This window comes from Nonomuraea sp. NPDC003804 (assembly GCF_040610675.1).
Lineage (GTDB): Bacteria > Actinomycetota > Actinomycetes > Streptosporangiales > Streptosporangiaceae > Nonomuraea.
The window spans coordinates 227,103-281,886 of the sequence record NZ_JBEXMT010000006.1 but is presented as its reverse complement, the minus strand read 5'-3'; the positions used below and the strand labels follow the sequence as shown (position 1 = coordinate 281,886).

Sequence of the window (54,784 nt, the reverse complement as noted above, 5' to 3'; positions counted from 1 at the left end):
CGCCCCCACGACGACCGGCCGACGGCGACCCTGTCGCCCAACGACGTCCTCGTGGCCCGCGGCGCGCCCGCCCAGCCGGACAAGCTCGTCGCCTCCTACGCCGACCAGCGCGAGCCCTCCCAGACCCCCCTTCCCCCCGACGGCAGGCCCCGCCTGGCCGAGCAGCCCCCGGTGAGCGCCGAACCGATGGCCGCGCAGGGCGGCTACCCGCTGTCCGACTACCAGATGCCCGCCGAGCGCGAAGGCGCCAGGAGTCCGCACTCCACCGACCCGCTGGGCTTCCCGAGGCAGCAGGGCTCGCCGTACTCCCCGCAATCCGAGCCGTTCGCGGCGCAGACCACGCAGCCGGACCCCTTCGGCGCCCGCGGAGCGGCGCACAGCACCCAGCAGGACCCGTACGGCGCCCAGGCAGCGGCGCCGCAGCCGGACCCGTACGGTGCGCAGGGAGCGGGGCCGCAGCAGGACCCGTACGGTGCGCAGGGAGCGGGGCCGCAGCCGGACCCGTTCGGCGTCCCGGCGGCGCAGGGCGGCCAGGCGTACGCGTCCGACCCCTACGCGCCGGACCCCTACGCGCAGGCCGCGCGCCAGCCCGCCCAGCCGTCCTACACCGACCCCTTCGCGCCGCCGCCGCGGCCGGCGCAGAGCGCGTCGGGCGCGGTCGGCCTCGGCACGCCCATGCACGGCATCCCCGGCGCGGGCCGCAGCCGGCCCGCCCCCGCCCCCGCCCCCGAGCCCTACCCGCAGCCCGAGCAGCAGTACGGCCAGCAGGACCAGTACGGCCAGCCCGACAAGTACGGCCAGCCGACCTACCAGCAGGGCCCGATGGACCCCGCCGACCCGCTGGGCCTCGGTCCCGACGCCTACCAGAACCAGCAGCCCGACCCGGCCATCCACCGCCCGTACGTGAACGACCCGATGTACGTCACAGGCGAACGGCTCCGCCCCGAGCAGCAGTACCGCGACGACAGGACCGATCGCAGGGAGTGGTGACCGGCGGCTCCCGATGTCCCCCGGCTCCGGACGTGTGAGAAACTAGCGGGCGGGTCAGACCCGGTCTGATACGCCCGTTTCTCGGCAACAGGGGGGCTCGTGGACGCGTCAACGGGTCTGTACTGGCTGCTGTTGGCCAGCGGCTCGATCATGGTCGCGTGGGTGGCCAGGCGGCGCGGCTGGCCGGCGCCGCTGCTGCTGGTGCTGGTGGGCCTGGCGGTCTCCCCGCTGGTGCCCTCCTTCGGCCTGGACGCCGATCTCATCCTCTACGTGTTCCTGCCGCCGCTGCTCTACTCGGCCGCGCTGGACAGCTCGTATCTCAGCCTGCGCGAGAACACGCGGGCGATCGGCCTGCTGTCGGTCGGCCTGGTGCTGTTCACCACGCTGGCCGTCGGCGGTGTCGTCCATCTGATGCTGCCCGACCTGCCGCTGGCCGCCGCCTTCGCGCTGGGGGCGATCGTGGCGCCGCCCGACGCCGTCGCCGCGGTCGCGGTGGGACGGCGGCTCGGCCTGCCGCGCCGGGCCCTGACGATCCTCATCGGCGAGAGCCTGTTCAACGACGCCACCGCGCTGACGGTTTACCGGGTGGCGATCGGCGCCGCGGTGGGTCACGGCCTCAGCCTGCTGGAGGGCTTCGGCGAGTTCCTCTACACGGCGGTCGGCGGCGTGCTGATCGGCCTGGTCGTCGCCGTGGTGTCCGGATGGTTCGTGGAACGGGCGCGCGACCCGCTGGTCGAGAACACGGTGATGCTGCTGATCCCGTTCGGCACCTACCTGGGCGCGGAGTCGGTGCACACGTCGGGCGTGATCGCGGTGGTGATCGTCGGCCTCTACCTCGGCCATCGGATGCACCGCACGGGCGCGGGCACCCGCCTGGTGCTCGACGCGGTGTGGAAGGTCGTCGACTTCATGCTGGAGTCGATCGTCTTCGCGCTGATCGGCCTGCAGTTGGTGCCGGTGCTGAGCGGCCTGGCCGGACGCGGCGTCTGGGAGGTCGCCGGCTACGTCGTGGCCGTCTTCGCGGTGACCGTGCTGGCCAGGTTCGTCTGGGTGTTCCCGGCCACCTATCTGCCGTTGCTGCGGAGCAGGAGCACGCCCAAACCGCCGTGGCAGAACCTCACGGTGGTCGGCTGGGCGGGCATGCGCGGCGTGGTGTCGCTGGCCGCGGCCTTCGCCATCCCCGCCGACTTCCCCGAGCGCGACCTGCTGCTGTTCCTCACCTTCAGCACGGTGATCCTCACCCTGCTCGTGCAGGGGCTGACCTTCCCCGCGCTGATCAAGAAGCTGCGCGTCTCCAGCGAGCGCGAGGCGTACGAGGACAACCTGTCGGAGGCCGCGGCCCAGCAGGCTGCGGTCGAGGCGGGCCTGGCCAGGCTGGAGGAGATCCTCAGGGACGAGGAGACCAACGAGATCCACGCCGAGGTCATCGACATGCTGCGCGCCAAGTCCGAGCGCCGGGCGCTCAACGCGTGGGAGCGGCTGGGCGGCGGCACCGGCTACGGCGGCAGCGAGACGCCGAGCCGCCTCTACCGGCGGCTGCGCAGAGAGATGCTCGCCGCGGAGCGAGAGGTGTTCGTACGGCTCCGCGACGAGCGGCGGCTCGACGACGAGGTGCTCCGGCGCGTGACGGCCGAGCTCGACTTCGAAGAGGCGATCCTGGAGCGCTAGCCCATCTTGTTGTCGAGGAAGCACCACCGCCAGTCCTCGCCCGGCTCGAAGGACTGCATCACCGGGTGACCGGACTGCCGGAAGTGGGCGCTGGCGTGCTTGTTGGGCGAGGAGTCACAGCAGCCGATGTGGCCGCACTCCAGGCAGCGCCGCAGGTGCACCCACGGTGATCCGATGGTCAGGCACTCCTCGCAGCCGTCCGGGGTGCGCGGCTGCGGGTCGTCGGCGCTGAGAAGATGGTCGCAAATTGCCATGGCAAGAAGCTTAGGACCAGTGCACGCGGCCAATTCGGCCGCACCTGTTGATCGGCGGGTGGCGGTCGTCGCCGGGCAGGCCGTTCGGCGTCGACACCCCGGTCGCCAGGCCATGCGGGACGCGCTGCCGGGACCACGTGACGGACGGCCCCTGCTTCGACACTGTCGTGATCACCGCAAGGGGCACGACCGTTGGCTAGGGTCGAGGTATGCGACTCGTGTCCAGCAGGTTCCTGCCCCTTGCCGCTTTCGCCGCGGTCGTCTTCGCCAGCGGGTGCAGCGAGATCAACGCGACGGTCGACAAGGCCCAGGCCTGCCTGGAGGCCCCCAAGATCGTCTCCGAGACCGTCGCCAAGATCAGCGGCCTGGTCGACGATCCCGCCGCGATGGAGAAGGAGCTCGACAACGCCGCGCAGAAGCTCGGCGACGTGGCCGACAAGGCCGCCAACACCACGCTCAAGCAGGCCACCGACGACCTGGCCGCCTCCCTGCGCCGGCTCGACGTCAACAACGTCAACGAGGCGGTCGACGCCGTCCAGAAGGTCGGCAACGACACCGCGGCCTACCTCACCAAGCTGAAGGAAGCCTGCAGTTAGTGCTCGCCGGCCAGGTGGGCGGCCAGCAGTTCGGCGCCGAAGTCGGCGCCGGGCCGCCGGATGACGGTGTGCGCGTGGTTGGCGGCGTTCTGCGTGTTGTCGTACTCGATCAGCAGGCCAGGACCCTGCAGCCGGTAGTAGTGGCCGGCGCCCGGCGACAGCGGTCCCGCCCAGGCGAAGGAGAAGGCGGCAGGGTCGTGCGTGCCGCGCAGCGAGGGCGCCAGGCGGTCCAGGTAGACGTCGAGCAGGCGGGCCAGCAGGTCGCGGGGGGCGGTGGCGAGCGCGCCGCCCGGCACCCCCAGCGGCTCCAGCGTCGAGGTGACCGCCGACGTGCCGGTCAGGATGTCGGACGGCGCGACCTCCGCGACGACCGCCTGCTCGCGCAACGCGGCGGGCAGCGCCGTCACCAACGCCCTGGCCAGGTCCTCCTCCAGCGGCAGCGGCCGGACCACGGCCGCGTCGCCGTACCGGACGGCATGGGGGTTGGCGCCGAGGAACAGCGGCGCGACCTCCACCCGGCCGCCCGCGACCGTCGCCGTGACCGACACGTGGTGCCCCTCGAAGCGCCAGCCCCAGTGGTCGGCGCCGGGGCTGCCGAAGACGGCCAGATGGTAGTCGTCGCTGTGGCGGCCCCGCCGTCCCTGCTCGTCGAGGTCGAGCACCTCCTCCAGCGCCATGATCGTCACAACCTGCGCGAAGGCGTGCCGCGACAGCGCCGTGGCCAGCAGCCGGTGCGCCGCCTTGCGCGCCTCGCCGTTCAACCCGAGCAGCGAGACCCCTGGCCTGGGCGCGGGCACGTAGGTCCAGCGCAGGCGTAGCGGGTCGCCGAACGCGTAGGTGGCCGCCTGCCACTGCTCGGTGGTGAGGCAGCCGAGGAACCGGGTCGCGATCTCCGCCATGAGCATGACAACAGGATCGCCTATCCCGGCTTGTCGAGGGGAAATGGGGCCGATTTAGCGTGGTCCCATGAACGGCACCGAGCCCGACCCCCGCTTCACCCTCGCCAACGAGAGGACCTTCCTGACCTGGCTGAGCACGTCGCTCGCGCTGTGCGCGGGCGGCGTGGCGATGGCCGCGGTCTCCGACGACGTCTTCGTGCCGTGGGCGCGTACCGCGCTGTCCGTCCTGCTGGTCCTGCTGGCGGCGCTGGCCGCCGGCATGGCCTACCCGCGCTGGCGCAACATCCAGCGCGCGCTGCGCAACCAGTCGCCGCTGCCGCCGCCCGCCCTGGCCGCCGTCTTCGGGTACGGCGTGGCCGCGGTCGCCGTCGTCGCGCTCGTCCTCATCCTGATGGCCTGAGCATGTCGGCCGAGATCTGGGACCCCGGGCTGCAGAGCGAGCGGACCCGCCTGGCCTGGGTGCGCACCGCCGTCGCCCTGTCCACGGGGGGCCTCGGCGCGGCGGGACTGGCCGCCCGCGTCGGGCTCGGGCCGCTGTTCGTGGCGGGCTTCGCGCTGGCCGCGCTGTGCGGCGGCATCCTGCTGGCGCGCACCGGCGCCCGCTTCCGCCAGGTCCAGCGCGCCCTGCACAACGGCGACCCGCTCGACGGCCGCGCCGACGCGCTGGTCGCCTGGATCGGCACCCTCTGCGTGGTGGCCGGCTCGGTGTGCTTCGTCGTCACCATGGGCCTGGCCCACCTCTAGATCGCCCAGCGCGGCGTAGGCGGGCACGGCCGGCTCGTCGACGTCCTCCTCGCCTCGGAACCCTGCGGGGCCCTGCCGGCCTCGTCAACGGGTTGCGAGGACGGCAGGAGGAGGCGGACACTCGAAGAAGACCAGCTCGGAGGTGATCCGCGTGCGTGAAGACTATGACGCGCGGGAGACGTGGCCGTTCGAGTGCCAGTGCTGCTGGCATGTCTGGCAGGAGGAGTACACCGTCAGACACGTCACCGACGACCACGGCAACGAAGTCGAGGTGTGGCTGCGAGCGGGCGTGCCCGTCCAGCCCGCCAACTCCGACAAGAGCTGCCCCAAGTGCGGGGCGGTGCAGATCACGACCTTCCCCGCCGGGTACCTGGCCAGACACCCGGAAGCGCCGGTGCCCACCCCGCGTGAGGGCGCCGTGGAGACGCCGCTGAAGTTCACCTGGCGCGCGGCGATCATGTAGGACCCGCTCCCCGGGCGCGGCGCCGGCGGGCGCCGCGCCCGGGGAGGTCTCAGGCCAGGCTGTCGAGCCAGGCCTGGTGCAGGCCGGCGAAGCGGCCCGCGGAGGCGATGAGCGCCTCGGGCGGGCCGTCCTCGACGATCCTGCCGCGCTCCATCACCAGCACCCTGTCGGCGATCTCCACCGTCGACAGGCGGTGCGCGATGATGAGCGCGGTCCGGTCGGCCAGGATGGTGCGCAGGGCCCGCTGCACCATCCGCTCGCTGGGCACGTCCAGCGACGAGGTGGCCTCGTCGAGGATGAGCACCGCCGGGTCGGCGAGGAAGGCACGGGCGAAGGCCACCAGCTGGCGCTGGCCCGCCGACATCCGGCCGCCGCGCTTGCCGACCTCGGTGTCGTAGCCGTCGGGCAGCCCCGAGACGAACTCGTGCGCGCCGATGGCCTTGGCCGCGTCGACGACCTCCTTGGTGGAGGCCTCGGGCCGGCCGAACCGGATGTTGTCCGCGACCGTGCCGGAGAACAGGAAGTTCTCCTGCGTCACCATCACCACGGCCTTGCGCAGGGTGGTCTCGTCCAACTCGCGCAGGTCGACCCCGTCCAGCAGCACCCGCCCCGCCGTCGGGTCGTAGAAGCGGGAGATCAGCTTGGCCAGGGTCGTCTTGCCCGCGCCCGTCGCGCCGACCAGCGCCACGGTCTGACCGGCGGGAACCGTCAGATCGAGGGACGGCATGACGGGCATCTCCGGCACGTACGAGAACGCGGCGGCCTCGAAGCGGACCTGCCCGCGCGCCGCCGCCAGCGGTGCGCCCTTCGGCGGCTCGGGAACCGACGGTTCCTCCTCCAGCACGCCCGACAGCTTCTCCAGCGCCGCGCCCGCCGACTGCAGGGTGTTGTAGAACTGGCTGATCTCCTGCATGGGCTCGTAGAACTGGCGCAGGTAGAGCAGGAAGGCGGCCAGCACGCCGACGGTGACCTCGTCGTGGAAGGCCAGCCAGCCGCCGTAGATCAGCACACCGGCGATCGTGAGGTTGCCGATGAGCTTGATGCCCGGCATGAACACCGCGATCAGCTGCATCGCACGGGCGTTGGCGTCACGGTAGTCGGCGTTGAGCCGGCCGAAGATCTCCTGGTTGCGCGGCTCGCGGCGGAAGGCCTGGACGGCCTTGATGCCGGTCATCGACTCCACGAAGTGCACGATGACCAGCGCCACCGTCTCCCTGGTGCGCCGGTAGGTGATCGCCGACTGGCGGCGGAACCACCGGGTGAACAGCAGCAGGAGCGGCAGCGGCACCAGCGCCACCAGGCCCAGGTGCACGTCGAGGATCAGCAGCAGCGCCGCCGTGCCGAACATCGTCAGCACCGCGGTGACCAGGCCGTCGAAGCCCGACTGCAGCAGCTCGGCGATCGCCTCGATGTCGGAGGTGAGCCGGGAGATGACCCGGCCGGAGGTGTACTTCTCGTGGAAGGAGAGCGACAGCCGCTGGAAGTGGTCGAAGACCCTGCGGCGCAGCTCCAGCAGGATGTCCTGGCCGATCCGGCCGGACAGGTTGAGGAAGACCTGCCTGGTCAGCGCCTGGGTGACGGCGGCGGCCAGGATGACCCCGACCACCGTCAGCAGCGTGACCGAACCCTCTCCGCGCAGCATCGGCGGGATGCCCGAGTCGATGCCGACCTTCACCAGGTAGGGGATGGCCAGGCCCGCGCCGCTGGAGCAGATGATGATCGCGGTCAGCAGCGCGATCGGCCTGCGGTGCGGCCTCAGCAGGTCGCCCAGCAGGGCGCGCGAGCGGGTGCGCAGCAGCAGGGAGACCTTCTCCGGCAGGTCGTCCTTGTTCTCCGAGGCGACGCCCCGCCAGTCGGTGGTGGCCGTCAACGCAGGGCTCCTTCCTCGGACAGGTCGGCGTCCTGGGCCAGCAGCGAGCGGTACTCGGGCACCTCGGCCAGCAGGGCCTGGTGCCTGCCGACGTGGGTGATCGTGCCGTCACGCAGCAGCGCCACCTTGTCGGCCAGCAGCACCGTCGAGGCGCGGTGCGCGATCACGATGCCGGTCGCCTCGCGCAGCACGTGGCGCAGCGCCTCCTCCACCAGCGCCTCGGTCTCCACGTCGAGCGCCGACAGCGTGTCGTCGAGGACGAGGATCTTCGGCTTGGACAGCACGGCTCTGGCCAGAGCAAGGCGCTGCCGCTGCCCTCCCGACAGCGACATGCCCTGCTCGCCGATACGGGTGTCGAGGCCCCACGGCAGGTCGTGGACAAACGTCGCCTGCGCCACCTCGAGCGCCTCGCGCACCTCCTCGTCGGAGGCGTCGCGGTTGCCGAGCGTGAGGTTCTCGCGCACGCTCATCGAGAACAGCGTGGGCTCCTCGAACGCGGTGGCCACCACCTCCCTCAGCGAGCTCAGCTTCAGGTCGCGCACGTCGTGGCCGTCGATGGTGACCCGTCCCGAGGTGACGTCGATCAGCCGGGGGACCAGCGCGGTGAGCGTCGTCTTGCCCGAACCCGTGGCGCCCACGACGGCCACCGTCTCGCCCGGCCGTACGTCGAGCCGGACGTCGTGGAGCACCGGGCGGTCGGCGCCGGGGAAGCGGAAGCCGACGCCCTCCAGCCGCAGGTGGCCGCGCGGGTGCTCGATCGTCTCGGTGCCGTCCTGGATCGCGGGGACGGTGTCCATGACCTCAAGGACGCGGTCGGCCGAGGTCATCGACTCCTGCGCCATCGCCAGGATGTAGCCGAGGCTCGCGATCGGCCAGACCAGCTGCAGCACCAGCGTGGTGAACGCCACCAGCGAGCCCGGCGAGAGCGAGCCGGACCCCACCGCGAGCGCGCCCAATAACAGGACCAGGGCCAGCGTGAGGTTGGGGATCACCTCGAGGAAGGTGAAGAAGCGCGCCGACAGGCCGACCTTCTCGAGCGAGGTCGCGTGGACCTTGCGCGCGGACTCGTCGAAGGTGTCGAAGACGTGGTGCCGGCGGCCGAATGCCTTGATCGTGCGGATTCCGATCGCCGACTCCTCGACGAGCGTGGCGAGGTCGCCCTGCTCGTCCTGGACCTGGCGGGAGATCGTGATGTACTTCTTCTCGAAGCGCAGCGACACCCAGACGATGGGCACGGCCGAGGCCGCCACCAGCAGCCCGAGCGGCCAGTACATGTTCAGCAGCACGATCGTCACCGTGGTGAGCTGGATGACGTTCATGACCAGGAAGAGCATGCCGAAGCCGAGGAAGCGGCGGATGGTCGACAGGTCCGTCGTGGCGCGCGAGAGCAGCTGGCCCGACTGCCACTCGTTGTGGAAGGCCATCGGCAGGCGCTGCAGATGCTGGTAGAGGTCGTCGCGGATCCTGGTCTCGAGGCCGAGCACGGGACCGGTCTGCGTCCAGCGGCGCAGGAAGATCATCAGGGCCTCGGCGACGCCGACGCCGACCGCCAGCAGGCCCAGCGGGAGCAGGTCCGCGGTCTGCCCGGCGTCGATCACCTCCTTGCCCACCAGGGGGAAGGTGATGCTGGCGGCTATGCCGAGGATGGCGACGAGCCAGATGAAGACCAGCTTGCCGACGAAGGGGCGCAGGTAGGACCGCATGCGCCACAGCGAGTTGGAAGAGAGCAGGGGACGGCTGGGAATCTTCGTATCGGGAGGCATCTCCTCTAGGTTAAGCCCCGGGATCAAGCCGTTTTCGTGAGTTGGGGCTCCAGCATCGCGCGCACGAGGCAGGCCGTCGCGGCGGTCGACAGGACGGCCCTGACCAGGTTCCATGCCACCCACGGGCCCTCGAACTGCGCTCTCGTGAGGGTTCCCGCGGCGAGGGCGTCGTTGAGCGGGACGTTGACGGCCGAGGTCGTCACGAAACCGACCAGGTAGAGGGCCAGCCCCGCCAGTATCCAGAGCGCGGCAGGTCTGGCGCGGCGGTGACGGATCAGTGCCCAGATGGGCAGGACCAGGCCGGCCAGGAAGGGCGCGAGGAAGGCGGGGTTGATGATGGCGGCGTTGATGTGGTTCATGACGGCGACGAAGGTACGGTCGCCGGCGGCCGCGAGGCCGGGCATGACCGCGATCGAGAAACCGTAGTACGTGCCGGCGACCAGGCCGGTCGCCAGCGCGGAGAGACCCAGGACGATTCGCATGCCGGTATTCAAGCGGGCCGCCCGTCCGTCTCTCCATCGCTGAGACTCTCACCCGCATGCGCGCCCGTATCACCCGGTGGCCACCCGGGGCGCGGCGACGCCCGCGGCGCGCCGGGCGGCCAGGTAGTGCAGCAGGTCGAACTCCCTCGGGCTCAGCTCCAGCGGCACGCCGTCGAGCGTCGCCTCGCGCGCCCCCACGTCCACGCGGAGCCCGCCCACCTCGATGCCCTGATACTCCTCGGCGGGCGCGCCCCCTCGGCGCAGCACCGCCCTGATCCTCGCCTCCAGCTGCTCGGCGCCGAACGGTTTGATCACGTAGTCGTCGGCGCCCGCGTTGAGCGCCTTGACGATCTCCGACTCGGCGTCCCTGGCCGAGGCCACCACGACCGGGGTGGCGCTGACCGCCCGCAGCATCCGCAGCAGTTCGCAGCCGTCGACGTCGGGCAGGCCCAGATCGAGGACCACGACGTCGGGGCGGCTGCCCATCACCTGGTGCAGCCCGCCCATGGCCGTGGGGCTGGAGGAGACCGCGTGGCCGCGCTCGGTCAGCGCCCTGCTCAGCGCCGTCCTGATCGCCGCGTCGTCCTCGATGAGGAGAACATGCACCACGAGGTCACGCTATCCGCGCTTTCGCGGCCTTGACCCGCGCGCGACGGTCTCCATGCCACACCGAGACCCGCACCTGATGGCCGGTCGGTGACCGTGGAAGTGTGCACCTCGGCAGTTTGCGCCCGCGCTCGATCAGGGCCCGCATGACGGCCGCCACCGTGGTCGGCTTCGGCGTCGTCCTGCTCGCCGGAGTCGTGGCACTCTGCCTGGCCCTGGCCCTTCCCGGCCGGGTGCGCGCCCAGCTGGTCGACCGCGCCGACCAGGCCAGCAGGCAGGTCACCCTGCTGGTCGACGACGAGCCCGTCCACGGCCCGATCCCGCCGCAGCACGGCGTGGCGCTCCTGCAGGTCGTGGACGCGGACGGCAGGGTGGTGGCGGCCGGCGAAGCGCTGCGGGGACGGCCGCCGCTGACCACCGCGCGTCCCGCGGCGGGCGACTCCCGGGTGCAGACGCGGGTGTGCGGTGGCGAGCAGCGGTGCCTCATCGTCGTCGGCACCTCCAACCGGTCCACCCCCTACGGCCCGGTCATCGCCTACGCGGCGGTCAGGGAGTCGATCGCCCTGGACGTCCCGCTGATCGCCGGGGTCCTCTCTCTTGCCGCCGCCGTCCTGCTCGCGCTCATGGCCTGGGCCACCTGGGTCGGCGTCGGCAGGGTCCTGGCGCCCGTCGAGCGCATCAGGTCGGGTCTGGAGCAGATCAGCGCCACCGACCTGAGCGACCGCATCGCGGTGCCCGGGACCGGCGACGAGGTGGCCGAGCTGGCCATCACCGTCAACGACACGCTGCAGCGGCTGGAGGACGCGGTCGGCCGGCACCGCCGCTTCGTCTCCGACGCCTCCCACGAGCTTCGCACGCCGCTGACGGCGATGCTGGTCCGGCTGGAGGGCAGGCCCGAGGGAGAGGACGCCGACAGGACCCTGGGCGAGGCGCTCGGTGACGCCCGGCGGCTGTCGGCCATCGTGCAGGACCTGCTGCTCCTGGCGCGCCTCGACGCGGGCGTGCGCCCGCCCGACGAGCTGCTCGACCTGGGCAAGCTGGTGACCGACGAGGTCGGCAGGCGGCCCTCCCGCCTGCCGTTCACCACCTCTGTCGAGCCGGGCCTGATGGTGCGCGGCAACCGGCTGCGGCTGGACAGGCTGCTGACCAACCTGCTGTCGAACGCCGACAGGTACGGCGAGAGCGCCGTCCACGTCACCGTGGCCCGCGACGGCCGCGACGCCGTCGTCGAGGTGAGCGACGACGGCCCCGGCATCCCCGCCGACCAGCGCGAGGCCGTCTTCCGGCGCTTCACCAGGCTGGACAGCGCCCGCTCGCGCGACATCGGCGGCACCGGCCTCGGCCTGCCCATCGCCCGCGACATCGCCGTCGCCCACGGCGGCAGCCTGGTGGTCGCCGACAACGGCCGCGGGGGCGCACGGCTCGTCCTGCGCCTGCCGCTGAGGTGATCCGTCATGCAGAATCCGGCTATGCATGATCCACTGTTCGAGCGGGACGCCGCTCCCGCGGCCCTGGACCTCGTCGCCCGCGCCGCCGGCCCCTTCCTCGGCACCTTGACCGACCGCCCGGTCCACGACCACGCCGCCGACCACCTCATGGACCTCCTCGACGGTCCCCTCCCCGACAGGGGCGAGGGGACGCTGGCGGCCGTCGAGGAACTGCTCGCCGTGGGCACCAGGGCGTCGACACAGACCTCGGGCCCGCGTTTCTTCCACTTCGTCGTCGGCGGCGCCACCCCCGCGGCGCAGGCGGGCGACTGGGTGACCTCGCTGCTCGACCAGGCCGGCGGGCTGCACCTGACCTCGCCGCTGGCGGCGCGGGCGGAGAAGGTGGTGCTGGCGTGGTTGAAGGATCTGTGCGGGCTGCCGGAGCCGTACGGGGGAGTGCTGACGCCGAGCGCGACGTTCGCCAACCTGACCGGGCTGGCCTGCGCGCGGCAGTGGTGGGGCGAACGGCACGGCGCCGACATCGTCTCGCAAGGGCTGGCCGGGCTGCCGCGGATGCCGGTGCTGGCCGGCGGCTACATCCATCCCAGCAGCCGCAAGGCGCTGCAGATCCTCGGCGTGGGCCGCGACGGCGTGACGGTGTGCGCGCGCGACGACGCCGGCCGTGTCGACCTGGCCGCCATGGAACGGGAGCTGGCCGCGCTCGACGGGCCCGCGGTGATCGTCGGCAACGCGGGCGAGGTCAACACCGGCGACTTCGACCCCATCGCCGCCCTGGCCGACCTCGCCGAGCGGTACGGCGCGTGGCTGCACGTGGACGGTGCGTTCGGGCTGTTCGCCGCGGCCTCACCGCGCCTGCGCCACCTCGTGGCGGGCGTCGAACGCGCCCACTCCGTCGCCGCCGACGGCCACAAGTGGCTGAACGTCCCCTACGAGAGCGGCTTCGCCTTCGTCCACGACCAGGACCTGATGTTCAGGGCGTTCGGCGCGTGGGGCGCCCACTACCTGCCCTCCGACGTCAACTACAACAACCTCGGCCCGGAGTCCTCCCGCAGGGCGCGGGCCTTCCCGATCTGGGCGACCCTGCGGGCCTACGGCAGGCAGGGCTACCGGCAGCTCGTCGAGCGCCATCACGACCTGGCCCTGCGCCTGGGAGAGGCCGTGGAGAAGGCGCCCGACCTGGAGCTGCTGGCCCCCGTGACGCTCTGCGTGGTCTGCTTCCGCTACGCGCCGCCGGGCGTGCCCGAGGGCGAGCTGAACGACCTCAACCACCGCATCGGCGAGGAGTTGATCGCCGACGGCCGCTTCTACGCGGGCACGACGACCTACCGGGGGATGACCGCCCTCCGCCCCGCGATCGTGAACTGGCGCACGACGGCGGATGACATCGACGGCCTGGTGCGGGTGCTGAGGGAGGTCATCGCCCGCGTCCACCCGGCCGGATAGGCGTCAGGAGGTCGTGCCCAGTGCGACGGTCTCGGCGACCTCGGCGTGGCGCTCGGCCTCCTCGGCGGCGAAGCGTTCGGCGTCGAGCCTGTCGGCGATGTCCTCGTCCTGCTTCATGAGCGCCTCGAGCGACTGCCCAGCCATCTCCAGCACGCCCATGTCGGCGTAGGCCTGCTGCAGGCGCGGCGACCACAGGCCGATGTCCTTCACGCACGGCACGATCCTGCTGAACAGCAGTGACCTGAACAGCCGCAGGTACTCCGACTCGTCGACGGCCCGCATCGCCTCGGCCACCTCCGCCTGCGACAGGCCGAGTGTCTCCCACGTCTCCCTGCCGCGCAGCCGGTCGCGCATGAGGTAGCAGCCCTCGATGACGAAGTCCTCGCGCTCGCGCAGCTCGCTCTCCGACAGGTTCTTGTAGTAGTCGCGCAGCGCCATCCGGCCGAAGGCCACGTGCCTGGCCTCGTCCTGCATGACGTAGGCGAGGATCTGCTTGGGCAGCGGCTTGGTGGTGATGTCGCGCATGACGCCGAACGCGGCCAGCGCCAGCCCCTCGATCAGCACCTGCATCCCCAGGTACGGCATGTCCCACCGCGAATCCGTCAGGGTGGAGTCCAGCAGCGACTTGAGGTGCTCGTTGATCGGGTAGGCCAGGCCCACCTTCTCCTGAAGGAATCGCGCGTAGGTCTCGGCGTGCCTGGCCTCGTCCATCGTCTGGGTGGCGGCGTAGAACTTGGAGTCGAGGTCGGGCACCGACTCCACGATGCGCGCCGAGCAGATCATCGCGCCCTGCTCGCCGTGCAGGAACTGGGAGAACTGCCAGGCGGCGCCGTGCCTGCGCACCTCGGCGCGGGTCCTGTCGTCCATCCGCTCCCACAGCGGCGTGCCGTGGATGGCGATGGTGGTGTCCGGGATGCCGAGCACGTCGTACGGATCGACCTCCAGGTCCCAGTCGATCCTCTTCACCGAGTCCCACTGCTTGTCCTTGCCCTTCTGGTACAGGGCGAGCATGCGGTCCCTGCCGTCGTCGTACTCCCAGGTGAAACGGCTGGACCCGGCCATGTCCACGTTCCACGTGGAGAGCTCTGCGGGGATCGTGTAGAGATCGTGCGTCGACATGCGGCCTCCAGGGGGACGTACACCGTACGTATACCTCGAGCGTGGCACGTACGGTGTACGTGCGTCAATAGAATGAGCTATGCCCACCGAGCCGCTCTCCCGCGTGCGTATCGTCGCGGCCGCGATCGACCTCATCGAGCGTGAGGGCGCGGACGCGGTGTCCATGCGCAGGATCGCCGCCGACCTGAACGTCGGCGTCATGTCGCTCTACAACCACGTGCCGAACAAGGCCTCGCTGCTCGACGGCGTCGCCGAGTCGGTGCTGTCGCAGATCGAGTTCACCGACGACCCCGGCGCCCACTGGACCGACAGGGTGCGCATGCAGGCCAGGGCCTTCCGGCAGATCGCCCACCACTACCCGCGCTCCACCATGCTGGTGGTCAGCCGGCAGCTCCACTCCAACGCCGGGCTGTTCCCCGTGGAACGGGCGCTGACCACGCTGCGCCAGGCGGGTTTCGACGGCGCCGACGCGGTGCGCATGCTGCGCCTGTTCATCGCCTACGTGATCGGCTCGCTGCTGCGTGAGGTGGGAGTCACGCCGACCTTCGCGCCCGTCCCCGGCGCCCCTCCGGTCAGCGACGTGGACCCCGAGCTGTTCCCCCAGGTCAGCGAGCTGTCCTCGCTGCTGGGCTCGTGCGACCACGAGGAGGAGTTCGACTTCGGTCTCGACCTGCTCATCCAGGCCATCGCCGTCCACCTGGAAAGGAAGGGCACCCGGGGCTGAGCCCGGATGCCCTTCCACGGCAGGCGCCACTTCCCCTCGGCGGCTGCCTAGTACCAGTTGTGCGACCTGAAGTGACCCCAGGCGCCGCACGGCTTGCCGTAACGGCCCTTGATGTACTGCAGACCCCAGCGGATCTGGGTGGCGGGATTGTGCCGCCAGTCGCTTCCGGCGCCCGACATCTTCACCGCCGGCAGTGCCTGCGGAATGCCGTAAGCCCCTGAACTGGGGTTCTGCGCCCGGTGGTTCCAGTTGCTCTCCCTGGTCCACAAGCTGTCCAGGCACTGGAACTCCCGCAGCGACCACGACCTCCGTACCACGAGGTCGAGCGCGATCCGCTTGTTGGTGTTCCTGCCGGGCAGCGCGGGCCGCGCCTTCGGCTCGGCCTTGGTCGTCCACGTGGCGTGATGGATCACGTGGGGCTGGACCGCGACCGTCCAGGTCCGCTGGTGGACCGTCCCGGGCGACTCGGCGTCGGCCAGGGCGATCGTGGATGTCCCGCCGGTGAACGCCGCGGAGGCGACCACCATGGCGAGAACGCGTTTGCTGTCCAACTTGATCCTTGCAGTCGGGTCGCGTGCGGGCGGACCTTCGTGAAGCAAGGGTCCTGCCGATCCGCGCCCGTGGCTCGGGCGAGAATGGGCCCGCGCGGCCTCCGAGGTCCTTTCCCGTCCGATCGACCTGGACGGCCCGGAAGGCACCGCGACGATGTCTCTAGGCGGTTTCTAATACGCCATGTCGCCCCTGGTGCGTGATCTCAGACGCCGGAAGAAGAGGACTTTGCCGCTGAGCGGTCTCGCCTTGGACCGGCCCGGCGGCCCGATGACCATGCGTATTCGAACACCGGGTGCGGAGATCAGTACCAGCCCCGCCCCTGGAAGTGGGACCAGGCGGCGCACGGCGAGCCGTACCTCTTCTTGATGTAGGACAGGCCCCAGGTGATCTGCGTCCTGGGGTTGGTGCGCCAGTCCCGGCCGGCGCTGACCATCTTCCGTCCGGGCAGCGCCTGCGGGATGCCGTAGGCGCCCGAGCCGCTGCCGGCCCGGTGGTTCCATCCGCTCTCCCTGGCCCACAGCCGCTCCAGGCAGCCGAACTGGGCTCGGGTCCATCCCTTGGCCGCGACCATGGGCCTGGCGATGGCCTTGTTCCTCGCGCCGGTGGTGGCGCTGCCGGTCGCGCCGGCGTCCGCGGACGCCGCCGTCGCTGTTCCCGCTCCCGACACCACGACCGTGGCGGTCAGGAGCAAGGCTCTGGTACGGCGGAGCGTAGGCATGCGGTCTTCCCTTCGGAGGGGTCGGGGGACTGCGTCACCCTGCCGCACTCGCGCTATTTGTCGCTAATTGACCATGAAAAGGTAGATCGTCAGTAAAGAACATGATCTATGGCTGTACAGGGGGTTTAGCGAGAAAAAGTGGACTCTGTCACATTTCTTGGGAAGGTAGGGTCGGATCATGAATCTCCGAGACATCCCGGTCCGCACCCTCGCGGACGCCCCGACCACGCTCGCCGAGCTGGCCGGCGACAAGGCCCTGCTCATCGTCAACGTGGCCTCCAGGTGCGGCCTGACCCCGCAGTACACCGGCCTGGTGAGGCTCCAGCAGGAGTACGGGCCGCGGGGCTTCAGCGTGGTCGGCGTGCCGTGCAACCAGTTCATGGGCCAGGAGCCCGGCACGGCCGAGGAGATCCAGGAGTTCTGCTCCACCACCTACGGCGTCGACTTCCCGCTGCTGGAGAAGGCCGACGTCAACGGCGCCGACCGGCACCCGCTCTACGGCCCGCTCACCGCCACGCCCGACGCCGACGGCGAGGCCGGCGACATCCAGTGGAACTTCGAGAAGTTCCTCGTCGACCGCGAGGGGACGGTGGTGGCCAGGTTCAGGCCGCGCACCGAGCCGTCCGACCCCGCCGTCACCGCCGCGATCGAGAAGCTCCTGTGAGTGGGCGAACCTGCCCGTGCGGGCTGCCCGCGGCCTACGAGGACTGCTGCGGGCGGCTGCACCGCGGGGCGGCGGCGGCCGAGACCGCCGAGCAGCTCATGCGCTCCCGTTTCAGCGCCTTCGCGGTGGGCGACGCCGCCTACCTGCTCAGCAGCTGGCACCCGTCGACCAGGCCCGCCGAGATCACCTTCGAGCCGTACCTGCGGTGGAAGCGGCTGTCGATCGTGAGCACGAGCGGCGGCGGGGCCGGCGACACCGAGGGGACGGTCGAGTTCCGCGCCCGCTACAGCCAGGCCGGCAGGGCAGGGGAGATGCGCGAGGTCAGCAGGTTCACCCGGCACGAGGGCGCCTGGGTGTACCTCACCGGCGAGGCCCGCAGCTCCCACGCACGATGAGCTCGGTGGGCAGCAGCACGCTGCGCGGGCGCCTGGCGCCCGACCTGAGCACCAGCTCGGCCGCCCGGTAGCCGAGATCCTGGCCCGGCTGGGCGATCACCGTCAGCGGGGGCGAGCACAGCTCGGCCCACGGCACGTCGTCGTACATCACCAGCGACAGGTCGCCCGGGATGCGCAGGCCGAGCTCCCGCGCGGTCAGCACGGCCGCCTCGCCCAGCGCGCTGCCGCCGGCCACCAGCGCGGTGACGTCGCCCCGGCTCTGGAGCAGCCCCGAGGCGGCGGCGTAGGCCGAGTCGCGGCTGCCGCCGGCGGAGACGATCAGCTCCTCGTCCGCCAGCGTGCCCATCGCCTCCCGGAAGGCGGCCACCCGGCGGGCGCGCCCAGGGCCGCCGAGGTAGGCGATGCGGCGATGGCCGAGGCCCTTGAGGTACTGCACCGCCGTACGGACACCGGAGCGGTCGTCGGCCAGGACGGCGGGGATGGCGCTGTCGGGACGGGGCGGTGTCCGCAGGCCGTCGAGCATCAGCAGGTCGTCGAGCGGCTCGTCGGACGGCTCGTCCTCCTGGGGCTGCTCGCCGACGAACACCACCGTCATGCCCGCCCTGATCGCCGGGCCCCACGCCTCGGCGTCGCCCGAGGGCACGGCGATCACCCGGTCGACGCTCTGCTCCAGCAGCATGCCGATGAGCTCGGCCTCCAGCTCGGGGTCGTCGCCCGTCGAGCCGACCACGACGGGCTCGCCCGCCGAGCGGGCGCAGGCGAGCACGCCCTCGGCGAGCCTGCCGTACAGGGTGTCGGTCAGGTCGGGAACCAGCAGGCCGATGCCGCCGGCGCGCTGCTGGCGCAGATTGCGGCCCACCGCGCTGGGGCGGTAGTCGAGATGCGCGGCCACCGCGAGCACCCGCTCGCGGGTCTCCTGGCTGGCCGATCCACCGGACAGCACCCGGGAGACCGTGGCCACGCCGACGCCGGCGGCCTCCGCCACGTCCTTGATGGTGGTGCGCTTCATGGAAACGATTCCACCACTCATTCCGGAAGGTTTCCAGCTCGAATGGGTAACATCGCCTGGTCTCTTGACAGGGTTCCCCCTTTCGGGTGAGATGCATGAAAACGTATCCACGGTGAGTGGTGTCCCCCACATACGTCCGGGTTCCGGCCCGCTGCGCGAAGGACTGTCATGGCATCCATCGTTCTGACAAACGTCGACAAGATCTACGCCGGTGGCGTGAAGGCCGTGAACGCACTCAACCTTGAGATCAAGGATGGGGAGTTCATGGTTCTGGTCGGCCCCTCCGGCTGCGGCAAGTCGACCGCGCTGCGGATGATCGCCGGACTCGAGGACATCAGCGGCGGCGAGATCGCCATCGGCGACAAGGTGGTCAACCACCTGCCGCCGAAGGACCGCGACATCGCGATGGTCTTCCAGAACTACGCGCTCTACCCCCACATGACCGTCGAGGAGAACCTCGCCTTCGGTCTGAAGCTCCGCAAGATGCCCAAGCCCGAGATCCAGAAGCGCGTCAACGAGGCCGCCAAGATGCTGGGCCTCGAGACCTACCTCAAGCGCAAGCCGGCCGCCCTGTCCGGTGGTCAGCGCCAGCGTGTCGCGATGGGCCGCGCCATCGTCCGCGAGCCGCAGGCCTTCCTCATGGACGAGCCGCTGTCCAACCTCGACGCCAAGCTCCGCGTCTCCATGCGCGCCTCGCTCAACCAGATGCACGAGCGCCTCGGCGTCACCACCGTCTACGTCACGCACGACCAGGTCGAGGCCATGACCCTCGGCGACCGCGTCTGCGTCCTGCGCGACGGCCTGCTCCAGCAGGTCGACACCCCGCAGAACCTGTTCGACAAGCCGGTCAACCTGTTCGTCGCCGGCTTCATGGGCTCGCCCTCGATGAACTTCGTCACCGCCGAGCTGGTCCGCGACGGCGGCGCCGCGGTGGCCTTCGCCGGCTACAAGCTGGCCATCCCCGAGTCGACCTTCTCCGACAAGCCGGGCCTGGACCAGTACATCGGCAAGAAGGTCATCCTCGGCATCCGGCCCTCCGACTTCGAGGACTCCAGCGCCGCCGGCAGCCACGCCAACGGCTGGGCCACCCTGCCCGTCAAGGCGGAGGTCACCGAGGAGCTCGGCTCCGAGATCAACGTCCTGTTCCTGATCGACGCCCCGCCGGTCGAGCACAAGGACACCGTGGCCGCCCAGGACACCGGTGACGACGAGGAAGCCACGCTGCCGCTGTCCGGCGACAAGTCGCTGTGGACCGCCCGCGTCAACGCCCGCAGCCACGTGCGTCCCGGCCAGTCGATCGAGCTGGTCGTCGACACCCACAACCTGCACTTCTTCGACGCCGCGAGCGGCCTGGCGATCGGCCACGAGGCCAACCGCTAAAGCACGCCCGCTCCGAGCATCCCCCCGCCGCGACCCCCTCCCGCGGCGGGGGGATCGTCTTCGCGGGGTCCGCTCCCCGTGTTCCGGAGGCGGGGGGAGCGCCGGGCTACTTGCGGCCGATCATGGCGGAGATCCGGTGGGTCAGCCCGCGCGGGATGAGCCTGCCCACCGCCACGATCGCCTTGTAGCGAGGGTCGGGGATGGAGACCGTCCTGCCGAGCGCCAGGTCGCGCATCGCCTCGTTCACCACGGCGTCGGCCTGCAGCCAGAGGAAGCCGGGGATGCCGGAGACGTCCATCGAGGCCCGCTGGTGGAACTCGGTGCGCACGAAGCCGGGACACAACGCCATGATCCGGATCTTCGGGTCGCCCACCTCGGCGGCCGTCGACTCGCTGAAGTTGACCACCCACGCCTTGGAGGCGCTGTAGGTGCCCCGGGTGAAGAAGGCCGCCACCGAGGCGACGTTGATCACGGCGCCCCTGCCGCGCGCCCGCATGCCCGGCAGGGCCGCGAGCGTGAACCTGAGCACGGCCTCGCAGTGCACCTTCAGCATGCGCACCTCGTCCTCGAGCGGCACCTCGAGGAAGTGGCCGGGGTGGCCGAAGCCCGCGTTGTTGACCAGGCAGTCGACGCCTTCGCGCAGGCGGGCCTCGACGCGCTCCAGCCCGTCGTCGGTGGCCAGGTCGGCGGGCAGGACGTCGACGGCGACGCCGTACTTCTGCTTGAGCCGTTCGGCGGCCTCGGCGAGCCGGGTCTCGTCGCGGGAGACCAGGACCAGCGAGAAGCCGTCGGCGGCAAGGCGGCGGGCGAAGGCCGCGCCGATGCCGGCGGTCGCGCCCGTGATCAGTGCGGTAGGCATACGGCCAGCGTAACGCCCGCCCCGCCCGCTCCCGGCGGCGCGCCGACGATCACGATCGCACGGCCGGGCACGCGCCAGGGCAGGGCCGCCGCCTGCGCCGAACCTTTCCTGGCCCCGGCGCGTACAGGCACCGTGACGAGATCGCATGAGAGGATCGGCAGCGTGCGCCCCGCGCTTGCCGCCATCGCCCTGGTCGCGGTGCTGACCGCCTGCTCGGCCAGCCAGCCGGCAGGGCGGGAGCCTGCCCGCCCCGAGGCGGGACAGTCCGTCCGGCCCTCGGCCGAGGCGGCGACCACGGCGCCCGGCCGGGCGGCGTCCGGGCGGCCGGTGCCCGCGAGGCTGGAGTTCGCCGAGATCGCCCGGTTCGACAAGCCCGTGGCCTTCGCCGTGCGCGAGGGCGACGAGGCGCTCTACGTCGCCGAGCAGAGCGGCCGGCTGCGCGCGCTCGTCGACGGCCGGCAGCAGGTGATCGTCGACCTGTCCGGCGAGGTCAGCGACGGCAACGAGCAGGGCCTGCTCGGCGTGGCCTTCCATCCGACCGGCAGGTGGCTCTACCTCGACTGGACCGACGCCGCGGGCCGTACCCACGTCACCGAGTGGGCCTTCGACGGCCGCAGGGCCGGCGGGCGGCGCGACGTGCTCACCCAGGACCAGCCGTACGCCAACCACAACGGCGGGCAGCTCGCCTTCGGCCCCGACGGCTACCTCTACATCGGCCTCGGCGACGGCGGCGGCGGGGGAGACCCGCAGGGCAACGGCCAGAACCTGGGCACCTGGCTGGGCAAGATCCTGCGCATCGACCCGCGCGGCACGCCCTACCGGGTTCCCCCGGACAACCCGTTCACCGGCCGCGGCGGGGCCAGGCCGGAGATCTGGGCGTACGGCCTGCGCAACCCGTGGCGCTTCAGCTTCGACCGCAGGACCGGCGACCTGTGGATCGGCGACGTCGGCCAGAACGCCTGGGAGGAGGTCGACCACGAGCCGAGCGGCAAGGGCGGCCGTAACTACGGCTGGAACGCCTTCGAGGGCGGGCATCCCTTCGACACCGGCGTGCGGGCCGCCGGCGCCGTCAAGCCGGTCATCACCTATCCCCTCGGGCAGGACGGCGCCTGCTCGGTCATCGCGGGCCACGTCTACCGGGGTGCCCGGATCCCCGGGCTGGCCGGCCACTTCCTCTACGGCGACTTCTGCGCCGGATGGGTCAAGGCCGCGCCCGTGAGCGACCCGGCGCACGGCATCGAGGTGGGCAGGGTCGAGCAGCTGTCGTCGTTCGGGCAGGGCCACGACGGCGAGCTCTACGCCCTCAGCCTCCAGGGCGGGCTCTACCAGGTGCGGGCGGCGTCGTGAGCCGGCTGCTGATCGTCCACCACACCGCCTCACCGGCCACGCACGAGCTGCTGGAGAAGGTGCGCGAGGGCGCGACGACCGACGAGATCCAGGGTGTCGAGGTGGTCACCAGGGCCGCGCTCAACGCCACCGCCGCCGACGTGTTCGCCGCCGACGCGCTCGTCCTCGGCACCCCCGCCAACATCGGCTACATGAGCGGGGCGCTCAAGCACTTCTTCGACACGATCTACTACCCGTGCCTGGAGGAGACGCGGCGCCTGCCGTACGGGCTGTACGTGCACGGCAACAACGACGCCACGGGGGCGGTGCGCGGCGTGGAGTCGATCACGCGTGGTCTCGGCTGGGAGCCGGTCGCGGCGCCCGTCGTGGTGATCGGCGCGGTCACCAAGGCGGACCTGGAGGCGTGCTGGGAGCTGGGCGCGACGGCCGCGGCGACGATCAGCCCATGACCACGCGCTCGATCAGGTCCTCCACCTGGGCGTTGAGCCGCGCCCCGCGCGCCCATCCCGCGTAGTGGGTGAGGAAGACGACCGTCTCCCGCAGCTCCTCCGCGCTCAGGTCGCCGGTGCGCAACGCGGTCTCCAGCTGGATCTCGACCGCCTGATCGAGCCCCTGTCCGACGAGCAGGCCGATGAGCAGCAGCCGGCGGTCGCGGTCGCTGATCGCCTCGCGCGCCCACACCTCGGCGAACAGGTGCTCCACGGTCATGGCGAAGTTGATCGGTTCGTTCATGTCGCGCTCCGAGCGAGGCGGGAGGGGGGTCCGAAGCTCCTTATCCTTCGCCAGTCCGGCGCGAAGAGATAGGCCCTTCGGCAAGACATCTTGGCCGTTCCCTGGTTGCGCAAACGTTGCAGCAGGGTAGAGATGGGCGAGTAGGTCTTGATCCGGACTTTCTCCGCGCGTCTCAGCGATCTATAACAAACACAGCCAATAGTCGGCTGCGCTTTGGTCAAGACTTCTGGGGCCGGAAGAGGAGATTAGCCGCCAAAAACGGGCACAACCAAGGCGTTGGCGGGTAACGCGGAGGTAAGCCCTGGTGAAAAAGACACGGGCTTGGATGAAGGCGGCCGTCAGCACGGCCACGGTCACGGCCGTGCTGACGGCCGGAGTCGCCGCCTGCGGTCAGGCGGAGTACACCTACGTGCGCGACAGGGAAGGCACCACCTACTTCAAGGTGCCGTCCTCGTTCTCGAAGATCGACTCCACGAAGATCGATCTCCTGCTCAGCGGCGACCATCCCGAGTCCGAGACGGCGAAACTGCGCAAGCAGCTGGTCTGGTCGACCGCCTTCGACCAGGCCCCCGAACCGGCCGTGGACCACCTGCTGGGTTCCCAGGACCCGTTCGTCTACTCCACCGTCCACCGGCTGACCGAACCGCAGCGGAACGTGGTCTCGCTCAACACGATGCGCGACTTCATCCTGCCCGTGACGGAGGAGATGCGGCAGGCCTACACCCAGCGCCTCATGGAGGCGGGCCAGCAGCCCACCCTCGCGCGGTTCGAGCTGCTCACCGACCAGCCGATCGTGCTCAGCGACGGCGCGAGAGGCGTGCGCGTGCGGTTCAACTACCTGATCGGCGACACCGTCCAGACCTTCGACCAGACCGCCTACCTCGACCGGACGGGCGGGACCGTCTCGGTGCTGCTGATCCGCTGCACGGCCGCGTGCTTCAGCAAGAGGGTCGCCGAGTTCGACAACATCGCCGAGTCCTTCAAGCTGCTCAAGATGCCAGGATGAGGGAGCGACCGTGACCACGACCCACCCTGAGGGACTGCGCGCTCCCGGCAGCGGCCCCAACGATCCCGACTCCGTGACCCGCAAGCGGATGGCCTTCTGGGATCGCAGCAAGTTCATGCTCGGCCTGGGCCTGGCCTTCCTCGTGCTCGCCTGGAAGGAGATGGCCGACTACGAGGGCATCATGCCCTTCACCGACGCATTACAGCGTATCGGGGACAACCATCCGTGGATCTTCTACCTGCTGGCCGCCGAACTCGTCCGGCAGGTGCACTTCTTCGTCAGCGAGCGCTCGCCCGGCTACCACCGCTTCTGGAGCAAGGGCGTCTTCGGCGGCTTCGAACGGTGGACGCACCGCCGGTTCAGCGACTGGACGAGGTTCAGGCTCGCCAGGATCATCAAGATCCTGTTCTGGGTCACCGTGCTGGCTCTGGTCCTGGGCGCGGTGCTCGACCGCAGCCCCTTCCTGGCCCTGTTCCAGGCTCCGGCGCTGGCCTTCCAGGCGCTGCCGTACGTCGCCCAGCTGGCCTTCGCGTTCTTCTTCGTCATCTTCCAGTTCGTCGGACTGTTCTGGTTCCTGTCGCGCGGCGGCGTCGAGACCTACTACCCCGACGACATCAAGACCAGGTTCAGGGACGTGTGGGGCCAGGACCACGTGGTCGAGCGCGTCAAGGAGAACATCGTCTTCCTGGAGCAGCCGGACGCCATCGAGGCGCGCGGCGGCTACGTGCCCAGCGGTCTGCTGCTGTGGGGGCCGCCCGGAACCGGCAAGACGCTGATGGCCGAGGCCGTGGCCGGCGAGACGGGCAAGCCGTACGTCTTCGTCGACCCGGGCGCGTTCATCAACATGTTCATGGGCATCGGCGTGCTGAAGGTCAAGTCGCTGTTCAGGAAGCTGCGCAAGCTCGCCCTGCGCTACGGCGGCGTCATCGTCTTCTTCGACGAGGCCGACTCCCTCGGCCGCCGCGGCCGCCTGGCCGGGCAGGCCCCACCCGGGCAGGGCTTCAGCGCCGACGGCTGCCATGGCTTCGGCTACCTGTCGGAGCCGTCCAGATCCATCCTGTCCACCAGGGTCACGCCGCCGGACACCGAGAACAGCAGGTTCTTCATGGGCGGCGGCATGAACGGCGGCGGCGACATGGGCACGCTGCAGGCGCTGCTCACCGAGCTGTCCGGCCTGAAGAAGCCGCGCGGCCTGTTCAACCGGCTCGTACGGCGCGCCCTCGGCATGCGCCCCAAGCCGCCGCCGAAGTACCGCATCCTGGTCATGATGGCGACCAACATGCCGGACGCCCTCGACGACGCGCTGCTGCGGCCGGGCCGTATCGACCGCATCTACAAGGTCGGCTACCCGTCCAAGGCGGGCAGGGTCCGCACCTACCAGGGCTACTTCGCCAAGGTCCAGCACGAGCTGACCGACGAGCAGATCGACAAGCTCGCGACGATCACCCCCTACGCCACCGGCGCCACGATCAAGGACCTGGTCAACGAGGCGCTCATCACCACCATCCGCGACGGCCGCGAGACCATCACCTGGTCGGACGTGCTGCGCGCCAAACGGCTCAAGCAGCTCGGCCCGCCCGAGGACGTCGAGTACATCGAGCGGGAACGGCACGCGGTCGCCGTCCACGAGGCCTGCCACGCGGTGATCGCCTACCGCACCCGCTACCACCTCGAGATCGACATCGCCACCATCGAGAAGGGCGCCGACTACCTGGGCATGGTCGCCTCGATCAAGCCCGAGGACCAGTTCACCCGGTGGAAGTCCGAGCACGAGGCCGACATCATGGTCTCGCTCGCCTCGCTGGCCGGCGAGCGGATGTTCTTCGGCGACGACAACTCCTCCGGCGTCTCCGGCGACCTCATGTCGGCGACCTATCTCGTCGGGCTCATGGAGTCGCACTGGGGCATGGGCACCGGCATCGCCTCCCTGCCCGCGCTGCAGGAGCTCGGCATCCACGCCGGCAAGGCCCTGCGCGGCCAGCCGGGGGCGCAGGAGCAGAGTCCCGCGCCGCGCGAGGGCGTCGTCCCCGAGCATCTCAGCGAGCGCGTCGAGTTCAACCTGGTCAGGTTGCTGGAGAAGACCGAGGAACTGCTGTGCGAGCACCGGCGCGAGGTGCTGTGCCTGGCCCACGCGCTGGAGACGCACAAGACGCTCAACGGCGAGGACGTCGTCGCGGTGCTCGAAGGGCGGCAGGGCCCGCTGGTGGACGGCGGCGTCTACCGGTCGGAGACGCTCATCGAGGAGATCGAGGAGTACCACCGCGACGCGGCCAGGGCGCACCGCGAGCACAGCGGCGTCGAGCGCAACCTGCCCGGCGCCGTGGAGGTCACGGCCGGGATCGCCGAGCCGTCCTACGACGTGCAGGTGCTCGACCCGGCCGACGCCGCCGCCGACACCCCCTCGACCGGCAACGCGCTGGTGCCGGACGACCGGCGGCCCCAGTTCGTCCCGTGGGAGCCCCCGCAACCCGGCGCGCCCGCCACACCGGGTCACCAGGCGGCGCCGTTCGGGACCGCCCCGCAGATGCCCGCTCCCTTCCTGACCGGCTCGTCCGGTACGGCCGAGCCGCCGCCCGCGCGCCGCTCGGGCGCGACCGCGTGGGTGGTCGTGGGCAGCCTGTTCACGCTCGCCGGCCTCGCGCTGTTCGGCGCGCTGGCGGCGACCGGCGCCACCGGCAGCGCGGTCGGCGTGATGTCCCCCGGCCTGCTGCTCGTGCTGTTCGTCGTCGTGGTGGCGGTGGTCGTCGGCATCGGGGTGGCGCTCATCGCGCTGAAGGCGGTGCGCGCGGGACAGAAGCGGGCCGAGCAGGAACGTGACAGGGCCAACGCCCGCGCCCAACTGCTGGCCGCGGCCATGGACCCGGAGACGGCGATGCGCCTGCTCGGCTACGACGGCCGCCGCGGGCCCGACGAACGCCCCTGAGCACCCACCGCGCCGGTGGGTGCTCAGGCGAGCCGGTCGACCAGGACGGGGGTGAGATCGCCGAGAGCGGGCACGACCGCGGCGGCCAGTTCGAGGGCGTCCGGCGCGGGCGGGTACCTCGGATGGGGGACGGCGATCACCCGCATCCCGGCCGCGGCCGCCGAGCGCAGCCCGTTGCTGGAGTCCTCCACGGCCACGCAGCCGCGCGGGTCGGCGCCCAGCCGCCGCGCCGCCTCCAGGTAGCCGTCGGGCGCGGGCTTGCCGTACGCGACCTCCTCGGTGGAGACGGTCGCGGAGAAGAACGCGCCGAGCCCCGTGGCGTCCAGGACGACGTCGATGAGCGCGCGGGGCGACGAGCTGGCCAGGCCCAGCGGCCGGTGCTCGGCCAGGCGGGCGACCGCCTCCTTCGCGCCGGGCATGAGGGGGACGCCGTGGCGGTACCGCTCGGCCATCAGCCCGACCACGCCCGCCGCGATCTCGTCCGGCGACCGCCGCACGCCGAGCTCGGCCAGGTAGGCGGCCCATTCGCTGGTGCTCATGCCCATGAGCCTCGACTGGGTCTCGGGCAGCCACGTGCCGCCGTGCGCGGCGACGTAGGCCCTGCGGACCTCCTCCCACACCGGCTCGGAGTCGACGAGCACGCCGTCCAGGTCGAAGACGACAGGCCGGCTCATGCGGGCTGCTCCATCCAGTACTCGACGAACTCCGTGCACCGGCCCCCGGCGTCCAGCCTGACCAGCCACAGGTTGCTGAAGGCGGTGTCGGGATAGGTGGTGACGCCTTTGACCACGGCCACCTCCTCGGTGACGGCGACGGGCTCGTACTCGAAGGCCGCGGGGCCGTCGGTGTCCTTGCGCTCGAGCCATCGCGTGACGATCGCGTCCTTGCCGCGCCACGGCTCGGCGTAGGGCTCGGTGAAGTAGACGGCGTCGTCGGCGAACAGCGCGCCGATGTCGTCGGGGTCGTTGGTGTGCCAGGCCCGGATGTAGGCGTCCATCCAGCTCGCGAGGTGGGTCATGGACACCTTTCTACCCGGGCCCGGCGAGGCGGCCGCGGCCGAGGGTGCGCTCCGCCGCCCGGCGCCGAACCGCAGGGCGGCGGCCTCCGAACGGCCTCCGAACGGCCTCCGAACGGCCTCCGAACGGCCCGCGGCGGGCCGGCCGGGCCGGAGGGAACCGGCGGCCTGGCGCGGTCGCGTCCATACCCGCCGATTCTTCCGTCAGAATGGGGCGTCACACTTCGATGGAAGGGCTGTTCCATGACCGACTGGGTCTCCCAACTCGCGGACGACGTCATCGCCGAGTCGGAGCGGCGCGCGCCCGGCAAAACGATCGTCTGCGCCTCGGGGCTCAGCCCGTCCGGACCGATCCACCTGGGCAACCTGCGTGAGGTCATGACCCCGCACCTGGTGGCCGACGAGATCAGGAGGCGCGGCCTCGACTGCGTCCACCTGCTGTCCTGGGACGACTACGACCGCTTCAGGAAGGTGCCCGCGGGCATCGACCCGTCGTGGGCCGAGCACATCGGCAAGCCGCTCACCTCGGTGCCCGCCCCGCCCGGCAGCGCCTACCCCAACTGGGCCGAGCACTTCAAGACCCCGATGATCTCCGCGCTGGCCAGGCTGGGCGTCACCTACCGTGGCATCAGCCAGACCAAGCAGTACACCTCGGGCGCCTACCGCGAGCAGATCCTCCACGCGATGCGCGAGCGTGACCGCATCGACGCCGTCCTGGCCCGCTACCGCACCAAGGCCAAGCCGAAGGCCAAGGACGCCGACGAGGCCGCCGCGCTCGAAGGCTCCGGCGCGGCCGAGGAGGAGGCGGGCTACTACCCGTACAAGCCCTACTGCACGCTGTGCGGGCGCGACCTGACCACCGTCACCGGCTACGACGACGAGACGACCGAGCTGGCCTACACCTGCGAGTGCGGCTTCGGCGAGACCGTACGGCTGGCCACCCACGACCGCGGCAAGCTGGTGTGGAAGGTCGACTGGCCGATGCGCTGGGCCTACGAGGGCGTCGTCTTCGAGCCCTCGGGCGTCGACCACACCTCGCCCGGCTCGTCCTTCGAGGTCGGCGGCCACCTGGTCGGCGAGATCTTCGACGGCGTGCAGCCGATCGGCCCGCGCTACGCCTTCGTCGGCATCAGCGGCATGGCGAAGATGAGCAGCTCCAAGGGCGGCGTGCCGACCGCGGCCGACGCGCTGGAGATCATGGAGGCGCCGCTGCTGCGCTGGATGTACGCCCGCCGCAAGCCCGCCCAGTCCTTCAAGGTCGCCTTCGACCAGGAGATCCAGCGCCTCTACGACGAGTGGGACGCCCTGGAGCGCAAGGTGAGCGAGGGGCAGGCGCTGCCCGCCGACCAGCTCGCCCACGCCAGGGCGGTGCGGACGGCCGAGCAGCCGCTGGCGGCCACCGAGCGGCGCGTGCCGTACCGGATGCTGGCCTCCATCGTCGACGTGACCACCGGCGACGAGGAGCAGACGCTGCGCATCCTGCGCGAGCTCGACCCGGCCGCGCCGATCACCGACCTCGCCCAGGTGCGGCCGCGCCTGGACAAGGCCCAGCGCTGGGTCACCACCCAGGTGCCCGCCGAGCAGCGCACCACCGTCCGGCCGGAGCCCGACGAGGAGCTGCTGTCCTCGCTGGATGCGGAACAGCGCGAGTCGCTGCGGCTGCTGCTCGATGGGCTCGACGCGCACTGGTCGCTCGACGGGCTGACCGACCTGGTCTACGGCGTGCCCAAGCGGCAGGCGGGGCTGCCCGCCGACGCGAAGGCCACCCCCGAGCTGAAGGCCGCGCAGCGGGAGTTCTTCGTCCTGGTCTACACCCTGCTCGTCGGCCGCGACACCGGGCCGCGCCTGCCGACGCTGCTGCTGGCCGTGGGGGCCGACCGGGTCCGCAAGCTGCTGGGAGCGTAGAGTCTGGATCATGAGATCCCTGCTCGTCTTCGACGGCGACTGCGCCTTCTGCACCACCTGCGTGAGGTTCGTCGAACGGCTGCTGCCGACGAAGGCGGAGATCATCCCGTGGCAGTTCGCGGACCTGCGGGCGCTGGGCGTGAGCCAGGCGCGGGCCGAGTACGAGCTGCTGTGGGTGGACGAGCGCGGCGCCGTCTTCGGCGGCGCCCAGGCCGTGGCCAAGCTGCTCATCGACGCGGGACTGCCGTGGAGCCCGCTCGGCCTGCTGCTGCGGGTGCCGCCGGTGCGCTGGCTAGCCCACGGGCTCTACCGTGCCGTCGCCAACAACCGGCACCGGCTTCCGGGCGGCAGCCCCGCGTGCGCGCTTCCGGCCGATCGTCGCCCGCTCCAGCGGTAGGAAGGCCGCCAGGCAGATGACGTGCGGCAGGAAGTGGATCGTGATCGCCGCCCAGGTGAGCAGGTGGAACAACCCCCAGAAGGCGACAGCCGCGTAGAGCGCCCTGCCGCGCAGCGCCAGCATGACCGGCGACGCCGTCTCGGCCAGCAGCACGATCCACTGCCCGATCAGCAGCGCGCCTGGCAGGGCCGCGACGAACTCGCCGAAGAACGTGCCGCGCCTGGAGATCGCCCACTGGAAGGTGGCGCCGTTCGGCCACTCCCAGCCGCCGTGCCTGATCTTGGCGTAGGCGGACAGGAAGTAGGTGGCCGCGACCGCGATCTGGACGCAGCGCATCGCCCACCCGGCCGCCTCCTCACCCGCCCGCGCGGCCGTCGGCAGCACGAACAGGGCCACGACCAGCGCGAGGTGGTCGTGGTCGACCTTGCCGTACGACATGGCCAGCAGCGCCCAGTACAGGTAGCCGGCCGCCACGACGTATCCGGCCGCGCGCGGCAGCCTTCCCCACGCCGCCACCAGCGCCGCCACCACCACGACGGCGAACAGCGTGTAGACCAGCACGGGGGAGGCGCCCGGCAGGTGCAGCAGGCGGGCCACCAGCACGGGCCGGTACCCGGCGGGGTTCTCGGCGTGGCCCCAGACGCTGCCGGTGAACAGCATCATGTCCAGCGGGAGGAACAGGTAGACGATCAGCGACATGATCCGCACCCGCCGTGCCGGGACGGGAGCGAACCACCACCGCTCTAGCGCACCACCCATGACACCCTCTCCACGTCCTTGGTCCCCGCGGGACGGCGGTCTTCGAGCGTGATGACCCTGGTGATCACGATGAGCCGGGTGAGCCGGGGATCGTTGGGGCGGATGCGCTCGTGAGCGTCCGCCAGGCTCTGTAACAGCGAGGGCTGGGCGAGGTAGCGGCTGAGCTGGCCTTCGAGCTCGGCCCGGCGGATGCCGACGTAGTAGGGCTCGATGGGGATCTCGACCCGCGCGCCGGTGACGGTCTCGGCCTGCAGGTGCAGCGACTTGATCTCGCCGTCCGGCGGGATGCTGAACGCGAACTGCACCATGGGCCCGAAGGGGAACAGGTCGTCGTCCCCCAGCACCGTGCCGTATCCCAGCGCGGCGATCACGGCCCCCGCCGCGAACAGCCGCCACGCTTTACCCCGTTGTGTCAAGCCGCCCCGCATGCGAGCAAGCTAGCAGATCATGATCCAATTGATCATGATATTTCCGACATCTGCGGTTTCAGGGGAGTTCGGCGAAGCGCTCCACGTTCTCGGTCCTGCCCGAGACGAGGATGACGTCCCCATAGGCGAGCTCGGTCTCCGCCGTGGCGTAGGTGAACTCCTCGCCGGGGCTCTTGACCGCCACCACGGTCACCCCGAACTTCTTGCGCAGCCCCGACGAGCCGAGCCGTATCCCGACGTACTCCTTCGGCGGCCGCGTCTTGGCCAGCGCGAAGCCCGCGTCCACCTGCATGTAGTCGAGCATCCGCCCGCTGACCAGATGCGCCACCCGCTCGCCCATGTCGTGTTCGGGCAGCACCACGCGGTGGGCGCCGATCCGGCTGAGGATCTGGCCGTGCTGCCTGCTCACCGCCTTGGCCCAGATGTCCTCGATCTCCATGTCGACCAGCACCGAGGTGGTCAGGATGCTGGCCTCCAGATCGCCGCCGATGGCCACCACCGCGCGGTAGAAGTCGGGCACGCCGAGCTGGGTGAGCGCCTCCGGGTCGGTGGCGTCGGCGGCGGCGATCTGGGTGATCTGGCCCGCCAGTGCCTGCACCACCTTGGGGCGGCTGTCGATGGCCAGCACCTCGGTGCCTCGTCTGGTGAGCTCGAGCGCGAGCGCGGTCCCGAACCTGCCGAGACCGATGACGACCACGGGGTCGTTTCTCATGTCAACCAACTATGACCCGTTCCTCAGGTAGTTCGTACCGGCTCGAGCGTTCCTTCAGGGCCAGCGCCGAGCCGAGCGTGAGCGGCCCGATCCGGCCCACGAACATCAGCAGCACGAGCAGCAGGTGCGCCGCGGGCGGCAGGTCGGCGGTGATACCGGTGGACAGGCCCGCCGTGCCGAAGGCGGCGATCACCTCGAACAGCACCCTGTCCAGGCTGTGCGGGGTGATCACCAGCAGGATGTAGGTGGAGACGGTCACGAACGCCACCGCCATCAGGCTGATCGCCACGGCCTGCCGTTGCGCGGACTCCGGCAGCCGGCGGTGCCCGATGTTCACCCTCGACTCCCCTCGCAACTCGGCCCAGATGACGAAGGCCAGCAGGCCGAAGGTGGTCACCTTGATGCCGCCCGCCGTGCCCGCGCTGCCGCCGCCGATGAACATCAGGACTTCGGTCACCAGCCAGCTCGACGGGTGCATCTGGGAGATGTCGAGCGTGTTGAACCCCGCCGAGCGCGGCATGACGCCGGCGAAGAAGGCGGCCAGCAGCTTGCCCGGCTCGTCGAGCGGGCCGAGCGTGCGCGGGTTGGTCCACTCGGTCAGCAGGAAGGCCAGCGTGCCGGCGGCCAGCAGGACGACCGTCATCCAGACGGTGATCCTGGTGAGCACGGTCCACCGGCCCGGGTGCCGCCACGCGCGGAACAGCTCGAAGACGACCGGGTAGCCGAGCCCGCCGACGATCACCGCGGCGGCGATCGTCAGGCAGATCCACGGGTCGCCGACGAAGCGCGTCAGGCCGTCGCTCCACAGGGCGAACCCGGCGTCGTTGAAGGAGGAGATCGCGTGGAAGACACCCAGGTAGACGGCCCTGCCCAGCGGCTCGCCGTACCCGAGGAGGAAGCGCAGGGTGAGGATGACGGCGATGACCGCCTCACAGCCGAGGCTGAAGAAGAGCACCTTGCGGGCGACTCTGCGCATGTCGGCGGTGCCGAGCGCCTTGGACTCGGCCTGGGCCAGCATGCGGGCGCGCAGGCCGAGGCGTCCCGAGACCAGGACGGTGAACATGGTGGCGAGCGTCATGATGCCCAGGCCGCCGACCTGGATCAGACCGGCGATCACCACCTCGCCGAACACCGACCAGTGCCCCTCGGTGTCGACGGTCGCCATGCCGGTCACGGTCACCGCCGAGGCGGCGGTGAACACCGCGATGACCCAGCCGGCCGGCTCGCCCGTGGTCGTGGCCGCGGGCAGCATGAGTAACAGCGTGCCCGCCAGGACGGCGAGCCCGAACGCGGTGGCGATCACCTGGGTGGGGCGCTGGAACCGTTCGAGCGCGGTCGACCTCCTCATCGCCCCCGCCGCGGCCCGTTGGCCAGGATCGTCGCTGACATCACGACCCAGAACCGTATCGGGTTCCGCTCGGGCCACGAGGCCGGGGTGAACCACACGGCCGCGGCGCACGTGAGTGGGTGCATGAGGAGACTTGTCGCGGCCGTGGGCATCCTGACGGCGCTGCCGGGTTGCGCCGCCGAGCGGTCGTGCACGCTGGTCGGCGCACCCGCCGGGATCTCGATACGCGTCGACGCCCCGCTCGCCGGCCGGGTGTCGGCGGCCGAGCTGACGGCATGCTGGGACGGCTCCTGCCGCCGGACGAGGGTGGAGCTCCACCCGGCCGGCGGCATCGTGCGGCAGAGCTGCGAGGGCACGGACTGCACGGCCGAGCTGGGGCCCAAGGGCGGTAAGCAGGGTTTCGGCGACCTGGCGGAGCTGCCGAAGGCGAGGGTGGACGCGGTGCTACGGCTGGAGGGGCGGGCCGGAGCGACCGTCGTGGAGCGGCGCCTGACCGTCACGCCGAAGGCCGTCTTCCCCAACGGCCCTGACTGCGGCGAGGCGGGTCCGCAGGCCGTGATCACCGTGTCCGGCACCGGCTCGGCCAGCGAGGGGACGTGACCTCGGTGCGGTCACCGGTCGTGTCGGCGGAGAGCGGAGGAGCGGTAACGATGCCGGCGAGGACACCTGGCCGCCTCCTGACCGGCGGCGGGGACGGTCAGGAGGGCTCCTCCCGCAGCGCGCCGTAGAGGAAGATCTGGACGAGATCGGCGGTGGCGGGGCCGTCGCCCGTCCGCGCCCCGGTGAACAGCAGGCCGAGGAAGACGGCGGCGACCTGGTCGGTGCCCGCCCGCAGGGCGCCCGCCTCCGGCTCGAACAGTTCGGCGATCGCTGCCCTGACGAGGTCCATGGAGCGCTCGCGGTCGCCGGGCCGGCCGGCGGTCGCGTCGCCGCGACGGTGACCCGAGGACATCAGCGCCCCGGCGACGGCGCCGATGCGGGCGAGGTGGGCGCCGAGCGCGTCGGCGGCCTCGGTGAGGCGGTCGGCGAGCGGCTGGTCCATCGGGATCGAGGCGATCTGCTCGACGGCGTGGTCGGGGCGGAGCGCCTCGGCCATGCAGGCGTCGAGCAGCTCCTCCTTGTCGGCGAACACGCGGAAGATCGTCGCCTCGCCGATGCCGGCGGCCCGGGCGACCTGGCTGGTCGTCACGGCGGTGCCGTGCTCGGCGACGAGGGGGAGCGCGGCGGCGACGATCATCGCGCGACGGCGCTCGGGGGTCATGCCAGGGGCGCGGCGCCGGGGTGTGTCTGTCGTCATATCGCCCACGGTACGGAGTGAGCACTCACTCCGTCAAGGGAAGCCGATAGGGTGATCGGCATGATGTTGCGTTGGACCGTGATCGTGCCTGTCGCCGCCTTCCTCGTTCTCGCCTTCGCCTGGGGCCGCCCGGCCGTCGGCCTGCTCATGGCACTGGTCGCGCTGGCCCTGGTCGGTGCCGTGATCGCCGCCGTGCACCACGCGGAGATCGTCGCCCACCGGGTGGGGGAGCCGTTCGGCACGCTGATCCTGGCCATCGCCGTCACCGTCATCGAGGTGGGGCTCATCGTCATCCTGATGAGCGCGGGCGGCGCGGGTGCGGAGTCCCTGGCGCGCGACACCGTGTTCTCCGCCTTCATGATCGTCTGCAACGGCGTGATGGGCCTGTGTCTGCTGGTGGGCGCGCTGAAGCACCACGTGCTGGAGTTCAGGGTCGACGGCGTCACCGCCGCGCTGGCGACGCTGAGCGCCGTGGCCACGCTCGCGCTGGTCCTGCCGAACTTCACGCTCGCCACGCCGGGACCGACGTACTCGGCCGCGCAGCTGGCCTTCGCGGGCATCGCCTCGCTGGTCCTCTACGGCGTGTTCGTCTTCATGCAGACCGTCCGCCACCGCGACTACTTCCTGCCGGTCCAGGCCGGCGGCGAGGGGCGCCCGTCCGAGGAGCACGCCGACCCGCCCACCCGGCGCACCGCCCTGATCAGCCTCGGCCTGATGCTGATCTGCCTGGTCAGCGTCGTGGGACTGGCCAAGACCGTCTCTCCGGCCATCGAGGAGAGCATCGCGGCGATCGGCGCGCCGCGCACCACGGTCGGCGTAACGATCGCCTTGCTGGTCCTGCTGCCCGAGACGGTGGCGGCGGTGCGCGCCGCGGCCCGCAACAGGGTGCAGAACAGCTTCAACCTCGCGCTCGGCTCCGCTCTGGCGAGCATCGGGCTGACCATTCCGGCGATCGCGGTCGTCTCGCTGCTGACCGGCGACAGTCTCGCCCTCGGCCTTGGACCGCTCCAGATGGTGCTGCTGGCACTGACGGTGGTGATAACAACTCTGACCGTCGCCCCGGGAAGAGCGACACTCATGCAGGGAACCGTCCACCTGGTGCTTTTCGGGGCCTTTCTCTTCCTTGCCGTCAGCCCCTGATCTCCCCTTTAATCGGAACCTGCGATTTCGGACGGAGACCATTGACCCCGCTACCTGCCGCCCAGGTCGTCATCCAGACCATCCTGCGGCGCACGAACCTCCTCATGGCGGGCAAGCGCGTATCGATCGTGGGCGACGTGCCAGGACTGGCCTCCCGCCTGCGCGCCATGGGCGCCCACCCCGGCACCGCGCTCGCCGAGGCCGACCTCGTGATCGGCGACGACGTCGACCGGGCCGCGCTGCGGCCCGGCGCGATCCTGGCGACCACCCGGCCGGGCGACGGCGAGCGGATGCGTGACGGGGTCCTGGCGCAGGGCCGCCTGTTCGTGGTGGACCTGACGTGTTAACCGACATCAGGTACCCCGAGCGGTGGTCCGAAGGGCTGGAGAAGATCGCGTGGGCACGCCGGTTCATGCCGGTCATGGCCGCGCTCCGCTCGGGGCTGTCCCTCCACGGCGTTCGGATCGGCCTGGTCCTGGTCCTGGAGCCCAAGACCGCCAACCTGGCCCTGACGCTCAGGGACGCCGGGGCCGACGTCATCGTCACCTGTCCCGGCAGGGAGACCATGGACGACGTGGCCGCCGCGCTCGTCCACGAGGGCGTCGCCGTGCTGGCCCGCTCCGACGCCGGCCGCGCCGAGGACGACGAGCTGGCCAGGAGGATGCTCGGCCAGCGGCTCGACGTGCTGGTGGACGACGGCGCCCGGGTCATCACGCTGGCCCACGCCGAGAACCGGCTCGCCACGCTGAAGGGCGCGGCCGAGGAGACCACCAGCGGGCTGCGCGCCCTGCGGCGCACCCCCCTGCGCATCCCGGTCATCGCCGTCAACGACGCCCGCTCCAAGTACCTGTTCGACAACGTCCACGGCACGGGACAGTCGTGCGTGATGGCCGCCCTCGACCTGACCGGCCTCGACCTCGACGGAGCGACCGTCGCCGTCGCCGGCTACGGCCACGTCGGCCAGGGCGTCGCCCGCTACGCGGCCGCGCTCGGCGCCCGGGTGATCGTGAGCGAGGTCGACGCGCTCGCCGCGCTGCGCGCCTTCCACGACGGCTACGAGGTGCGCCGGCTCCTCGCCGCGTGCGCCGAGGCCGACCTGGTGTTCTCCGCGACCGGCGAGCCGTACACGATCAGGCGGCAGCACCTGGAGGCGCTCAGGGCCGGCGCGGTCGTGGCGGTGGCTGGCGGGGTGCGCGACGAGGTCGAGCCCGGCGTCGCGGGCCCCTACCGGCTGCTGGCCGACGGCGAGTGCGTCAACTGCGCGGCCGCCGAGGGCAACCCGATCGAGATCATGGACCTGTCCCTGTCGCTGCAGGCCCTCGCCGTCGGCCACCTGCTCACCCACGACCTGCCACCCGGACTGCACCCGCTGCCCGACGCGCTCGACGAGCGGGTGGCCAGGCTGAAGCTCGACGCGCTCGGACTGGAGCTCGACCAGTGATCATCGACATCCGCGACGCCGCCGTCCGCTACCGCGCGACCGGCCTGCAGGTGCTCAGCGACGTCTCGCTCCAGGTGGCCGCGGGCGATTTCGCCCTGGTTAGCGGCCCCTCGGGAGGTGGCAAGAGCACGCTGCTGCGCATGGTCAACGGCCTGGTCCCGCACTCCTACCGGGCCGAGGTGACCGGGCAGGTCAACGTCGGCGGCGCGCCCGTCGCCGACCAGACGATCCGGCAGCTGTCCACCGTCGTGGGCACGCTCCTGCAGGACCCCCACAAGCAGATCGTCGGCGCGACCGTCTTCTCCGAGCTCGCCTTCGGCCCCGAGAACCTCGGGCTGCCCCGAGCCGAGATCCGCGCCCGCATCGAGGAGGTCACCGCCAGGGTCGGCATCACCCACCTGCTCGGCCGCGCCACCCACGAGCTGAGCGGCGGCGAGCTGCAGATGGTGGCCTTCGCGGGCGTGCTGGTCATGCGGCCACGGGTGGTCGTGGTCGACGAGCCCCTGGCCAACCTCGACCCCGCCGCCAGCCGCCACCTGCTGACCGAGCTGCGCCGGTTCGTCGACGACGGCGGCGCGGCCGTGGTGGTCGAGCACCGGGTCGAGGAGCTGCTGGAGTTCGGCCCCACCCAGGTGCTCTACCTGGAGGGCGGCCGGCCCCGCTACACCGGCGACGTGACCGGCTTCCTGCGCGAAGCCCCCGTCGCGCACGTCAAGCTCCCCTTCGAGGCACTGGTCGCCAGGGCGGACGAGCTGCCCGAGGTGCCCGCCCTGCCACGCGCCGCGCCCCCCGGCGGCCCGGCCAGGCTGCACTACCAGCGGGTCACCCTCGGGTACGGCCCGCGGCCCGTCCTGCGCGAGGTCGACCTGGCGCTCGGGGCGGCCGAACGGATCGCGGTGCTGGGCCGCAACGGCGCGGGCAAGTCCACGCTGCTGCGCGCCGCCGTCCGGCTGATCGAGCCCTCCGCGGGCCGGGTGCTGGTCGACGGCGAACCGGTCGACCGGCGCTCGACGCTGAGCCTGGCCACCACCTTCGGCTACGTCTTCCAGAACCCCAGCCAGGCGCTGTTCTCCGCCACCGTCGCCGAGGAGCTCGCCTTCGGGCCCCGCAACCTGGGGTGGAGCGCCGACCAGATCGCCGAGACCGCCGAGGCGGCGCTGACCGCCATGCTGCTGCACCACGAGCCCGACATCATGCGACGCTCGCCGCACACCCTGTCCTACGGCCAGCAGCGCCGCCTCACCGTCGCCCTCGCGCTGGCCATGCGGCCCGAGACGCTCATCCTCGACGAGCCGACCGCCGGGCAGGACCTGCACACCACCACGACGTTCATGGAGCGCGTGCTCGGCGGCATGCGCAGCGTCTACTTCATCACCCACGACGTCGATCTGGCGCTCACCTCGGCCGACCGGATCGTGATCGTCGACGGGGGGCGGATCGTCGCGGACGCGCCCCCCGCCGAACTGGCCCACCGCGAGGAGCTGTGGGCCGAATCGGGCCTGCGCGCGACCAGCCTGGTCCGAGCCGTCCGCGACCGCCTCCCCGGAACGGGAACCATCCCGCACCCCTTCCAATTAGCGCGCCTGACCCCCCAGTGAGGAAGGACTCGACCCCCCATGAGTACAGAGGCAGTATCACCACGCCCACCCCTGTGGGAGATCAACTCCAGGGTCGTGGTGTTCGCGGCCGTCGGCGCGGCGCTCTACGCGGTGCTCGGCCTCATCAGCTTCACCATCCCCGGCACCCAGTTGGTCGACGTCCGTCCCGCCTTCGCCTTGGTGATGTTCTTCGGGATCCGCTTCGGCCCCATCGTCGGCCTCTTCACCGGTCTGGTCGGCAACATCGTCATCGACACCATCAAGGGCTACGGCACCTTCACCTACTGGCACTGGAGCGTGTCGAACGCGCTCGCCGGGCTTCTCGCGGCCGTCCTGTTCGCGCTACTGGCCAGCCGGATCAAGCGACAGGCCTGGCGGTTGATCGTGGTCGGGATCATCGCCGAGTTGGCGCTCGCACTCGGCTTCCTCTTCTCCATCACCGACATGTGGCTTCAGGGCTCCGCCTTCGAGACCTGGCTGGCCACCGCCTACGGGCCCCTGCTGGTCAGCAACACGCTCGTCGCGCTCATCCTGACGCCCGCTCTGGACGCCGTCTGGGAGCCGATCGCCGCCCGAGTCGGCAGGTAGCCGATGGACGTCACGCCACGTTACCTGGGAGGGGACTCCTTCCTCGGCCGCCGTGACCCGCGCGTGCTCATGCTGGTCCCGGTGTTCTATCTCGTGGGCGTGGCGCGGATCGACGACGTGCGGGTCATCCTGGCCTGCGCGCTGGTGGCCCTGGCCTACTACCACGCGGCACGCATCCCGTGGCGGGAGGTCAGGGCCAACTGGATCTTCATTCTCGCCATCGTCACGATCACGGTGCTGCTCAACAGCGTCTTCACCGACGCCATGCAGATCGAGGCGACCAAGACGGCCGAACCGCTGTTCACCATGCCGTTGACAGACAACGCGGTCAGCGCGGCCACACTGAGTTACTCCGCGACGCTGCTGATCAGATTCCTGGCGCTGGCGATGGTGAGCTTTCCCATCGCCTTCTGCGTCGCGCCCGGAGATCTCGGGGTCACCTTCGCAAGGTTGAAGGTGTCGCAGCGGCTGGCCTTCGGCGTCGACCTCACCTTCCGTTTCCTGCCGTCCACGGCGGCCGGCATGCAGGAGATCATCGACGCCCAGCGCGTGCGCGGCTACGACCATCCGCGCACCAGCAACCCCGTCAAACGCCTCAGGTCCCTCAAACCCATCGTCATCCCGCTCACCGTCAACGCGCTCATCGACGCCGAGGACACCTCCAACGCCATGGACCTGCGCGGGTTCGGCGCCAAGCACCGCACCTGGATGCGCGAGCTGGCCTTCGACAGGACCGACTACCTGGTGCTGGCCTTCTTCGCCGCGCTCACCGTCGCGCTGCTCAGCTACAAGATCTTCGGGAGTGACGTCGTATGGGTGCCGTGACCACGTTCAGCGCCCCGCTCGTGCTGCCCATGGACGGCCCGCCGGTGCGCGACGGCAGGATCGCGGTGCGCGACGGCAGGATCGAGGCGATCGACACCGGCAGGGGAGCGGTCCACTACCCGGGGATCATCGTCGCCGGGCTGGTCAACGCGCACACTCACCTGCAGTACACCTGCATGGCCGAGGTCGGCCGCCGCGTCTACGCCTCCTTCGAGGAGTGGGCCGAGGTCTTCGACCGGGTCTACTTCGGCGGCGAGGACGGCAGCTGGAACCCCGCCCTCCGGCACGGCGTGTGGGACTGGGCGGCCGGGGCGACCGACGGGGCCTGGCAGTGCCTGCGCACCGGCACCACCGCCGTCGCCGACATCGTCACCGACCAGGAGGCGCTCGTCGACACCCCGCTCGGCGGCCTGCGCTACCTGGAGGCGCTCGGCGACAACGACACCTCCTGGCGCGACGGCGGCCGCGAGCGCTACCTCGACCTGCTCGCCAAGGCCGACGCCGTCTCGCCGCACGCCCCCTACTCCCTCGACACCGGCGTGCTGGCCGACCTGGCGGCGCTGGCGCGGCAGCGGGACCTGCGGATCCACATCCACCTGGCCGAGTCCGCCCACGAGCGCGAGTTCACCGTCCACGGCACGGGCGCGCTCGAGCGGTACATCACCAAGCTCGGACTCGACTTCGCCCTCCTGCGCGAGGGCGGCTCGGGGCTGGCGCCCGTCGCCTACGTCGACTCCACCGGACTGCTCGGCCCCACCTGCCACATCGCGCACGGCGTGGACCTCACCGCCGAGGACCGCGCGCTGCTGCGCGAACGCGGGACCTCCGTCGCGCTCTGCCCCCGCTCCAACCACGTGCTCGGCCTGCCGGGCCCCGATGTGGCAGCGCTGCTGCGCGAAGGCAACCCCATCGCCGTCGGCACCGACTCGTTGTCGTCCTCGCCCTCGCTCGACCTGCTCGCCGACGTCGCCGCCCTCCGCGAGCTCGCCGTACGGCAGGGCTACCGCGACGGCGACCTCGACCAGCGGCTGATCGAGGCGGCCACCGTCGGGGGCGCCCGCGCGATGGGCCTGGAGCACGATATCGGCAGCCTCACCCCGGGACACCGCGCCGACTTCGCCGTGTTCGACCTCGACCCTTCGACCGCGAACCCCTACCGGACCCTCGCCGAGCACGGCGCGGGCCGCTGCGTCGCGACCGTGGTAGGCGGCTCGCCCCTGACCGGAATGACCTGACCCATGGCCTCCCAAAGTCTGCGTTTCAAGCTGTACTCGCTGCTCAGCGTGCCGATCGTGGCCCTCGTCGGCCTGTGGACCTTCGTGGCGGGGCACGTGCTCGGCGACTTCTTCGAGCTGTCGGCCGCGACGGCCGTCTTCGAGGAGATCGGCGACCCCGCCGCCACGCTCGTCACCTCGCTCCAGCAGGAACGCAGGGATTCGGCCGTCTACCTGAGCGCGGGACAGCCGGACGCGCTCCGGCTCGCCGACGCGCGGCGCCGTACCGACCAGGCGGTCGAGCAGTTCCGGGGGACGGCCACCGGCGAGCGCGCCTCGACCGTGACCACGCCGGAGGTGCGCGCCGCCATCGACGCCGTCGTGGAGCGCACCCAGGGCCTGGCCAGGCTCCGCGAGAAGGTCGACGGCAAGCAGTCGGACCGGCTCGACACCGTCCAGGCCTACGGCGCCATCACCGACACCGTTTTCCGCCTCTTCGACCAGCTCATCACCGTGCCCCGGGTGCAGCTCTACCAGCAGGCGATCGGCCTGCAGCGCATCGCCCACGCCCGCGACCTGATGTCGCGCGAGGACGCGATGATCTCCGGCGCGGTGATGTCGGGCACGCTCGAACACGACGAGTACGAGGCCATGGAGATCTTCGCGCCGAACCGGCAGCTGCTCATGAACGAGGGCGTGGCCATGCTCGACACCGAGCTGCGCGGCCCCTTCGAGCGGCTGCTCGAGGGCGCCGACAGCAAGCGGCTGGCCGTACTCGAACACGAGATCGTCGAGGACGCCAGGCTGCCGCGCGACACGACCGCGTGGCAGCAGACCGTCACCCGCCTCGGCCCGTGGCTCGACCAGCTGCTCGAATCCCGCGTCCTGCTGCTCACCAACAGGTCCGACGACGCCGCGGGCGGCATCATCCTCAGGATCGGCATCGTCGGCGTGCTCGGCATCGCCGCCATCCTGGTCGCCGTCATCTGGTCGGTACGGCTGGGCCGCGGGCTGGTCGAGGAGCTCGACGGCCTGCGCGGCGCCGCCACCGACGTGGCCGAGGTACGGCTGCCGCAACTCGTCGAGCGGCTGCGCAGCGGGCAGACCGCCGAGGCCGACACCTCCTCGCCCATCTCCGTCTCGACCCCCACCCAGGAGGTGCGCGACCTGGCCAACGCCTTCGAAAGCGTCCGCCGCACCGCCGTCAGGGCCGCCGTCGGGCAGGCCGAGCTGCGCCAGGGCCTCAACCGCGTCTTCCGCAACCTGGCCAGGCGCAACCAGTCGCTCGTCCACCGCCAGCTCGGCCAGCTCGACGCCATGCAGCGCAAGACCGCCGAGCCCGACCAGCTCAGTGACCTGTTCCGGCTCGACCACCTCACCACCCGCATGCGCCGCCAGGCAGAGGGTCTGGTGATCCTGTCCGGCGCGCCCGCGGGACGCCAGTGGCGCCGCCCCGTCCAGATGCTCGACGTCGTGCGCGGCGCGGTGGCCGAGGTCGAGGACTACCTGCGCGTCACCATCCATCCCATCTCCGAGGGCACCCTCACCGGCAGCGCCGCGGCCGACGTCATCCACCTGCTGGCCGAGCTGGTCGAGAACGCGACCGTCTTCTCCCCGCCCAACACCCAGGTCAACGTGACGGGCGAGCTCGTGGCCCGCGGCTTCGCCGTCGAGATCGAGGACCGCGGCCTCGGCATGCCCGACGCCGAACGCGACGAGCTCAACCGGCGCCTGGCCGACCCGCCCGAGTTCGACCTGGCCGACAGCGACAGGCTCGGGCTGTTCGTCGTCGGACGGCTGGCCGTACGTCATGGCATCAAGGTCACCCTGCAGCGCTCCGCCTACGGCGGCACCACCGCCATCGTCCTCATTCCGCCGTCGCTGATGACCGATCCGTCCACGGGTGACCTTGCTCACACTCGCCCCGATTAACATGCCGTTCACATACGGGCAAAAACCGCGAAACGGCGCACTGCGAATCTCGGCGTGGCTGAGAAACACCCCGAAAGGACCGCCGTGAGCATCAAGGCTGAGTACATCTGGATCGACGGCACCGAGCCCACGGCTCTGCTCCGCTCGAAGACGAAGATCCTTGCCGACGGCGCCACCCCGCCGCTGTGGGGCTTCGACGGCTCCAGCACGAACCAGGCCGTGGGCCACTCCTCCGACCGTGTGCTCCGCCCCGTCTTCACCTGCCCCGACCCGATCCGCGGCGGTGACCACATCCTGGTCCTGTGCGAGGTCGAGGAGACCGACGGCGAATCGCACGTCAGCAACACCCGTGCGCGACTCCGCCCGATCGCCGAGCGTTTCGCCGAGCAGGAGTCGTGGTTCGGCATCGAGCAGGAGTACACCTTCTTCAAGGGCTCGCGCCCGCTCGGCTTCCCCGAGGGTGGCTTCCCCGCCCCGCAGGGCCCCTACTACTGCGGCGTCGGCGCTGACGTGATCTTCGGACGCGAGATCGTCGAGCTGCACCTCGACCGCTGCCTGGCCGCCGGCCTGCTCATCTCCGGCATCAACGCCGAGGTCATGCCCGGCCAGTGGGAGTTCCAGGTAGGCCCGGGCGGCCCGCTCGAGGTCTCCGACCACCTGTGGATCGCCCGCTGGCTGCTCTACCGCACCGCCGAGGAGTTCGGCGTGGAGGCCACGCTCGACGCCAAGCCCGCCCGCGGCGACTGGAACGGCGCCGGCGCCCACACCAACTTCTCCACCAAGGCGATGCGCGAAGGCTACGACGCCATCATCACCGCCTGCGAGGCGCTCGGCGAGGGCGACAAGCCCATGGAGCACGTCACCCAGTACGGCTCCGGCATCGAGTCCCGCCTGACCGGCCACCACGAGACCGCGCCGTGGAACAAGTACACCTACGGCGTCTCGCACCGCGGCGCCTCGGTGCGCATTCCGTGGCAGGTCGAGGTGGACAAGAAGGGCTACATCGAGGACCGTCGCCCGAACGCCAACGTCGACCCGTACGTGGTGACCCGCCTGCTGGTGGACACCTGCTGCACCGCCCTGGAGAAGGCCGGCCAGGTCTGACGGCAGGCCGGCCGGGTCCGACGGCAGGCCGGCCGGGGCCGACGGCCCGGCGGGTCCCCGAACTCCGGCTCGGACCGGCCGCGCGCATCGGTGCGCCGGTTCGCCGAGCATGAAGAAGCCCACCGCTGTTCCGGCAGCGGTGGGCTTTCCTCATGCCCAGCCCCGCGCTCCGCACCATGACGGCGGCCCGCGAGTATCGGTCAGCCGGCGTCCGGAACGTAGCTCAGGTTGAGCACGCCGGTCGTGAACGTCTCCGACCTGGTGAGCTTCAGCCGGTGGGTCGGGGTGTCCTCGAACAGCCGCCGGCCATGGCCGACGGCGATCGGGTGGACCAGCAGGTTCAGCTCGTCGAGCAACCCGTTGGCCAGCAGCCACCGCACGGTCGTCGCCGAGCCGGACATCTGGATGTCGCCGTCCGTCCGCTCCTTGACCTCGCGCAGCGCGGCCACCACGTCACCGGAGACGACGGTGGTGTTGTTCCAGTCCGCCTTCTCCAGGGTGTTCGACACGACGTACTTGCGCACGTTGTTGAGGAACGCGGCGGCGTCCTGGTCGTTGTCCGTCGTCGTCCAGTACGCGGACCACTCCTCGTACAGCCTGCGGCCCATCAGGAACGCCGCCGCGCGCTGCATGCCCGCTTCGACCGCGGCGCCCATCTCGTCGTTCCAGTACGGGAAGTGCCACTGGTCCGGCGACTCGACCACGCCGTTCAGGGAAATGAAGAAGTTCGAAACGATCCTGCCCATATGCTCTGCTCCTCGGTCGTCGTGGGTGACGAGGAGGGCGCCACGGCAGGCACCGCCGCCGCACATGTCGCGGCAGGCACCTACGCCCGCATGTACGGCAGGCACCTACGCCGCATGTACGGCAGGCACCTACGCCCGCATGTACGGCAGGCACCCTCGCCGCACGTGTCGCGGCTGCAGACGCCGGCCGCGCGATCCTCCTCTGACGGTGGCCCGCGACCGGCAGACTAGGCGGAAACGCCGGTCAGGTCTTGTACAGAAGCGACAGCGGCTCCGGCGCGTCCCGGTCGCGCAACTGCGTGGCGGTCCGCCCGACATAGCGGGCCAGCGACCGCGCCAGGTGCGGTTGGTCGAAGTACCCGAGCCGGTCGATCACATCATGGGCCGGCACGCCCTCCTGGATGAGGACCGCCGCCCGCCTGGCCCGATCGATCTGCCGGACGGCGCCGCGTGTGAGCCCGGTCGCCGCCACGAAGCGCCGCTGAACGGTGCGCTCGGACACCTCCGGCGACCCGCCACGAAGCACCGCGGCGACGATCGGGTCACGGTCCAGGACCCCCTCACGTGCCATCCGCCCGACGAACTCCTCGGCGTTGTCGTAGTCGGGAAGGCGCCAGGCGGAACCCTTCAGCTGGAACGACCTACGCGTCGCATCGGGGAGCTCCACCGAACCGTCGACGAGCCCACCGACCGGAAGATGGGGCATCGACGTGCCGAGCGAGAAGATGATCCCGAAGAACGTGGCCTCCTCGGGAACGGGGGCCGTGCTCGCCCTCGACTCCGGGCCCTGAATCGCGACGTGGATCTGGCCGCGGTGGTCCCAGAAGACCAGATCCCAGCGCGCCGTCGCGACCGACGTCATCCGGCCGACGTCGTCGCTGCTGCTCCGCCACACCCGCTCGATGTACGGCGAGTCGGACGATCGGCTCTCGACCGCCAAGCCCATCCGCGTCACTCCCCCTCGCCCCAGTGATGCTGCCGGCGCCGCGCAAGCAGTGTGGCACGAAACCCACCAAGCCGTCGCTCGTGACAAGGTGGCTCAGCTCCCCGTTCGTCCGGGTCCGCATCGAGGTGGCTCTGCTCGCCGTTCGTCCGGGTGCGCGTCGAGGCGGACGCTGACCCTGCGGAGCGCGGTCCGCTACGGCTCCGCGCGGGCGCGCAGCGCCTGGATGCACCAGCCGAACACCGGCGTCAGGCTTTCCGGCGCGGGCCAGTCGTTGACGACCGCGAGAAGCCGCGAGTATCGCTCCCGGCGAGGATCGTTCATACTCTCCAGTCGCGCCAGCAGCAGCCGCCCGACCTCGGCTCCGTCCGGCCGGCCGAGGAGGCGCGCGTAGCGGGCCGTGAGCGATCCGACGATCGGCTCGGCGCCGGGGGAGGCCGGGTCGAGGCCGCGCGCCACGGCCGGCGCGATGTGGTCCCGGACGACAGCGGCGAGATCGCGGCGCGGTCCCGGCCCGCCGGCGTTGGCGCGCTCGGCCGCATGGTCCTCGGCCATCCGGCGCATGCCGGCGCGGAAACCCGGGTCCTGGGACAGCTCGGCCAGCTCCACCCACGCCTCGACCTGCTCGGCCTCGGGGTTGTCGGGCAGTTCGGGAGTCATCGAGCGCCGGACACCCGCCAACTCCGGCGCGGCGGCCTCCAGACCGCCGAAGACGGTGTCGAGGAAGTCGTCGATCAGGACGTGGCGTTCGTCCTCGGACAGCTTGGCCAGCTTGTGCATGAGATCCATCTCCTCCGGGGTGGAGCCGCGCCTGGCCACCGCCGTCAGCACCGCCCGCCGCAGCCGTAGCGTGCGGATCTGCACCGCCAGCGCCTCGGCGTGCGTGGCGGCGACCTCGGGAAGCGAGACCTCCCGGTCGACGACCCTGCGGATCGTGGGCAGATCCAGCCCCAGGTCGCGCAGCGTGCGCACGAGGTCCAGGCGGGCGACGGCGTCGATGCCGTACAGACGGTGACCGGCAGGGCTGCGGTCAGCGGGCGGCACGATCCCCCGGTCGGAGTAGAACCGGACGGTCTTGACCGTCAGCCCGGTGCGTCGGGCCAGGTCGCCGATCGAGTAGAGCGTGTCGTCGTGCATGCCCTCACCTTCGCGCCTCCCCCTGCTGGAGGTTCAAGTCCGACGTCTCGTCCATCCCATACTGGCGGCATGCCACGGACGCCTATAGTGAGTCAGGTGACTGACTCGAAGGGTTCCCGGGTGCGGGCCGCGAGCGCCAAGCGGCAGCGGCTGATGGCGGCCGCCGCGCGGGTCGTGCATCAGCAGGGCGCCGAGCGGACCACCATCGCCGACATCGCCCGCGCCGCCGACGTCCCGGTCGGCAACGTGTACTACTACTTCAAGACCAAGGACGAACTCGTCGCGGCCGCGCTCGGCGAGCACGCCCGGCAGCTGGAGATCCTCACCGGACGGCTGGACGAGCTTCCCGATCCCATGGAACGGCTCAAGGGCCTGGTGGCGGCGTGGGTCAGCCAGCGCGATCTCGCCGCCCGCTACGGCTGCCCGACCGGAACGCTGGCCGTCGAGCTGGACAAGCGCGCCGAGGGCGGCCTGGACGTCGAGGCCGGGCGGGTCATCCGGCTCCTCCTGGACTGGGTGGAACGCCAGTTCCGCGACCTCGGGCTGCCCGAACCCGACGGCCTCGCCCTGACGATGGTGGGCGCCTACCAGGGCATGTCCCTGCTGGCCAACGCCCTGCGCGACCCCGGCATCATGGAACGGCAGGGCGCCTCCCTCATCGGATGGCTCAACTCCCTCCCCGGAGACGGACACATGACACCAGGGAGCTGAACAAATCGACGTTCAGCGGCAGATAGGCCCCGGCCTGCCTCCTGAGGGATCCAGTTGCTCGACACCACGTGCATGACGAGTGGATTCCGGAAAACAAAGAGCCCAACGCCGGAGAATGGCGGTGGGCTCCTTGGAAGGCGGTTGTGGGTGATTAACCGAAGAGCTCGTCAGTGGTGGTGACGGCGCCCGCGCGCAGGACCCATTGCGCGAGCTGGTCCAGGTCGTTACAGCTGAGGATGCGCTGACGGACCTCCTCGGAAACGGCTACGCCATGGTGCTCGAGGAGCATGAGCACACAATGCGCTTCCCCCCGCGCCATGCCTTCCTCGCGACCCACTTCCCGGCCCTCTTCGCGGCCTTCTTCCCGGCCCTGTGCCCTGCCTTCCTCCATGCCTACTTCCTTGCCTCGGTAGAAGTGCTCCTTGGCGAACGGGCTGTAGACGGGCCAGGTGGTGGACGTCATGATCTCCTCCAGGAGGCGCTTGGTCGCCGGCGAGGCCAGACGATATGCGTATTCATAGTACTGCGGAGCGTGTTCGGGATCGACCTTCTCCAGTGCTGCGAGGAAGACTTCGACCACGTCCGGTCTGTCTCCGTGGACCATCACTGACATGGCTGCCAGCTCTGGTCGTTCGATCGCGCAGGACAGGTCGGTGACCGCCGGGATGGCCTCCGGCCCGAGAACGCGCGGCGTGAGGGTGAAGCCGGGAAGGCCGGTGGCGATGGGCTTGGCCGCCCAGGCGGCCACCTTGGGGTCGGGGCAGACGGCCAGGACGGTGACCGGTCGGCGCAGCCGCAGCCACAGTGCGGCGGCGTAGCGCGGCCAGGTTTCGCGCTTGTCCTCGTTGATCGCCTGCTGGATCTCGATCACGATCCCGTGCTCGGGGTCGTGCTGCGGCCCAGCGATGATCACCGAGTCGGCCTGGAAGTCGACCGAGAGCCTGTCGTTGAAATCCGCGGGCGCGACGTGCGCCATGGCGCCGTCGAGGGATTCCATTTCGAAAAGGTCCGCCAGGATTTCCACCGCGAAAGCCGGACGGGACCGAAAAAGCAGATTGAGTGTGTCGTGTTCCGGAGAGGGCATGCACGGAACGTTATCGAATGCATGCGCAGAGTGTTGTTGCGTTATGCCGAAAAGCTATATGGCCAGCCGGGCCCGATAAATGCGGCGCGCCTCCTCGATCGCCTTCAGGTAATCGTCCATCTGCCATTGCTCGTCGAATCTGGCCGCCGTTCTCACCAGTTCTTCGAGGAGCTCGATCCACCGCAGGCAGAACATGACGTCGTCCTCCCTGGCCACCCGCCGATGCTCCACGTCGAGGTACACCGGACTCGTGTGCGCGTACACGTGCGTGAAGAGCGAGCGGGGATGCGCGCCTCCTTCCGCCACGGCCACCACGTACGTCGGCCACTGCACGGCCAGCTCCGCGCTCACCTCCGAGCCCGACGTCGAGGCCAGCTCCCCGTCGGCGGTCAGCACGGTCAGCCGTTCCACCTCGGGACCGATCACCCGGGCCGTCACCCGGACCGTCCGGCCCGGCGTGAGGTTCAGCGTCTCGCCCGGCCCCTGTCCGTCGACCAGCAGTTCCAGGAAAGGCCCCGTGGTGGCGAACGTGCGGCCCCGCCGTACGGCGTCGGCGTAGGAGTCCGCGGTCAGCGGCCCCTCGACCCGCGCGTAGGTGCGCTCCCAGCCGACGGGGCTGGCCACCATCTCCATGCGCTGCCTGGTGTAGGTCAGCATCGAGTCGGTGCCGGCGACGGCCGCCAGCCGGTTGCCCGCGCCGATCAGCCGCCGGTAGGCCCGCGCGGACCCCGTGGCGCAGGAGAAGTGCAGCAGCTCGAACCCGTCGACCAGGCCGAGCGCCGCGTCGACGACCGCCATCCTGGCCGTGCAGCCGGGCGTGCCGACCAGCTGCTCGGGGGTCTCGGTCGGCCCGCGGAAGGCGTGCGCGTAGCCGACGAGCGCGCCCAGCTCGCGCAGCTCTCTCAGCGCCCCCGTCGTCGGCGGCCAGTCGGGCGCGCCGGCGAACCCGGTGGCGTAGAGCGACGGCGGGGCCGCCGGCGCGAAGGCGTGCAGGTGGCCGAACAGGTCGTTGCGGTGCTCGACCCCCATCCTGGCCACGTGGGTGGCGTCCGACCACGGCAGGTCCTGGCCCGCCCAGTGCTCCAGCGCCTCCTTGTCCAGCACCCGCTCGCCGGAGACGTTCGCGGCCAGCAGGCTCAGCACGTGGAGGTCCTCGCCGTGCTGGGAGTCGGCCGCCCACTGCGGCGGCGCCACCAGGTCGCCGACGTAGTTGAGGTGGACGTGCAGGTCGCCGCCGTACCAGCCTCTGGCCGCGGCGTCGTAGATGCGCTTGGGGGTCAGCTCGACCAGCGTCTCGATGTGCTCGGGAGGGGTGAGCGAGGTCTCCGCCCAGCCGTACTCCATGCCCCGCGTCACCCTGACCGTCAGCGGCTCGGCTGGGACGAAGAGCATCAGATCGTCGCCGTGGAAGTACGGCACGCCGTTGAAGTCGCGCTTGGGCGGCACCCCTGGCGGGTACCAGCCCTGGCCGTCGGCGTTCCACACGCTCCACCGGCACGGGAAGCCGGCCCGCAGCCGCAGCGCCGCCCTGGGCGCGCTCCTGGTCAGGCCGGACAGGTCGAGGCCGCGGCCGTCGACGCGCACGTCGGCCGCCGTGTCGAGCTCGATCAGGCGCGCACCCTTGGCGGGCACCTCGTACTCCTGGTCGCCGACCGTCACCCACGCCGCGTGGTCGCAGGCGCTGTCGATCAGCAGCGTGAGCGGCAGCGGCGTGCCGCCCACCACCGCCCGGGTACGGCCGCGCAGGTCGTGGCCGTCGGGTGTGAGGCGCAGCACGGCCAGCCCCTCCGGCGGGACGGGGCCGAGCGCGCCGCGCAGCACCTCGTCGTAGTCGAGCTCGCACTCCAGGCGTTGCAGCTCGGCGGGCCCGGCCCCGGGGGCCTGCTCCCTGGCCTGGCGCCTGGCCTCCCGCCAGAAGGGGCCGACGTCCACGAACCGCGACTGGCTCATGACCCTGACATAGGCGATGGGGGGTTCGCCCCATGTCATTCCGTGATCGGCGAGCAGCTGGCGGTACTCCTCCAGCATGCGGGCCACAGGTGCGGGCAGCATCGGATCGTCACGCATCGGTTTCTCCCCGTAATCGCAGGCGTCGTCATCGTGACACAGCCCGGCACCGACCTGCGGAGGAGCGGATGTGGTTTTTCCACACCCGGGTTGACTCAGCTTCGACCCAGATCAACTCAGATACGGAACTCCAGGTCCGGGGTGATCTCGGCGACGTCCATCTGGGCCTTCTGCAGCCGTCCGGAGTGGTCCCAGTTCATCGCCTGCCAGCGGGTGAACTGGTCGAGCACCCACATCCCGGACTGGCGGCTGCCGTTGCCGGACTTGCCGTTGCCGCCGAACGGCAGGTGCGCCTCGGCGCCGCTGGTGGAGTTGTTGACGCTGACCATGCCCGCCGAGATGCCCTCGCGGAAGCGGAAGGCGCTGCGCGGGTCGGTGGTGTAGATCGAGGAGGACAGGCCGTAACAGGGCAGGTTGGCCAGCTCGATCGCCTCGTCGAGGGTGCTGAAGGTGGTGACGCCGACGATCGGGCCGAAGGTCTCCTCCATGAACAGCCGGTCGCCCGGCCTGACCCCGTCGACGATCGTCGGGTGGTAGTAGATGCCGCCGTCGCCGGTGAAGGAGCCGCGCGGGTTGGCGGCGCTGATCCTGCCCTGCGGGGTGAGCACCGTGTGGTGCGGCTGCACCCAGGTCAGGAACTCCTCGAACCGGTCGGCGAACTTTCCGTCCAGCAGCGGCCCGGCGAGCACCTCGCCCTTCGGGTCGCCGATCTCGGCCGTCGCCAGCGCCCTGGCGAAGCGCTCGACGAACTCGTCGTGCACCGACGCGTGCACGATGGCGGTGCCGAGGCTGGTGCAACGCTGGCCCGCCGTACCGAAGCCGGCGAACAGCGCGCCCTCGACGGCCAGGTCGAGGTCGGCGTCCGGCATGATCACCATGGGGTTCTTGCCGCCGAGCTCCAGGCAGGGCGACTGCAGGTGACGGCCGCACAGCTCGCCGATCTTCCTGCCGACCTCGGAGGAGCCGGTGAAGCCGACCTTCTGCACCGTGCCTTCGCCGAGAGCCGTCTCCAGCCCCTCGAAGGTCTCCCGGCCGTCGGCGAAGACCACGTTGAGCACGCCGTCGGGCAGGCCCGAGGCGGCGAACAGCTGGTACATCGCGTGCGCCGACGCCGCGGCGTACTCGGCGGGCTTCCACACCACGGCGTTGCCGCACAGCAGCGCGGGCACCAGGTACCAGCTCGGCACCGCCACCGGGAAGTTGCCGGCGGTGATCACCGCGGCCACGCCGACGGGGTTGCGGAAGGTGAACAGGTTCTTGTCCGGCATCTCCGACGGCACGGTCTGGCCGTACAGCCTGCGGCCCTCGCCGAGGAAGAAGTCGCAGGTGTCGACGATCTCGCGCACCTCGCCGAGAGACTCCGCGTACGGCTTGCCGATCTCCTCGGTCACCAGCCTGGCAAGCGCTTCGGCGTTCGCCTCGACCAGCCGGCCGATCGAGGCGATCACCCTGCCGCGGACCGGCGCCGGCGTGCGCGCCCACTCCCGCTGCGCCTCCTTGGCGGTACGGCAGGCCGCGGCGAAGGCGGCCGCGTCCGCGAGGCCCACGCGCGCGACGACCTGGGCGGTGTCGGCGGGGTTCGTCGAGTCGTAGGTGGTGGTGGCGGCGGCTTCCTTGCCGCCGACGACGGAGACGATCTGACGGGTCACCGGTGACCTCCTTGTGGTTCTTCCTGCCGCAAGCCAATCATTCCGCACGACTTGCGGGAAACACCGCCTTCAGGCGGTGAAATCCGCGAACTCGAATCCGGGGGAGACGACGCAGCTCACCAGCACCTCCTCGTCACCCGCGGGACGCGCGGCCTGCCACACCCCGGCGGGCACCCTGACCTGCGGGACTTGTCCCTCCTCGACGGCCGGGCCGAGCAGGACCTGCTCGTCGCCGATGGTCAGGGCGAGCGGGCCGCCCCGGTGCCACAGCCAGATCTCGTCGGACCTGACCATGTGCGGCACCGACTCCTCGCCCGGCTGGAGGAGGAAGTAGATGCCGGTCGCGCTGGCCCGCGGCCCGTCGTAGCCCTCGGGTTCGAAGGTGACGGCGCTCTTCCAGGTCTGCCGGTACCAGCCGCCCTCGGGATGGGGGAGCAGGTCGAGCGCCGCGGCGATCGGCGGGCGCTGGACGAAGGCGACGGCGTCGCCCCTGACGTCGCGGCGCAGGAAGCGGGTGCGGTCGAGGACGAGCTGGCCTTCCAGGTCGCTGGCCAGCGCCTCCGCCTCGTCGGCGACCTCGGTGACGGGGCCGTCCGGATAGATCATCAGCTCCATGGGGCGAGTCTAGGTCCGGTGCACGGTCAGGTGGCCCAGGCCGGCAAGCGGCGCGAGGTCGAGGGTGTCGGGCATGTCGCGCAGGTGAAGGGTCTCCAGCCCGGTCAGCCGCGCGAGCGGGCTGAGGTCCTTCACCTGGTCGCAGCGTTCGAGGTAGAGGAGCGTCAGCCGGTCCGTCCCGGCCAGGGGCCTCAGGTCGGCCACGGCGGTGCCGATGAGCCGCAGGACCGTGAGGTCGCGGGGTCCGTCCGGGAGCCAGTCCAGGTCGGTGACCCAGGGGCCGCCCAGTTCCAGCCATGACAGCGGCAGCCGCTCCAGCGCGTCGAGGCCGGCGGGTCCCGCGGTGCCCGTCAGGCCGAGCTGCTGCAGGGCGGGGAAGAGCGCGGCGATCTCGGCCACGCTGCCGGCGATGTCCGCGGCGCCCTCGATCAGCAGGGTGGTCAGCCCGGTGACCCCGGCCAGTGACCGCGGGTCGAACGCCTGGCCGCGGCAGTCGAGCGCCAGGGCCTCCAGCGCTCTGCTCAGCGACGACAGGCCGCCGTCCGGCACCTCGAGGCCGAGCTTGCGCAACCCGGCGAAACGGTCGAGGAATCCGAGGCCGTCGGCGCTCACCGTCCCCCACAGCGACAGCTCCCGCAGCGAGCCCAGCTCGGGGAAGGCGCCGAAGTCGACGGCCGGCAGGCCCTCGAAGAAGAGGAAGAGGGACTCCAGCAGCGGCAGACGGCGCAACGGGTCGAGCTCGGCCGTGCCCAGCTCGTAGAGCTGCAGGCTCCGCAGCTCCCGCAGGCCGTCGAGGAAGCCCAGATCCGTGACCGGCGCCGTGATCAGCAGGCTGTCCTGCACGTCCAGATGTCTCAGGCCGGGCAACAGCCACGGATCGCCGATGACCCCCAGCCACAACCGGGGGGCCAGCGCCAGTACCCTGCGCGCGTACTCCTCGGGATCGTAGAACCGCCAGCCCTCCTGGAGGGCCTCGTTGACGCAGTCGCGGCCGTCGGGCGCGTAGGCGGCCAGCAGGTCCAGCGATGCCGGGCCGTTGACCAGCCACGCCGTCCTGACCGCCATCGCGGCGGCCCCGTCCGGCACGCCCCCCAGGGTCCGGGGCAGCCGCCGGAGGATCTCCTCGCCCGCCGCGGCGAGCATCCGCGCCTCGTCCTCGTTCCGCGGCGGGATCACCGCGGCCAGGCACTTCTCGACCCTGTCACGCAGCTCCACCGGGATCTCCTGGATGGTCTCCAGGCACGAGGCGACCAGCAGCCGCAGCCGCCTGGCGTGCCGGGGCTCGCGCGCCGCCCGGTCGAGCAACCCGGCCAGCAGCTCGTGGCGCAACCGGCCGGTCGCGTGCCCGGCCGCCATGATCACGACCTCGCGCCACTGGTCGAGGTGGGCACGCTCGACCGCCGCCTCCACGTCCTCGTCGTCGGCGAGCTGGCCGGCCGCCAGGTACTCCTGGACCGTCTTGTGCGCGAAGTCGA

The 54,784-nt window shown here is 71.1% G+C and carries 56 protein-coding genes and 1 pseudogene (2 of these 57 only partly in view); 30 read left to right on the top strand and 27 right to left on the bottom strand.

What is annotated here, in order from left to right; all coding sequences use genetic code 11:
- Together ABZX22_RS10895 and ABZX22_RS10890 are read left to right on the top strand one after the other, a co-directional pair.
- Positions 1-990, top strand: the 3' portion of a protein-coding gene (locus ABZX22_RS10895) for a hypothetical protein (RefSeq protein WP_354907451.1). Its footprint begins 186 nt before the window's first position; 990 of the gene's 1,176 nt are visible here — the last part of the coding sequence; its start codon lies off the left edge, out of view; the stop codon is at positions 988-990.
- 99 nt (positions 991-1,089) lie between these two features.
- Entirely contained in the window at positions 1,090-2,658 is a 1,569-nt protein-coding gene (locus tag ABZX22_RS10890) for a Na+/H+ antiporter (protein ID WP_354907450.1), read from the top strand.
- On the opposite strand, the gene ABZX22_RS10885 is transcribed toward ABZX22_RS10890, so the two are convergent.
- Entirely contained in the window at positions 2,655-2,912 is a 258-nt protein-coding gene (locus ABZX22_RS10885; RefSeq protein WP_354907449.1) for a UBP-type zinc finger domain-containing protein, read from the bottom strand. The two genes, ABZX22_RS10890 and ABZX22_RS10885, sit on opposite strands and share 4 nt — an antisense overlap.
- 209 nt (positions 2,913-3,121) lie before the next feature.
- Between ABZX22_RS10885 and ABZX22_RS10880 the strand changes: the two genes are divergently transcribed.
- Positions 3,122-3,508: a hypothetical protein gene (locus ABZX22_RS10880; RefSeq protein WP_354907448.1), complete on the top strand. Its 387-nt coding sequence runs from the start codon at positions 3,122-3,124 to the stop codon at positions 3,506-3,508.
- Here ABZX22_RS10880 and ABZX22_RS10875 read toward each other — a convergent pair.
- Positions 3,505-4,413, bottom strand: coding sequence for a DUF3500 domain-containing protein (locus ABZX22_RS10875; RefSeq protein WP_354907447.1), 909 nt, complete (start codon positions 4,411-4,413; stop codon positions 3,505-3,507). The genes ABZX22_RS10880 and ABZX22_RS10875 overlap by 4 nt on opposite strands.
- A 61-nt stretch (positions 4,414-4,474) precedes the next feature.
- Between ABZX22_RS10875 and ABZX22_RS10870 the strand changes: the two genes are divergently transcribed.
- From ABZX22_RS10870 to ABZX22_RS10860, 3 genes are all read left to right on the top strand, one after another.
- The gene (locus ABZX22_RS10870) at positions 4,475-4,807 is read left to right on the top strand and encodes a DUF202 domain-containing protein (RefSeq protein ID WP_354907446.1); all 333 of its coding nucleotides are present in this window, start codon (positions 4,475-4,477) and stop codon (positions 4,805-4,807) included.
- Between the two features lie 2 nt (positions 4,808-4,809).
- Complete coding sequence (locus ABZX22_RS10865) at positions 4,810-5,151, top strand: DUF202 domain-containing protein (protein WP_354907445.1); 342 nt, start codon at positions 4,810-4,812, stop codon at positions 5,149-5,151.
- Positions 5,152-5,302: 151 nt separating this feature from the next.
- The gene (locus ABZX22_RS10860; protein WP_354907444.1) at positions 5,303-5,614 is read left to right on the top strand and encodes a hypothetical protein; all 312 of its coding nucleotides are present in this window, start codon (positions 5,303-5,305) and stop codon (positions 5,612-5,614) included.
- A gap of 49 nt (positions 5,615-5,663) precedes the next feature.
- On the opposite strand, the gene ABZX22_RS10855 is transcribed toward ABZX22_RS10860, so the two are convergent.
- The 4 genes from ABZX22_RS10855 to ABZX22_RS10840 form a co-directional block, all read right to left on the bottom strand.
- On the bottom strand, positions 5,664-7,484 hold the full coding sequence (locus ABZX22_RS10855; protein WP_354907443.1) for an ABC transporter ATP-binding protein: 1,821 nt from the start codon (positions 7,482-7,484) through the stop codon (positions 5,664-5,666).
- Complete coding sequence (locus ABZX22_RS10850) at positions 7,481-9,247, bottom strand: ABC transporter ATP-binding protein (protein WP_354907442.1); 1,767 nt, start codon at positions 9,245-9,247, stop codon at positions 7,481-7,483. The genes ABZX22_RS10855 and ABZX22_RS10850 overlap by 4 nt, the downstream gene beginning before the upstream one ends.
- 23 nt (positions 9,248-9,270) lie before the next feature.
- Positions 9,271-9,729 carry an anthrone oxygenase family protein gene (locus ABZX22_RS10845; protein ID WP_354907441.1) on the bottom strand — a complete coding sequence of 153 codons (459 nt, stop codon included), beginning with the start codon at positions 9,727-9,729 and terminating at the stop codon, positions 9,271-9,273.
- A gap of 69 nt (positions 9,730-9,798) precedes the next feature.
- Positions 9,799-10,338, bottom strand: a complete 540-nt coding sequence (locus tag ABZX22_RS10840) for a response regulator transcription factor (protein ID WP_354907440.1) — start codon at positions 10,336-10,338, stop codon at positions 9,799-9,801.
- A 101-nt stretch (positions 10,339-10,439) separates the two neighbouring features.
- Between ABZX22_RS10840 and ABZX22_RS10835 the strand changes: the two genes are divergently transcribed.
- Both ABZX22_RS10835 and ABZX22_RS10830 read left to right on the top strand, forming a co-directional pair.
- Positions 10,440-11,783: a HAMP domain-containing sensor histidine kinase gene (locus ABZX22_RS10835; protein WP_354907439.1), complete on the top strand. Its 1,344-nt coding sequence runs from the start codon at positions 10,440-10,442 to the stop codon at positions 11,781-11,783.
- A gap of 21 nt (positions 11,784-11,804) precedes the next feature.
- On the top strand, positions 11,805-13,226 hold the full coding sequence (locus ABZX22_RS10830) for a pyridoxal-dependent decarboxylase (protein ID WP_354907438.1): 1,422 nt from the start codon (positions 11,805-11,807) through the stop codon (positions 13,224-13,226).
- A 3-nt stretch (positions 13,227-13,229) separates the two neighbouring features.
- Here ABZX22_RS10830 and ABZX22_RS10825 read toward each other — a convergent pair whose 3' ends face one another.
- Positions 13,230-14,345, bottom strand: coding sequence for a ferritin-like domain-containing protein (locus ABZX22_RS10825; RefSeq protein ID WP_354907437.1), 1,116 nt, complete (start codon positions 14,343-14,345; stop codon positions 13,230-13,232).
- Positions 14,346-14,424: 79 nt separating this feature from the next.
- Here ABZX22_RS10825 and ABZX22_RS10820 point away from each other — a divergent pair, with 79 nt between their 5' ends.
- Positions 14,425-15,069: a TetR/AcrR family transcriptional regulator C-terminal domain-containing protein gene (locus tag ABZX22_RS10820; protein ID WP_354907436.1), complete on the top strand. Its 645-nt coding sequence runs from the start codon at positions 14,425-14,427 to the stop codon at positions 15,067-15,069.
- 47 nt (positions 15,070-15,116) lie between these two features.
- Here ABZX22_RS10820 and ABZX22_RS10815 read toward each other — a convergent pair whose 3' ends face one another.
- A complete protein-coding gene (locus ABZX22_RS10815; protein ID WP_354907435.1) occupies positions 15,117-15,620 on the bottom strand; it encodes a lytic transglycosylase domain-containing protein in 504 nt (167 codons plus the stop codon).
- A gap of 302 nt (positions 15,621-15,922) precedes the next feature.
- A pseudogene (locus ABZX22_RS10810) lies at positions 15,923-16,210 on the bottom strand (transglycosylase SLT domain-containing protein); the annotation flags it as partial.
- Positions 16,211-16,517: 307 nt separating this feature from the next.
- Here ABZX22_RS10810 and ABZX22_RS10805 point away from each other — a divergent pair.
- A complete protein-coding gene (locus tag ABZX22_RS10805; protein WP_354907434.1) occupies positions 16,518-17,003 on the top strand; it encodes a glutathione peroxidase in 486 nt (161 codons plus the stop codon).
- Complete coding sequence (locus tag ABZX22_RS10800; protein WP_354907433.1) at positions 17,000-17,398, top strand: YchJ family metal-binding protein; 399 nt, start codon at positions 17,000-17,002, stop codon at positions 17,396-17,398. Before ABZX22_RS10805 ends, ABZX22_RS10800 begins: the two co-directional genes overlap by 4 nt.
- On the opposite strand, the gene ABZX22_RS10795 is transcribed toward ABZX22_RS10800, so the two are convergent.
- The gene (locus ABZX22_RS10795; RefSeq protein WP_354907432.1) at positions 17,364-18,407 is read right to left on the bottom strand and encodes a LacI family DNA-binding transcriptional regulator; all 1,044 of its coding nucleotides are present in this window, start codon (positions 18,405-18,407) and stop codon (positions 17,364-17,366) included. The genes ABZX22_RS10800 and ABZX22_RS10795 overlap by 35 nt on opposite strands.
- Before the next feature lie 168 nt (positions 18,408-18,575).
- Between ABZX22_RS10795 and ugpC the strand changes: the two genes are divergently transcribed.
- Positions 18,576-19,787, top strand: coding sequence for a sn-glycerol-3-phosphate ABC transporter ATP-binding protein UgpC (gene ugpC / locus ABZX22_RS10790; RefSeq protein WP_354907431.1), 1,212 nt, complete (start codon positions 18,576-18,578; stop codon positions 19,785-19,787).
- A gap of 106 nt (positions 19,788-19,893) precedes the next feature.
- On the opposite strand, the gene ABZX22_RS10785 is transcribed toward ugpC, so the two are convergent.
- Entirely contained in the window at positions 19,894-20,646 is a 753-nt protein-coding gene (locus ABZX22_RS10785; RefSeq protein ID WP_354907430.1) for an SDR family oxidoreductase, read from the bottom strand.
- A 162-nt stretch (positions 20,647-20,808) separates the two neighbouring features.
- On the opposite strand from ABZX22_RS10785, the gene ABZX22_RS10780 reads away from it, so the two are divergent.
- Together ABZX22_RS10780 and ABZX22_RS10775 are read left to right on the top strand one after the other, a co-directional pair.
- Positions 20,809-21,993, top strand: coding sequence for a PQQ-dependent sugar dehydrogenase (locus ABZX22_RS10780; RefSeq protein ID WP_354907429.1), 1,185 nt, complete (start codon positions 20,809-20,811; stop codon positions 21,991-21,993).
- Complete coding sequence (locus tag ABZX22_RS10775; protein WP_354907428.1) at positions 21,990-22,442, top strand: NAD(P)H-dependent oxidoreductase; 453 nt, start codon at positions 21,990-21,992, stop codon at positions 22,440-22,442. The genes ABZX22_RS10780 and ABZX22_RS10775 overlap by 4 nt, the downstream gene beginning before the upstream one ends.
- Here ABZX22_RS10775 and ABZX22_RS10770 read toward each other — a convergent pair.
- A complete protein-coding gene (locus ABZX22_RS10770) occupies positions 22,432-22,725 on the bottom strand; it encodes a carboxymuconolactone decarboxylase family protein (protein WP_354907427.1) in 294 nt (97 codons plus the stop codon). The genes ABZX22_RS10775 and ABZX22_RS10770 overlap by 11 nt on opposite strands.
- 304 nt (positions 22,726-23,029) lie before the next feature.
- Here ABZX22_RS10770 and ABZX22_RS10765 point away from each other — a divergent pair, with 304 nt between their 5' ends.
- A complete protein-coding gene (locus ABZX22_RS10765) occupies positions 23,030-23,731 on the top strand; it encodes a hypothetical protein (RefSeq protein WP_354907426.1) in 702 nt (233 codons plus the stop codon).
- Between the two features lie 10 nt (positions 23,732-23,741).
- Positions 23,742-26,654: an AAA family ATPase gene (locus tag ABZX22_RS10760; protein WP_354907425.1), complete on the top strand. Its 2,913-nt coding sequence runs from the start codon at positions 23,742-23,744 to the stop codon at positions 26,652-26,654.
- Positions 26,655-26,677: 23 nt separating this feature from the next.
- Here the strand turns inward: ABZX22_RS10760 and ABZX22_RS10755 are convergent, their stop codons facing one another.
- Positions 26,678-27,328, bottom strand: a complete 651-nt coding sequence (locus tag ABZX22_RS10755; protein ID WP_354907424.1) for an HAD family phosphatase — start codon at positions 27,326-27,328, stop codon at positions 26,678-26,680.
- Positions 27,325-27,672, bottom strand: coding sequence for a nuclear transport factor 2 family protein (locus ABZX22_RS10750; RefSeq protein WP_354907423.1), 348 nt, complete (start codon positions 27,670-27,672; stop codon positions 27,325-27,327). Before ABZX22_RS10750 ends, ABZX22_RS10755 begins: the two co-directional genes overlap by 4 nt.
- 240 nt (positions 27,673-27,912) lie before the next feature.
- On the opposite strand from ABZX22_RS10750, the gene lysS reads away from it, so the two are divergent.
- Complete coding sequence (gene lysS, locus ABZX22_RS10745) at positions 27,913-29,574, top strand: lysine--tRNA ligase (RefSeq protein ID WP_354907422.1); 1,662 nt, start codon at positions 27,913-27,915, stop codon at positions 29,572-29,574.
- Between the two features lie 10 nt (positions 29,575-29,584).
- Positions 29,585-29,971 carry a DUF393 domain-containing protein gene (locus tag ABZX22_RS10740; RefSeq protein ID WP_354907421.1) on the top strand — a complete coding sequence of 129 codons (387 nt, stop codon included), beginning with the start codon at positions 29,585-29,587 and terminating at the stop codon, positions 29,969-29,971.
- Here ABZX22_RS10740 and ABZX22_RS10735 read toward each other — a convergent pair.
- From ABZX22_RS10735 to ABZX22_RS10720, 4 genes are read right to left on the bottom strand one after another with little or no spacing between them, the layout of a single operon-like run.
- Complete coding sequence (locus tag ABZX22_RS10735) at positions 29,867-30,730, bottom strand: hypothetical protein (RefSeq protein WP_354907420.1); 864 nt, start codon at positions 30,728-30,730, stop codon at positions 29,867-29,869. The genes ABZX22_RS10740 and ABZX22_RS10735 overlap by 105 nt on opposite strands.
- Complete coding sequence (locus tag ABZX22_RS10730; protein WP_354907419.1) at positions 30,715-31,158, bottom strand: hypothetical protein; 444 nt, start codon at positions 31,156-31,158, stop codon at positions 30,715-30,717. The genes ABZX22_RS10735 and ABZX22_RS10730 overlap by 16 nt, the downstream gene beginning before the upstream one ends.
- Positions 31,159-31,216: 58 nt before the next feature.
- A complete protein-coding gene (locus ABZX22_RS10725; RefSeq protein WP_354907418.1) occupies positions 31,217-31,870 on the bottom strand; it encodes a TrkA family potassium uptake protein in 654 nt (217 codons plus the stop codon).
- A gap of 1 nt (position 31,871) precedes the next feature.
- Positions 31,872-33,218: a potassium transporter TrkG gene (locus ABZX22_RS10720; protein WP_354907417.1), complete on the bottom strand. Its 1,347-nt coding sequence runs from the start codon at positions 33,216-33,218 to the stop codon at positions 31,872-31,874.
- Positions 33,219-33,341: 123 nt separating this feature from the next.
- Between ABZX22_RS10720 and ABZX22_RS10715 the strand changes: the two genes are divergently transcribed.
- A complete protein-coding gene (locus tag ABZX22_RS10715; protein ID WP_354907416.1) occupies positions 33,342-33,818 on the top strand; it encodes a hypothetical protein in 477 nt (158 codons plus the stop codon).
- Positions 33,819-33,915: 97 nt separating this feature from the next.
- On the opposite strand, the gene ABZX22_RS10710 is transcribed toward ABZX22_RS10715, so the two are convergent.
- Positions 33,916-34,515 carry a helix-turn-helix domain-containing protein gene (locus ABZX22_RS10710; protein WP_354907415.1) on the bottom strand — a complete coding sequence of 200 codons (600 nt, stop codon included), beginning with the start codon at positions 34,513-34,515 and terminating at the stop codon, positions 33,916-33,918.
- A gap of 60 nt (positions 34,516-34,575) precedes the next feature.
- On the opposite strand from ABZX22_RS10710, the gene ABZX22_RS10705 reads away from it, so the two are divergent.
- From ABZX22_RS10705 to glnII, 9 genes are all read left to right on the top strand, one after another.
- On the top strand, positions 34,576-35,655 hold the full coding sequence (locus ABZX22_RS10705; RefSeq protein ID WP_354907414.1) for a hypothetical protein: 1,080 nt from the start codon (positions 34,576-34,578) through the stop codon (positions 35,653-35,655).
- Between the two features lie 41 nt (positions 35,656-35,696).
- On the top strand, positions 35,697-36,002 hold the full coding sequence (locus ABZX22_RS10700) for a hypothetical protein (RefSeq protein WP_354907413.1): 306 nt from the start codon (positions 35,697-35,699) through the stop codon (positions 36,000-36,002).
- Positions 35,996-37,096 (top strand): adenosylhomocysteinase, encoded by a 1,101-nt coding sequence (locus ABZX22_RS10695; protein ID WP_354907412.1) that lies wholly within the window; start codon positions 35,996-35,998, stop codon positions 37,094-37,096. Before ABZX22_RS10700 ends, ABZX22_RS10695 begins: the two co-directional genes overlap by 7 nt.
- Positions 37,093-38,694, top strand: coding sequence for an ABC transporter ATP-binding protein (locus ABZX22_RS10690; protein ID WP_354907411.1), 1,602 nt, complete (start codon positions 37,093-37,095; stop codon positions 38,692-38,694). Before ABZX22_RS10695 ends, ABZX22_RS10690 begins: the two co-directional genes overlap by 4 nt.
- Before the next feature lie 18 nt (positions 38,695-38,712).
- Positions 38,713-39,282, top strand: a complete 570-nt coding sequence (locus ABZX22_RS10685) for an ECF transporter S component (RefSeq protein WP_354907410.1) — start codon at positions 38,713-38,715, stop codon at positions 39,280-39,282.
- 3 nt (positions 39,283-39,285) lie between these two features.
- Complete coding sequence (locus tag ABZX22_RS10680; protein ID WP_354907409.1) at positions 39,286-40,107, top strand: energy-coupling factor transporter transmembrane component T; 822 nt, start codon at positions 39,286-39,288, stop codon at positions 40,105-40,107.
- Positions 40,104-41,342, top strand: coding sequence for an amidohydrolase family protein (locus ABZX22_RS10675; RefSeq protein WP_354907408.1), 1,239 nt, complete (start codon positions 40,104-40,106; stop codon positions 41,340-41,342). Before ABZX22_RS10680 ends, ABZX22_RS10675 begins: the two co-directional genes overlap by 4 nt.
- A 3-nt stretch (positions 41,343-41,345) precedes the next feature.
- Positions 41,346-43,253, top strand: coding sequence for a nitrate- and nitrite sensing domain-containing protein (locus tag ABZX22_RS10670; RefSeq protein ID WP_354907407.1), 1,908 nt, complete (start codon positions 41,346-41,348; stop codon positions 43,251-43,253).
- A gap of 84 nt (positions 43,254-43,337) precedes the next feature.
- Positions 43,338-44,357, top strand: a complete 1,020-nt coding sequence (gene glnII, locus ABZX22_RS10665; protein WP_354907406.1) for a glutamine synthetase — start codon at positions 43,338-43,340, stop codon at positions 44,355-44,357.
- Between the two features lie 200 nt (positions 44,358-44,557).
- On the opposite strand, the gene ABZX22_RS10660 is transcribed toward glnII, so the two are convergent.
- Positions 44,558-45,103 carry a dihydrofolate reductase family protein gene (locus ABZX22_RS10660; RefSeq protein ID WP_354907405.1) on the bottom strand — a complete coding sequence of 182 codons (546 nt, stop codon included), beginning with the start codon at positions 45,101-45,103 and terminating at the stop codon, positions 44,558-44,560.
- Between ABZX22_RS10660 and ABZX22_RS10655 the strand changes: the two genes are divergently transcribed.
- Positions 45,104-45,334, top strand: coding sequence for a hypothetical protein (locus ABZX22_RS10655; RefSeq protein WP_354907404.1), 231 nt, complete (start codon positions 45,104-45,106; stop codon positions 45,332-45,334).
- A gap of 13 nt (positions 45,335-45,347) precedes the next feature.
- On the opposite strand, the gene ABZX22_RS10650 is transcribed toward ABZX22_RS10655, so the two are convergent.
- Positions 45,348-46,049: a helix-turn-helix domain-containing protein gene (locus tag ABZX22_RS10650; RefSeq protein ID WP_354907403.1), complete on the bottom strand. Its 702-nt coding sequence runs from the start codon at positions 46,047-46,049 to the stop codon at positions 45,348-45,350.
- 192 nt (positions 46,050-46,241) lie between these two features.
- Complete coding sequence (locus tag ABZX22_RS10645; RefSeq protein WP_354907402.1) at positions 46,242-47,183, bottom strand: MerR family transcriptional regulator; 942 nt, start codon at positions 47,181-47,183, stop codon at positions 46,242-46,244.
- A 96-nt stretch (positions 47,184-47,279) separates the two neighbouring features.
- Between ABZX22_RS10645 and ABZX22_RS10640 the strand changes: the two genes are divergently transcribed.
- The gene (locus ABZX22_RS10640) at positions 47,280-47,894 is read left to right on the top strand and encodes a TetR/AcrR family transcriptional regulator (protein WP_354907401.1); all 615 of its coding nucleotides are present in this window, start codon (positions 47,280-47,282) and stop codon (positions 47,892-47,894) included.
- A gap of 151 nt (positions 47,895-48,045) precedes the next feature.
- On the opposite strand, the gene ABZX22_RS10635 is transcribed toward ABZX22_RS10640, so the two are convergent.
- The 5 genes from ABZX22_RS10635 to ABZX22_RS10615 form a co-directional block, all read right to left on the bottom strand.
- On the bottom strand, positions 48,046-48,978 hold the full coding sequence (locus ABZX22_RS10635) for a hypothetical protein (RefSeq protein ID WP_354907400.1): 933 nt from the start codon (positions 48,976-48,978) through the stop codon (positions 48,046-48,048).
- 54 nt (positions 48,979-49,032) lie between these two features.
- Positions 49,033-51,045 carry a CehA/McbA family metallohydrolase gene (locus tag ABZX22_RS10630; protein ID WP_354907399.1) on the bottom strand — a complete coding sequence of 671 codons (2,013 nt, stop codon included), beginning with the start codon at positions 51,043-51,045 and terminating at the stop codon, positions 49,033-49,035.
- Positions 51,046-51,161: 116 nt separating this feature from the next.
- Positions 51,162-52,694, bottom strand: coding sequence for an aldehyde dehydrogenase family protein (locus ABZX22_RS10625; RefSeq protein WP_354907398.1), 1,533 nt, complete (start codon positions 52,692-52,694; stop codon positions 51,162-51,164).
- 69 nt (positions 52,695-52,763) lie between these two features.
- A complete protein-coding gene (locus tag ABZX22_RS10620; RefSeq protein ID WP_354907397.1) occupies positions 52,764-53,309 on the bottom strand; it encodes a cupin domain-containing protein in 546 nt (181 codons plus the stop codon).
- A gap of 9 nt (positions 53,310-53,318) precedes the next feature.
- Positions 53,319-54,784: the end of an NACHT domain-containing protein gene (locus ABZX22_RS10615; RefSeq protein WP_354907396.1), read on the bottom strand. The gene runs 1,783 nt beyond the window's last position; 1,466 of the gene's 3,249 nt are visible here — the last part of the coding sequence; its start codon lies off the right edge, out of view — the gene reads right to left on this strand; its stop codon occupies positions 53,319-53,321.

Excerpts from the sequence above, each read along its gene's own strand:
- ABZX22_RS10885 (WP_354907449.1), bottom strand. The coding sequence starts at position 2,912 with ATGGCAATTTGCGACCATCTTCTCAGCGCCGACGACCCGCAGCCGCGC.
- ABZX22_RS10880 (WP_354907448.1), top strand. The coding sequence starts at position 3,122 with ATGCGACTCGTGTCCAGCAGGTTCCTGCCCCTTGCCGCTTTCGCCGCG.
- ABZX22_RS10875 (WP_354907447.1), bottom strand. The coding sequence starts at position 4,413 with ATGCTCATGGCGGAGATCGCGACCCGGTTCCTCGGCTGCCTCACCACC.
- ABZX22_RS10870 (WP_354907446.1), top strand. The coding sequence starts at position 4,475 with ATGAACGGCACCGAGCCCGACCCCCGCTTCACCCTCGCCAACGAGAGG.
- ABZX22_RS10865 (WP_354907445.1), top strand. The coding sequence starts at position 4,810 with ATGTCGGCCGAGATCTGGGACCCCGGGCTGCAGAGCGAGCGGACCCGC.
- ABZX22_RS10850 (WP_354907442.1), bottom strand. The coding sequence starts at position 9,247 with ATGCCTCCCGATACGAAGATTCCCAGCCGTCCCCTGCTCTCTTCCAAC.
- ABZX22_RS10845 (WP_354907441.1), bottom strand. The coding sequence starts at position 9,729 with ATGCGAATCGTCCTGGGTCTCTCCGCGCTGGCGACCGGCCTGGTCGCC.
- ABZX22_RS10830 (WP_354907438.1), top strand. The coding sequence starts at position 11,805 with ATGCATGATCCACTGTTCGAGCGGGACGCCGCTCCCGCGGCCCTGGAC.
- ABZX22_RS10825 (WP_354907437.1), bottom strand. The coding sequence starts at position 14,345 with ATGTCGACGCACGATCTCTACACGATCCCCGCAGAGCTCTCCACGTGG.
- ABZX22_RS10820 (WP_354907436.1), top strand. The coding sequence starts at position 14,425 with ATGCCCACCGAGCCGCTCTCCCGCGTGCGTATCGTCGCGGCCGCGATC.
- ABZX22_RS10805 (WP_354907434.1), top strand. The coding sequence starts at position 16,518 with ATGAATCTCCGAGACATCCCGGTCCGCACCCTCGCGGACGCCCCGACC.
- ABZX22_RS10795 (WP_354907432.1), bottom strand. The coding sequence starts at position 18,407 with ATGAAGCGCACCACCATCAAGGACGTGGCGGAGGCCGCCGGCGTCGGC.
- ugpC (WP_354907431.1), top strand. The coding sequence starts at position 18,576 with ATGGCATCCATCGTTCTGACAAACGTCGACAAGATCTACGCCGGTGGC.
- ABZX22_RS10785 (WP_354907430.1), bottom strand. The coding sequence starts at position 20,646 with ATGCCTACCGCACTGATCACGGGCGCGACCGCCGGCATCGGCGCGGCC.
- ABZX22_RS10770 (WP_354907427.1), bottom strand. The coding sequence starts at position 22,725 with ATGAACGAACCGATCAACTTCGCCATGACCGTGGAGCACCTGTTCGCC.
- ABZX22_RS10755 (WP_354907424.1), bottom strand. The coding sequence starts at position 27,328 with ATGAGCCGGCCTGTCGTCTTCGACCTGGACGGCGTGCTCGTCGACTCC.
- ABZX22_RS10750 (WP_354907423.1), bottom strand. The coding sequence starts at position 27,672 with ATGACCCACCTCGCGAGCTGGATGGACGCCTACATCCGGGCCTGGCAC.
- lysS (WP_354907422.1), top strand. The coding sequence starts at position 27,913 with ATGACCGACTGGGTCTCCCAACTCGCGGACGACGTCATCGCCGAGTCG.
- ABZX22_RS10740 (WP_354907421.1), top strand. The coding sequence starts at position 29,585 with ATGAGATCCCTGCTCGTCTTCGACGGCGACTGCGCCTTCTGCACCACC.
- ABZX22_RS10735 (WP_354907420.1), bottom strand. The coding sequence starts at position 30,730 with ATGGGTGGTGCGCTAGAGCGGTGGTGGTTCGCTCCCGTCCCGGCACGG.
- ABZX22_RS10730 (WP_354907419.1), bottom strand. The coding sequence starts at position 31,158 with ATGCGGGGCGGCTTGACACAACGGGGTAAAGCGTGGCGGCTGTTCGCG.
- ABZX22_RS10725 (WP_354907418.1), bottom strand. The coding sequence starts at position 31,870 with ATGAGAAACGACCCCGTGGTCGTCATCGGTCTCGGCAGGTTCGGGACC.
- ABZX22_RS10720 (WP_354907417.1), bottom strand. The coding sequence starts at position 33,218 with ATGAGGAGGTCGACCGCGCTCGAACGGTTCCAGCGCCCCACCCAGGTG.
- ABZX22_RS10715 (WP_354907416.1), top strand. The coding sequence starts at position 33,342 with ATGAGGAGACTTGTCGCGGCCGTGGGCATCCTGACGGCGCTGCCGGGT.
- ABZX22_RS10710 (WP_354907415.1), bottom strand. The coding sequence starts at position 34,515 with ATGACGACAGACACACCCCGGCGCCGCGCCCCTGGCATGACCCCCGAG.
- ABZX22_RS10705 (WP_354907414.1), top strand. The coding sequence starts at position 34,576 with ATGATGTTGCGTTGGACCGTGATCGTGCCTGTCGCCGCCTTCCTCGTT.
- ABZX22_RS10685 (WP_354907410.1), top strand. The coding sequence starts at position 38,713 with ATGAGTACAGAGGCAGTATCACCACGCCCACCCCTGTGGGAGATCAAC.
- ABZX22_RS10680 (WP_354907409.1), top strand. The coding sequence starts at position 39,286 with ATGGACGTCACGCCACGTTACCTGGGAGGGGACTCCTTCCTCGGCCGC.
- ABZX22_RS10670 (WP_354907407.1), top strand. The coding sequence starts at position 41,346 with ATGGCCTCCCAAAGTCTGCGTTTCAAGCTGTACTCGCTGCTCAGCGTG.
- ABZX22_RS10660 (WP_354907405.1), bottom strand. The coding sequence starts at position 45,103 with ATGGGCAGGATCGTTTCGAACTTCTTCATTTCCCTGAACGGCGTGGTC.
- ABZX22_RS10655 (WP_354907404.1), top strand. The coding sequence starts at position 45,104 with ATGCTCTGCTCCTCGGTCGTCGTGGGTGACGAGGAGGGCGCCACGGCA.
- ABZX22_RS10650 (WP_354907403.1), bottom strand. The coding sequence starts at position 46,049 with ATGGGCTTGGCGGTCGAGAGCCGATCGTCCGACTCGCCGTACATCGAG.
- ABZX22_RS10645 (WP_354907402.1), bottom strand. The coding sequence starts at position 47,183 with ATGCACGACGACACGCTCTACTCGATCGGCGACCTGGCCCGACGCACC.
- ABZX22_RS10635 (WP_354907400.1), bottom strand. The coding sequence starts at position 48,978 with ATGCCCTCTCCGGAACACGACACACTCAATCTGCTTTTTCGGTCCCGT.
- ABZX22_RS10630 (WP_354907399.1), bottom strand. The coding sequence starts at position 51,045 with ATGCGTGACGATCCGATGCTGCCCGCACCTGTGGCCCGCATGCTGGAG.
- ABZX22_RS10620 (WP_354907397.1), bottom strand. The coding sequence starts at position 53,309 with ATGGAGCTGATGATCTATCCGGACGGCCCCGTCACCGAGGTCGCCGAC.